This is a genomic window from Psychrobacter sp. UBA3068 (genome assembly GCF_002366815.1).
Classification (GTDB): Bacteria; Pseudomonadota; Gammaproteobacteria; order Pseudomonadales; family Moraxellaceae; genus Psychrobacter; species Psychrobacter namhaensis.
Window position 1 is genome coordinate 1 of record NZ_DFBY01000049.1, and the last position, 57671, is coordinate 57671.

General features: G+C 45.2%; 47 protein-coding genes and 1 tRNA gene (1 of these 48 running past the window's edge). 21 read left to right on the plus strand and 27 right to left on the minus strand.

Annotated elements, in window-relative coordinates; translation table 11 throughout:
- Positions 1 to 864: RNA-guided endonuclease InsQ/TnpB family protein (locus B2P60_RS11765; RefSeq protein WP_286741527.1), on the minus strand; the 864-nt coding region annotated here is incomplete at its 3' end.
- Positions 865 to 1160: 296 nt separating this feature from the next.
- Between B2P60_RS11765 and B2P60_RS11770 the strand changes: the two genes are divergently transcribed.
- The 3 genes from B2P60_RS11770 (at position 1161) to B2P60_RS11780 (ending at position 3400) form a co-directional block, all read left to right on the plus strand.
- On the plus strand, positions 1161 to 1796 hold the full coding sequence (locus B2P60_RS11770; protein WP_286741528.1) for a DUF6231 family protein: 636 nt from the start codon (positions 1161 to 1163) through the stop codon (positions 1794 to 1796).
- 165 nt (positions 1797 to 1961) lie between these two features.
- Positions 1962 to 2480 carry a peptidoglycan-associated lipoprotein Pal gene (pal, locus tag B2P60_RS11775; protein WP_286741529.1) on the plus strand — a complete coding sequence of 173 codons (519 nt, stop codon included), beginning with the start codon at positions 1962 to 1964 and terminating at the stop codon, positions 2478 to 2480.
- A gap of 122 nt (positions 2481 to 2602) precedes the next feature.
- Positions 2603 to 3400: a 4'-phosphopantetheinyl transferase family protein gene (locus B2P60_RS11780; RefSeq protein WP_286741530.1), complete on the plus strand. Its 798-nt coding sequence runs from the start codon at positions 2603 to 2605 to the stop codon at positions 3398 to 3400.
- Between the two features lie 127 nt (positions 3401 to 3527).
- Here the strand turns inward: B2P60_RS11780 and B2P60_RS11785 are convergent, their stop codons facing one another.
- Positions 3528 to 4364, minus strand: coding sequence for a hypothetical protein (locus B2P60_RS11785; protein WP_286741531.1), 837 nt, complete (start codon positions 4362 to 4364; stop codon positions 3528 to 3530).
- 591 nt (positions 4365 to 4955) lie between these two features.
- On the opposite strand from B2P60_RS11785, the gene B2P60_RS11790 reads away from it, so the two are divergent.
- Positions 4956 to 5714 (plus strand): IclR family transcriptional regulator, encoded by a 759-nt coding sequence (locus tag B2P60_RS11790; RefSeq protein WP_193006949.1) that lies wholly within the window; start codon positions 4956 to 4958, stop codon positions 5712 to 5714.
- A gap of 144 nt (positions 5715 to 5858) precedes the next feature.
- On the opposite strand, the gene mmsB is transcribed toward B2P60_RS11790, so the two are convergent.
- From mmsB to B2P60_RS11830, 8 genes are all read right to left on the minus strand, one after another.
- Positions 5859 to 6794 carry a 3-hydroxyisobutyrate dehydrogenase gene (mmsB, locus tag B2P60_RS11795; protein WP_286741532.1) on the minus strand — a complete coding sequence of 312 codons (936 nt, stop codon included), beginning with the start codon at positions 6792 to 6794 and terminating at the stop codon, positions 5859 to 5861.
- A gap of 112 nt (positions 6795 to 6906) precedes the next feature.
- Positions 6907 to 8160 carry an enoyl-CoA hydratase/isomerase family protein gene (locus B2P60_RS11800; protein ID WP_286741533.1) on the minus strand — a complete coding sequence of 418 codons (1254 nt, stop codon included), beginning with the start codon at positions 8158 to 8160 and terminating at the stop codon, positions 6907 to 6909.
- Positions 8161 to 8389: 229 nt separating this feature from the next.
- Entirely contained in the window at positions 8390 to 9172 is a 783-nt protein-coding gene (locus tag B2P60_RS11805) for an enoyl-CoA hydratase (RefSeq protein ID WP_286741535.1), read from the minus strand.
- A gap of 56 nt (positions 9173 to 9228) precedes the next feature.
- The gene (locus B2P60_RS11810; RefSeq protein WP_193006953.1) at positions 9229 to 10389 is read right to left on the minus strand and encodes an acyl-CoA dehydrogenase family protein; all 1161 of its coding nucleotides are present in this window, start codon (positions 10387 to 10389) and stop codon (positions 9229 to 9231) included.
- Between the two features lie 152 nt (positions 10390 to 10541).
- Positions 10542 to 12026, minus strand: coding sequence for a CoA-acylating methylmalonate-semialdehyde dehydrogenase (locus tag B2P60_RS11815; protein WP_286741537.1), 1485 nt, complete (start codon positions 12024 to 12026; stop codon positions 10542 to 10544).
- A 318-nt stretch (positions 12027 to 12344) separates the two neighbouring features.
- On the minus strand, positions 12345 to 14366 hold the full coding sequence (locus tag B2P60_RS11820; RefSeq protein WP_286741539.1) for a propionate--CoA ligase: 2022 nt from the start codon (positions 14364 to 14366) through the stop codon (positions 12345 to 12347).
- Between the two features lie 223 nt (positions 14367 to 14589).
- A complete protein-coding gene (locus tag B2P60_RS11825; RefSeq protein ID WP_286741541.1) occupies positions 14590 to 16260 on the minus strand; it encodes a fatty acid--CoA ligase in 1671 nt (556 codons plus the stop codon).
- 253 nt (positions 16261 to 16513) lie between these two features.
- On the minus strand, positions 16514 to 17692 hold the full coding sequence (locus B2P60_RS11830; protein ID WP_193007014.1) for an MFS transporter: 1179 nt from the start codon (positions 17690 to 17692) through the stop codon (positions 16514 to 16516).
- 655 nt (positions 17693 to 18347) lie between these two features.
- Here B2P60_RS11830 and B2P60_RS11835 point away from each other — a divergent pair.
- Together B2P60_RS11835 and B2P60_RS11840 are read left to right on the plus strand one after the other, a co-directional pair.
- Positions 18348 to 19094 (plus strand): hypothetical protein, encoded by a 747-nt coding sequence (locus B2P60_RS11835; protein WP_286741543.1) that lies wholly within the window; start codon positions 18348 to 18350, stop codon positions 19092 to 19094.
- Between the two features lie 129 nt (positions 19095 to 19223).
- A complete protein-coding gene (locus tag B2P60_RS11840) occupies positions 19224 to 19976 on the plus strand; it encodes a hypothetical protein (protein WP_286741545.1) in 753 nt (250 codons plus the stop codon).
- Positions 19977 to 20070: 94 nt separating this feature from the next.
- Here B2P60_RS11840 and B2P60_RS11845 read toward each other — a convergent pair whose 3' ends face one another.
- Positions 20071 to 20580 (minus strand): Rrf2 family transcriptional regulator, encoded by a 510-nt coding sequence (locus tag B2P60_RS11845; protein ID WP_286741547.1) that lies wholly within the window; start codon positions 20578 to 20580, stop codon positions 20071 to 20073.
- Positions 20581 to 20732: 152 nt separating this feature from the next.
- Positions 20733 to 21986: an NnrS family protein gene (locus tag B2P60_RS11850; RefSeq protein WP_286741548.1), complete on the minus strand. Its 1254-nt coding sequence runs from the start codon at positions 21984 to 21986 to the stop codon at positions 20733 to 20735.
- Positions 21987 to 22163: 177 nt separating this feature from the next.
- Here B2P60_RS11850 and B2P60_RS11855 point away from each other — a divergent pair, with 177 nt between their 5' ends.
- Positions 22164 to 22394, plus strand: coding sequence for a hypothetical protein (locus tag B2P60_RS11855; RefSeq protein ID WP_193006961.1), 231 nt, complete (start codon positions 22164 to 22166; stop codon positions 22392 to 22394).
- A gap of 93 nt (positions 22395 to 22487) precedes the next feature.
- Here the strand turns inward: B2P60_RS11855 and B2P60_RS11860 are convergent, their stop codons facing one another.
- Positions 22488 to 23978: an aldehyde dehydrogenase family protein gene (locus B2P60_RS11860; RefSeq protein ID WP_230708372.1), complete on the minus strand. Its 1491-nt coding sequence runs from the start codon at positions 23976 to 23978 to the stop codon at positions 22488 to 22490.
- Between the two features lie 399 nt (positions 23979 to 24377).
- Here B2P60_RS11860 and B2P60_RS11865 point away from each other — a divergent pair, with 399 nt between their 5' ends.
- From B2P60_RS11865 to B2P60_RS11895, 7 genes are all read left to right on the plus strand, one after another.
- Entirely contained in the window at positions 24378 to 24989 is a 612-nt protein-coding gene (locus B2P60_RS11865; RefSeq protein WP_404672063.1) for a TetR/AcrR family transcriptional regulator, read from the plus strand.
- Positions 24990 to 25207: 218 nt separating this feature from the next.
- Positions 25208 to 26419 carry an iron-containing alcohol dehydrogenase gene (locus tag B2P60_RS11870; protein ID WP_286741551.1) on the plus strand — a complete coding sequence of 404 codons (1212 nt, stop codon included), beginning with the start codon at positions 25208 to 25210 and terminating at the stop codon, positions 26417 to 26419.
- Positions 26420 to 26543: 124 nt separating this feature from the next.
- Positions 26544 to 27593, plus strand: a complete 1050-nt coding sequence (locus B2P60_RS11875; RefSeq protein WP_286741552.1) for an NADP-dependent oxidoreductase — start codon at positions 26544 to 26546, stop codon at positions 27591 to 27593.
- 255 nt (positions 27594 to 27848) lie between these two features.
- Complete coding sequence (locus B2P60_RS11880; RefSeq protein WP_286741553.1) at positions 27849 to 28526, plus strand: type 1 glutamine amidotransferase domain-containing protein; 678 nt, start codon at positions 27849 to 27851, stop codon at positions 28524 to 28526.
- 47 nt (positions 28527 to 28573) lie between these two features.
- A complete protein-coding gene (locus B2P60_RS11885) occupies positions 28574 to 29203 on the plus strand; it encodes a glutathione S-transferase family protein (RefSeq protein WP_286741554.1) in 630 nt (209 codons plus the stop codon).
- 417 nt (positions 29204 to 29620) lie between these two features.
- Complete coding sequence (locus tag B2P60_RS11890; RefSeq protein ID WP_414706675.1) at positions 29621 to 31309, plus strand: MFS transporter; 1689 nt, start codon at positions 29621 to 29623, stop codon at positions 31307 to 31309.
- 90 nt (positions 31310 to 31399) lie between these two features.
- Positions 31400 to 32695 (plus strand): HlyD family secretion protein, encoded by a 1296-nt coding sequence (locus B2P60_RS11895; RefSeq protein WP_193006968.1) that lies wholly within the window; start codon positions 31400 to 31402, stop codon positions 32693 to 32695.
- A 76-nt stretch (positions 32696 to 32771) separates the two neighbouring features.
- Here the strand turns inward: B2P60_RS11895 and pdxH are convergent, their stop codons facing one another.
- The 5 genes from pdxH to cysS all read right to left on the minus strand — a co-directional run bounded on the left by pdxH (position 32772) and on the right by cysS (position 40403).
- Positions 32772 to 33431, minus strand: a complete 660-nt coding sequence (gene pdxH / locus B2P60_RS11900) for a pyridoxamine 5'-phosphate oxidase (RefSeq protein WP_193007016.1) — start codon at positions 33429 to 33431, stop codon at positions 32772 to 32774.
- 44 nt (positions 33432 to 33475) lie between these two features.
- On the minus strand, positions 33476 to 34846 hold the full coding sequence (gene glmM, locus B2P60_RS11905) for a phosphoglucosamine mutase (protein WP_193006969.1): 1371 nt from the start codon (positions 34844 to 34846) through the stop codon (positions 33476 to 33478).
- A 197-nt stretch (positions 34847 to 35043) separates the two neighbouring features.
- Positions 35044 to 36516, minus strand: a complete 1473-nt coding sequence (gene guaB / locus B2P60_RS11910; RefSeq protein ID WP_230708376.1) for an IMP dehydrogenase — start codon at positions 36514 to 36516, stop codon at positions 35044 to 35046.
- Between the two features lie 339 nt (positions 36517 to 36855).
- Positions 36856 to 38796 (minus strand): mechanosensitive ion channel family protein, encoded by a 1941-nt coding sequence (locus B2P60_RS11915; protein ID WP_193006971.1) that lies wholly within the window; start codon positions 38794 to 38796, stop codon positions 36856 to 36858.
- 146 nt (positions 38797 to 38942) lie between these two features.
- A complete protein-coding gene (cysS, locus tag B2P60_RS11920) occupies positions 38943 to 40403 on the minus strand; it encodes a cysteine--tRNA ligase (RefSeq protein WP_286741557.1) in 1461 nt (486 codons plus the stop codon).
- Positions 40404 to 40636: 233 nt separating this feature from the next.
- Between cysS and B2P60_RS11925 the strand changes: the two genes are divergently transcribed.
- A complete protein-coding gene (locus B2P60_RS11925; RefSeq protein ID WP_193006973.1) occupies positions 40637 to 41233 on the plus strand; it encodes a cob(I)yrinic acid a,c-diamide adenosyltransferase in 597 nt (198 codons plus the stop codon).
- A gap of 127 nt (positions 41234 to 41360) precedes the next feature.
- Here the strand turns inward: B2P60_RS11925 and B2P60_RS11930 are convergent, their stop codons facing one another.
- Positions 41361 to 42305, minus strand: a complete 945-nt coding sequence (locus B2P60_RS11930; protein ID WP_286741559.1) for a hypothetical protein — start codon at positions 42303 to 42305, stop codon at positions 41361 to 41363.
- 286 nt (positions 42306 to 42591) lie between these two features.
- Here B2P60_RS11930 and B2P60_RS11935 point away from each other — a divergent pair, with 286 nt between their 5' ends.
- The 6 genes from B2P60_RS11935 (at position 42592) to B2P60_RS11960 (ending at position 51013) form a co-directional block, all read left to right on the plus strand.
- A complete protein-coding gene (locus B2P60_RS11935; protein WP_286741561.1) occupies positions 42592 to 43320 on the plus strand; it encodes a glycerophosphodiester phosphodiesterase in 729 nt (242 codons plus the stop codon).
- Between the two features lie 449 nt (positions 43321 to 43769).
- Positions 43770 to 44948 carry an acyl-CoA desaturase gene (locus tag B2P60_RS11940; protein WP_286741648.1) on the plus strand — a complete coding sequence of 393 codons (1179 nt, stop codon included), beginning with the start codon at positions 43770 to 43772 and terminating at the stop codon, positions 44946 to 44948.
- A gap of 341 nt (positions 44949 to 45289) precedes the next feature.
- Positions 45290 to 46756: a protein adenylyltransferase SelO gene (locus B2P60_RS11945; RefSeq protein ID WP_286741563.1), complete on the plus strand. Its 1467-nt coding sequence runs from the start codon at positions 45290 to 45292 to the stop codon at positions 46754 to 46756.
- Between the two features lie 331 nt (positions 46757 to 47087).
- The gene (locus tag B2P60_RS11950; RefSeq protein WP_193006977.1) at positions 47088 to 49424 is read left to right on the plus strand and encodes an NADP-dependent malic enzyme; all 2337 of its coding nucleotides are present in this window, start codon (positions 47088 to 47090) and stop codon (positions 49422 to 49424) included.
- Between the two features lie 160 nt (positions 49425 to 49584).
- The gene (locus tag B2P60_RS11955) at positions 49585 to 50772 is read left to right on the plus strand and encodes a tRNA nucleotidyltransferase (protein ID WP_286741565.1); all 1188 of its coding nucleotides are present in this window, start codon (positions 49585 to 49587) and stop codon (positions 50770 to 50772) included.
- A gap of 164 nt (positions 50773 to 50936) precedes the next feature.
- Positions 50937 to 51013, plus strand: a tRNA-Ile gene (locus B2P60_RS11960).
- 189 nt (positions 51014 to 51202) lie between these two features.
- Here the strand turns inward: B2P60_RS11960 and B2P60_RS11965 are convergent.
- From B2P60_RS11965 to B2P60_RS12000, 8 genes are all read right to left on the minus strand, one after another.
- Positions 51203 to 51784 carry an N-acetylmuramidase family protein gene (locus B2P60_RS11965; RefSeq protein ID WP_286741566.1) on the minus strand — a complete coding sequence of 194 codons (582 nt, stop codon included), beginning with the start codon at positions 51782 to 51784 and terminating at the stop codon, positions 51203 to 51205.
- 56 nt (positions 51785 to 51840) lie between these two features.
- Positions 51841 to 51996: a hypothetical protein gene (locus B2P60_RS11970; protein ID WP_286741568.1), complete on the minus strand. Its 156-nt coding sequence runs from the start codon at positions 51994 to 51996 to the stop codon at positions 51841 to 51843.
- 12 nt (positions 51997 to 52008) lie between these two features.
- Complete coding sequence (locus B2P60_RS11975; RefSeq protein WP_286741570.1) at positions 52009 to 52401, minus strand: hypothetical protein; 393 nt, start codon at positions 52399 to 52401, stop codon at positions 52009 to 52011.
- Between the two features lie 47 nt (positions 52402 to 52448).
- On the minus strand, positions 52449 to 56273 hold the full coding sequence (locus tag B2P60_RS11980) for a tape measure protein (protein WP_286741571.1): 3825 nt from the start codon (positions 56271 to 56273) through the stop codon (positions 52449 to 52451).
- Between the two features lie 70 nt (positions 56274 to 56343).
- Complete coding sequence (locus B2P60_RS11985; RefSeq protein ID WP_286741572.1) at positions 56344 to 56637, minus strand: hypothetical protein; 294 nt, start codon at positions 56635 to 56637, stop codon at positions 56344 to 56346.
- Between the two features lie 247 nt (positions 56638 to 56884).
- The gene (locus B2P60_RS11990) at positions 56885 to 57475 is read right to left on the minus strand and encodes a hypothetical protein (protein ID WP_286741573.1); all 591 of its coding nucleotides are present in this window, start codon (positions 57473 to 57475) and stop codon (positions 56885 to 56887) included.
- A 54-nt stretch (positions 57476 to 57529) separates the two neighbouring features.
- Positions 57530 to 57664, minus strand: coding sequence for a hypothetical protein (locus tag B2P60_RS11995; protein WP_286741575.1), 135 nt, complete (start codon positions 57662 to 57664; stop codon positions 57530 to 57532).
- 2 nt (positions 57665 to 57666) lie between these two features.
- Positions 57667 to 57671: the 3' portion of a hypothetical protein gene (locus B2P60_RS12000; RefSeq protein WP_286741576.1), read on the minus strand. Its footprint extends 469 nt past the window's final position; only the last 5 of its 474 coding nucleotides appear in the window; its start codon lies beyond the right edge, outside the window — the gene reads right to left on this strand; the stop codon is at positions 57667 to 57669.

The following is a 57671-nucleotide window of genomic DNA, read 5'->3' on the forward strand; positions in this document are numbered from 1 at the left end:
GGTGGTGATTTTATGCAAGTAGTCCTGTCTGATATTGGCAATGTGGCTGTGGAGCTTTTGAATCTTACGGTTGTGCTTTTTCCAGTTTTCACTAAACAGTTTTTTCTTTGCTAGTCCTCTTTGCAATTTGGCAAGTTTGATCTGATTGGCTTTAAAGCTGTTCTTGGGTTTAATGGTTTCACCGTTTGAGGTGGTGAGTAGTTTTGTGATACCCATGTCCAAGCCAATGGCGCTTTTAGAGGGGTGACGAGGGGTCTGTGCCAGTTCGCGCTCACACCCAAACGACACGTACCAGTGGCCTGATTTTTTGCTGATGGTGACATTCTTGATGGTGCCGATGATGTCTTGCGATTTTCTAAATTTCACCAAGCCCACGCCATTAGGTAGTTTGACGCGATTACCCTCAATACGGCAGTATTTATCAAACTGAACCAAGCGAATGGAGTCATGCCCATCGGATTTGCGCTTAAATTGTGGCATGAGTGGACGAAGTTGAATCTCTGTGCCATCAGCCAGTTTAAAGAACTTGGGTTTATAAGGTTTGTTTTTATTTTCTTTGAGTCTGGCGTGTACTTTGGGGTCAAAGAATCGTGACCAAGCTGATGCAAGATCACGAATCTTTTGTTGTAAAGAGACAGCATTTGAGCTGGTTTTTAAAAAGGCAAAATCAGGATTGTTCTTTAAGCCAACAATTTTATTAACGAGGTTGGTGGCATTGATAAACTCATTTTTAGCCAACATCTCAAATGAGATTGCCAGCATGTGATTCCAAACAAAGCGCGCAGAGCCGACAAGATTATTCAGAATAATCTCCTGCTCTGCATTAGGCTCAAGCCTAAATTTATACGCTTTGTTGATTTTCATAAATGCCCATTCATTTTAATTATTTTAATGTGATTTCTAAAATTTATTATAGCTTATTTCAGTATATAGTTTTTATGACTATATAATAAACACTAAGCGAAATTCAGCGCCACCCTAATGTCGGGTGGAGTCCTCTTTCGCTTTTTTGATAGGGATACGGTGGTCACGGCCACAGTCATAGACAATTGACAAAAGGTATCAACCAAAAAATTGGCGTAAATCATCCATTGGATAATGATCACGAAAATGATTTAATAGGTTTACCGATGACCAACACTCGATAAACGGCCTATTATATGACAAAGCACACCGCCAGTCGCTCAGACATTACGCTCCCCCTACTCATAGATTACGTTGATGCTCTGCTACCATCGCTAGTCACACAGGTAACAGCGCCAACTACCACTGAACAGACGGATGAAAGCACTGAGTTACTTTGGGCGGTGCAAGACAATAATGCCCGCTTAGCCTTAAAATCACAACTCAAAGACCATGTCATGAGTAAAGATGATGATACGATAGCAGACGCTGGGACATTACAGCCATTAACTTTATCAGAGCTGATACAGCAACCAACACCGGATCGTTATGAGCTTGCTTGCTTTTGGCTACCTACATTATCGTCAGAGCTGCTACAGCAATACATCCCCCTATTTATGCGCTATCGCGATCTTTATGCCGCCCATCTGCTAATCGCACTTGATAACACCATAGACTTAAAGGCCTATGGATTTACTCCATTTGATATCTTAAGCGAGCAGTCTTTCGACGTTGATCGTGTGAACCAAAATCAGTCACCTTCATCAGACATGCCGGCCCTAGTGTCCGCCACCCTTTGGCAATTTAACCTATATGATTATAAACAATTACCCAATTGGCTCAATGCAGATTATTGGGCCAATCCTGAGAATTGGGGCAAGCACCGTTGGTAGTGAACAGCGATCAGAGCTTGGTATATCTGTTTGTAAATTCTAGAATTATTTACAGTAATACTACTTACATAAAGTAACACTTAGTATATGATAGATAGTAATTGTCTAAGTTTTATCGTAAGCAGTTTAAAAAAACAAATTTAATTAAAATTTTAGGAGCTCATCATGTCAACCAGTTTCTCTAAGATCGCGGTACTTGCCGTACTATCAAGCGCAGTTGCCCTAACCACAGGCTGTGCTACCAAACGTGCTACTTCTGAAGTAGTCGTGGCCCCGCTCGGTATTCCAAGTGGCCAAGCTGACTACACTGGCGCTGTCATCGTAGATAACCCAAATGCTGTTATCACTACCGCTGAGAACTTGCAAGCGGTTGTCTATTTTGCTTTCGATAGTAGTGAAATTACCGCACAAGCAGCCAGTATCTTGGACCAACACGCAGCGCTGCTAAGCTCAAATCCAGCAGCTGGCGTTGTTATCGCAGGTCACACCGATGAGCGCGGTAGCCGTGAATATAACATGGCATTAGGTGAGCGCCGTGCCCAAGCCGCCCGTGACTATCTTGCTGCTCAAGGTGTTGCAGTAAACAATATCCGTGTCATCAGCTATGGTGAAGAACGCCCTGCAGTTACTGGTAACACTGAAGAAGCTTATGCACAAAACCGCCGTGCTGAGTTGTCTTACTAAGACTGACGTAACCAACCATAATTAATAAAGCGTCGTTTAATTGATAAAAGCCCAGTAATATTGAATGCTGGGCTTTTTACGGTTTATTAAACTAAGATAACTCACCCTACTCGACACGATCAATGATGCCAACGGTAAAATTAACCCATCTTCAATACACTCAGCTCAACCCGACGACATGGTGCGCTACTGCGCAAGTAAGTGAACCCCTGTGTCTAAGTTTTGGTACCTTATGGGAAAAATCGTCATGGTTATTGGTTTTTAATACGTCGACTATACACTTTAATAAAATGGTTGGTCTTAACTGGCAGTACTGTAGTCCACGCGTTATTTTATCGGCTCGTGAGATGGCCCATCAACAACGCCAACTACAGCGTAAAGGGGTGCGATTATTGCTACAGCAGCTCTTAAATTATCTAGAGCTTCGCGATACACTGGATGAATCAGACTTCCCCTATCAGCTTATCGACAGTAAACACTATGTGTGCTTTAGTCACACAGGTGCTACCCCAAAAAAAGCGATTAATCCAAACCTGAATCAGTCGTTGAATACGCGTTCAAATAGTAAAGTCGCTGTCACTATTAGCCGTCATCGACCTATAGGCATTGATATAGAGACTAACGACGTTGCATGGCATGTGGCGCAGCGTTTTTACTCAGACAATGAGCTTAGGGTCATACAGTCACTGCCAACCAGCCAACGTGACATTATCACTAAACTACTCTGGCAAATAAAAGAAAGCTTTATAAAAATTCATCAATACAAACTGGCACAAGGTTTAGGAGTAGATTATTCATACCTCATTGCTGATTTACTTAACGCTATTAGAGACCCGTCACTTTTGTGGGTCACGGCTGACTATCGCTCGCAATACCATGTTGCTATCCTACCCATTCAGCAAACTGTGGTTATTTTTTAGAGAAGTGATCACTGTACGACTTTTAAGACATTGCTTTTTCTTTACTTTAAACAAAAAAAACGATCCTTTTTAGGATCGTTTTTTTTCTTACTTTTCTTCTAACGACAGTATTTAAACTGGGCTTGGCTTAGAAGCGGTAAGTAGCACCAAGTTTGACAATTGGCATCCACTCAAGATAGTCTTTATCTTCTAACTCTGTTTCAGCAGCAGCAGCAGCGTCAACAGCCACAGCATTCAAAGGGTTCGTAGCACGCACTGTAGCGTCAGTTTTACCCATATAAGCTGCACCTAGCTCACCAAATAGACCGAAGTTATTAGTGATGTTAGGACGGAAGCCAATAGTAGCATAAGGTGCTAACTTATTACGATGCTCTAGTGAACCTTCTAAAGTTTCACCGTTACCTACAAGATAATCTTCATCATCAATCGTGAAAACACCATCTTCAGCACTTGCACGCACATCGATATCGTTATCAGGTACGATGATACCAGCGCCCATTGTGAACCAGTTACCAGCAGGACGTAACTGCACGCCTAGGTATGGGTTGCTAAAATCTGCATCAACATCATAGTTGACGTCATCTACATCAACGTCACCGCCAAAAAGATCAGCGACATCGCCACCAGCCCAACCAGCTTGTAGTTCAGTTTTCTCGTTTAGTGACCAACCAATGTTAGCACCATAACCTAGTGTACCAACTTCAGCACTAACAGAGGCTGGGTTGATAGCAGTTTGGAAAAGCGTTTTTGTGCCACCAAAAATAGCACCTGTGGTGTTACGTACCACACCAGCATCAGCATTGTATGCGTAAGAAGTAGGCTCTGCTTCATATGCAACCGCTACCGGTTCAGCTTCATAAACAACGGCATCATTGTCATCAACAACGATCACTGGCTCAGCAGCTAGTGCAGCACTTGATGCTAAAACGGCAGCAGAAATTGCTGTTAATTTAATAAGTTTCATAAATACTCTCCTAAAGTGTGGAATAAGTCGCCCATAAAAAAATGATTATCTCGCTTTTGTGAATCAATCATTTTGTTGAGCAGATTAAAACAATTTTGCCTCAAAAAGTCACCCCTGAAGGCGCGCTTTTTATTTGCTATTATGTAAAGATTGCATAGGTATTGTAATAATTACCCTACCAACCTGCAAAACTTCGTCTTTTAGTTACACAATGCTCCTAAAGTAACCAAACAGCCTCGACATGAATATTAAGTGGCTTAATGTTCATGTAAAGGTATTACAAAATATGTCATTATAATGACTTACCTGCTTATTCAACTCAAGGGTAGTTATATAGCTTATTACTACAGTTTGTTGTGTTTTGTGAGCTAACGTAGCTATTCTTACTTTAAAGCTAAATTTCAGACATATAAGCAGTCATGTAAATATTGCTATATAGTGTGACTAACGCTTGTCTGCGCTTGATATTATGCTAAATTAGAGTGAGTGATGAGTGTGGCGCACGCCTTTGAATTGTCCCGTTTGTCCTATTTATAAATATGTTGCAATGTTTGCCGCTGTATTCTTTATTATTACTATTGAGCCATTTATATGCCTAAAGTATCGTCGATCACCCGTGTGCTAGAAATCATAGAGGCGGTATCTTATGCGTCTCTGCCTCTATCGCCCCTTGAGCTGTCACAAGAGCTAGATATACCTAAGCCGACCATTCACAGATTGATTCAGAATTTGGTCGATGAAGGGTTTTTGACCGTCGATATAGGTGGCGGTATTATTCCTGGTAAGCGGGTACGTAACCTCAGTGTTGAGCTTTGGCAGCAGCGGTTATTTTTTAATGAGCGGCAAATGATCTTGCAAAAGCTGGTTGACGAAATTAAAGAAACCTGCGGTATTGGTGTGCCCTATCATATGGATATGATCTATACCAACCGAGCACAAACGACCTTACCGCTACAGATTTATCTGCCCGTGGGCGCAAAATCTCCCATGTGGTGCACCGCCACGGGCAAGCTATACCTAAGCCAGTTATCTGCTACCAGTCGCCACAAAATACTACAAGGTTTACCGCTAGATAAATTTACTAAAAACACCATTACCGATATTGACGCCTTAAATGACGAGCTTGACCGTATTGCTGAAACGGGTATCGGTATAGACAATGAAGAGTTTATCTCTGAAATGGTGGCAGTGGCAGTACCTATATTGGATAAGAAGTCACGCTATCTAGCCTCACTATACATGCATGCACCAACCATACGAGTATCTTTAGATGAGCTATTGACGCATGTACCACGTCTACAAAAAGCAGCACAGGATGTTCAGGCTCTTGTGTACGATCTACAAAGCTAAAAGCACCTAACAGTAAAAATAAAAAAGTCTGCCCTATTGAACAGGGCAGACTTTTTTATTTTACTGCTACGCATATTATCTTAGCTACAACTTACATCACCAAATCAAATTAAAAATGTGTCACTGAGAGATATAGTGGCCACGCTAGGACAGCACTGAGCTATCGTGACGCCCCATAATACTTGAGAAGTCCTTATCACCATTCTCTACAGTATGAGCCTCATAAAGCTCTGTCGCCTTGGCCCCCATTGGCGTTTCGACATTGGTATCCTGAGCCGTTTGCATGGCCAGATTGAGGTCTTTTTGCATCAGCTTACTCATAAAGCCGCCCTGATAGCCATTGCTAGAAGGCACATTTTCCATGACTTGGGGATAAGGATTATAGACTTCTAATGTCCAGTTGCGACCTGAGCTTTGTAGCATAATGTCTGATAATACTTTGGGGTCTAAGCCATTTTTAACCCCTAAGTTAATGGCTTCGGCCGTTCCTGCCATGAGAATACCCAGTAGCATGTTATTACAGATTTTTGCAACTTGTCCTGCCCCATGGTCGCCGGCATGAAAAATATTTTTTCCCATCACAGCTAGTATTGGTTCAGCTTTGGCAAAGGCATGAACGCTACCACCCACAATGAAGGTTAAGCTACCAGCGACTGCACCGCCTGTACCACCAGAGACTGGTGCATCCAAGAAATCTATACCAAGGTTACTTGCTGCCTCCGCTACTACCGTCGCGTCAGCCGCTGCTATCGTGCTGCTGTCAATGACCAGTGTGCCTTTGGGCAACTCTGCAAGTAAGCCATTTTCACCTAAATAAACAGAATGAACATGCTTGCCCGCTGGCAACATACTGATAACAACTTGAGCGTTACTTGCTGCGTCTTTAGGGCTATCAGCAACGCTTGCTCCTGCTTGCTGTAGATGCTGTGTCGCTGATTCAGACAAATCATATACAGATAGCGAATACCCTGCTTTTAACAGGTTCTCCGCCATCGGGGCTCCCATATTACCAAGCCCGATAAAGGCTATGTTTGGCTTAGCACCATTTTTATCAGTCGTACTTGTATTTTGTGTACCCATCTCATCACTCCTTGATGATTGCTTATGTAGGACATTACTACAGATAGTCTGTCATTATTTTTTTGAGGCTAATTTATATCTCATACTTACGCTGCTTTGGTAAGCCAAATCTTTAGCGCACAAGCTCATTGCCTAACGCGTTATCACTCAACCAATCGCCCAAAGGATGCTCACCTTTGTGATAAGGGTTTACAAAATGCTGTTGAATGTATGCGTGCCCTTCTGCACTCAGACAATCGGCCAATGAGCGTGACCACTGCGGATTGCGATCTTTATCAATTAGTAGCGCCCGCACCCCTTCTTTGAAGTCCGGATTGGCGGCACAATGTACGGCCACATTGGTCTCTAAATACAAAACTTGCTCTATCGATAAATCAGTGACTTTATGATAAAGCGCATAGGTCAAAGCCGCAGTCGTGGGGCAACCGTGACGATAGGTTGCGACAGCACGCTGTGTCCAGCTATCCTCAGCAAAGGCTGCATCTAACTGTGCCAGCGCTTCATCACTTTGGAGTACAGCATCAATATCCCCTAAGCCGCCGCTGTTCATCAATTGCTGTATAGGATGCCAATAGGTAGCCAACTTGCTAGGAGGTAAATCAGCCACTGAGTGCGCGGCTAGTGCACGGCTAACGATGCGATGAGCGCTATGATCATGACTGGTATCTGTGTGACTAGAATCCGTTGCCGCTTGCCAATTACTCTGTCTTAAGCGTTGAATAACAGCATCATAGTCACTACTGGCGACGGCATACTCTGCCAGATTGGCCAATAGAGCATCATTACCATTACACATCGCGCCCGTCAGCCCTAAAAACAAACCGGTTTTGGCTGGCATGCGCTGTAAAAACCAACTGCCCGAGGCATCAGGAAACAGGCCAATAGTCACCTCAGGCATGGCAAAACGCGTGCGCTCAGTGACCAAACGGTGACTACACGCCGCCATCAGTCCCATACCGCCACCCATGATGATGCCATCACCCCAAAGTATTAATGGCTTGGCATAAAAATGCATCTGCCGATAGAGACGATATTCATGACTAAAAAACTCTGTCGCATACGGGTTTGGCAGTGGCGCACTGGTAGACATACTGTCATACAGCTTACGGATATCACCGCCAGCACAAAACGCTTTATCGCCTGCCCCTTTTAATACCAAGGCAACTATTTGATCATCACTCTGCCACTGCTCTAACTGTGTGGATAGTAACTGGCACATATCAACACTCAAGGCATTTAAAGACTTAGGCATGTTCAACGTCATGATGCCGATCAGATGGCCGCAATCTGTCGGCTCAGTATCAAATAACACCGATGCTTCCTGCTCTACAATTTTTTGATTACTACTATCATCCGTTGCTGTCATCAAGATCACCTACAAAAATTGAAAGTAAAGTTACCATTAAGGCTAGGGCGTGTCCTCAATTCAATCGATAGTCATCTAAATGGACTAAAAATGGCTAAATTTTGCCAAACAGCGGCAAATAGTTGGTTAATATCTCGATATTATCTGCACTATTTTTCTTGTTTGACGGCAATTTATCTCATTTTTATCACCATTTTTAAAATGAGGACACGCCCTAAGTTTATGTCGTTTATTTATTTTGCCAGTTGGGTTTACGCTTCTCTAAAAATGCTTGAACGCCTTCGCACTGATCTTTTGTATCGAACAACTTAACAAAGGCCTCACGCTCATGGATAAGGTTTTGCGCAGGTGGCGTGTCTCTTGCCGCTTGGATAAGCTCTTTAGAATAGCTGACGGCCACAGGTGACTGCTTAGCGACGTTTTGGGCTAATGTTTGTGCTGCTGCAAGACCCTCACCTTTAGCAGTAACTTCTTCAACCAATCCAATACGCAATGCGGTATCGGCATCAACGCGCTCACCGCATAAGATCATACGCTTTGCCCAGCCTTCGCCAACGAGCCAAGGTAGATTTTGCGTGCCGCCTGCACATGGCAATAAACCCACCCCTGTCTCTGGTAGCGCCATCTGTGCATGCGCCTCGGCGATACGAATATCACAGGCGAGCGCACATTCAAGTCCGCCACCCATCGCATAGCCATTGATAACCGCGATACTGACACCGCGGTAAGCAGACAACGCTTCAAACGCTTCGCCAAAAGCAATGGCCATGCTGATTGCATGACCTTTATCCCCGTCTGAGAAGTTATTAAGATCCGCACCTGCTGAAAAAAACTTCTCGCCATCACCATGAACGATTAAGGCATAGATATCGTCCTTGGCATTTAGGTCAGTGATTAACTGTTTAAACGCTTGCAGACTGTCCATCGTCCACGTATGGGCAGGCGGGTTGTTCAGTGTGACGGTAGCGGTGTGACCGCTGATCGATAGTTTAAGATTGGTATAGTCTGTCATAAAACATCCTTGTTTTAGCATGGCTTTATTGGCAAATAACTGAATATATAGCTGTACTAGCGCAATTGACCCAACGCATCGTCTTGTAACAGTTGCCGTGAGACAATCACTCGCATGATTTCATTCGTGCCTTCTAAAATCTGATGGACACGCAGATCTCGTACGTGGCGCTCAAGTGGATACTCGTTTAGATAACCATAGCCGCCATGCAGCTGTAAGGCTTCATTTGCAACCTCAAAACAAAGGTCGGTTGATAAGCGTTTTGCCATCGCGCAGTAGGCCGTGGCTTGCGCGTCATTAGTATCGACTTTATTAGCGGCAAGATAGAGCATTTGCCGCGCCGCAATCGTTTGAGTAAGCATATCTGCAAGCTTAAACTGTACTGATTGTAAACTTGCAATCGGGCTGCCAAACTGACTGCGCTCTTGGACATAATTGGTCGCCGTCTCTAGTGCTGACTGGGCCGTACCAATCGCACAAATTCCAATATTAATCCGCCCACCGTCCAAGCCTTTCATAGCAATACGAAAGCCCTGACCCTCTTCGCCGATTAGGTTTTCTGCAGGGACTTTTACGTCCTTAAAGCTAATCGTCCGCGTTGGCTGTGCTTTCCAGCCCATCTTATGCTCATTTTTACCGTATTCTATCCCAGCACTATCAGCGTCAACGACGAATGCTGACACCCCTTTCGGCCCTGCACCGCCCGTACGTGCCATAACCACTAGCACATCGGTCGAGCCTGCGCCTGATATAAAGGCTTTTTCTCCATTGAGCACATAGTCATCGCCTTGCTTCACTGCTTTGGTACGAAGAGAAGCGGCATCAGAACCGGCATTTGGTTCCGTTAAACAGTAGCTACCCAGCCATTTACCGCTGACCATATTTGGCAGATACTTTTTGCATAAGGCATCACTACCGAACTCACCGATCATCCAGCCGGCCATATTATGAATGCTCATGTAAGCCGCAACGGCCGTATCACCCCATGCCAACTCTTCAAAAACCATGGCAGAGTCCAAGCGTGGTAGCCCTAAGCCATCGTACTCTGGGTTGGTATAAAGCCCTAAAAATCCAAGCTCACCAGATTTTTTGATCACATCAACTGGGAAGTGCGAGGTACGATCCCATTCCGCCGCATTTGGCTTAAGCTCTTTTTGGGCAAACTGTCTGGCCGTTTGGCGAAAAGCAATCTGATCTTCGGTTAATGAGAAATCCATAGGGTCATCCTTGTGCGTGCGTAACAAATGTGGTGAATTAGAGTTGACGAACTATTATGTCAATATAAGTGCGGTTTGACGATAACAGCATCAAACTGCAAAGTTACCGTCAGAAAAATTCTCGCTGTACCGCAAATATAGTGGATCAACGACTAAATTGAAATAGTGGTATTGACGCCGCGGCTCGCCTCATCATCAAACCAGCGCGCAGTAACTGTCTTTGTTTGGGTATAAAACTGCACGGCTTGCTTGCCATAAGGGCCGAGATCACCAAGTTTACTGGCACGTGAGCCTGAGAACGAGAACATCGGTAATGGCACAGGAATTGGTAAGTTGATACCGATTTGACCTACCTGAACGTCTTGTTGGAATTTGTGCGCGGCCGCCCCCGACTGCGTAAAAATCGCCGTACCATTGCCATGTGGGTTGGCATTAAGCAGCTCAATCGCTTCATCAAGGTCGGCTGCACGCATGATACACAATACTGGCCCAAAGATTTCTTCTTTATAAATTTGCATGTCGCTTGTGACATTATCAAAAATAGTAGGTCCAACAAAGTTGCCTTTTTCAAACCCTTCGACCGTGATACCGCGACCATCCAGTAGCAGGCTCGCCCCTTCTTCTACCCCCGTCCCAATCAGGTGCTCGACGCGAGCTTTGGCTGCAGGAGAAATTAGTGGACCCAAATCTTTATCGTTCTTACCCGCTGATACCACCAAGCCTTTTGCTTTTGCCTTAATATCATCGATCCAGTCACCAGCGGCCCCTACTAGCACCACAACGGACAGTGCCATGCAGCGTTGACCGGCAGCACCAAATGCGGCACCGGCTAGTTGGTTGAGCGTCTGCTCTTTGTTGGCATCTGGCAAGATAACGCCATGGTTTTTGGCACCCATCATACACTGAGCCCGTTTGCCTGATTGACTAGCGCGCTCATAAACATGCTTACCCACGGCAGTAGAGCCGACAAATGATACCGCTTTAATATCAGGATGATCACAGATAGCATCGACGGTTGCTTTGCCACCATGCACCACGTTTAATACCCCTTCAGGTACGCCAGCTTCAATTGCTAATTCAACCAAACGCATGGTAACCATCGGGTCTTGCTCAGAAGGCTTAAGGATAAAGGTGTTACCGGTGGCGATCGCCATGGGGAACATCCATAGTGGAATCATCGCTGGAAAGTTAAAGGGTGTGATACCAGCACAAACGCCCAGTGGTTGCCAGATACTATAAGTATCTACACCAGATGCGACGTTTTCTACAAAATCACCAATCTGCAAATTGGCAATACCTGCTGCATGTTCAACGACTTCTAAACCACGAAACACATCACCGCGAGCATCAGCGATGGTTTTACCTTGCTCTGCGGTCAAGATTTCTGCCAACTCATCCATGTGCTCACGAATGAGTGTCTGATACTTTAAAAAAATACGAGCACGCGTGGTAATAGGGGTCTTGCGCCATGTCTGAAAGGCTGTTTGGGCGGCAGCAACCGCTTGGTTAATTTCATCGTCCGTCGTTTGTGGGACTTTAGCGATGACTTCCTGCGTGGCTGGATCGGTGATATCAATCCATTCATCGGTATTCGATTGAGTAAACTGGCCGTTAATAAGCTGCTGGACGTGGTGCATAAGATATCCTTATCTTGTTTGCGAGACTACCGTTTAACGGTGTCTTTATATTCATAAAGGGGACGAATAACTATAAATTTTTCTCGATAAAACTTAATTTTAAAATGATTTAATTTGTATCGTTATTGACTATAACAATAAATCATTTTTAGGGTCAAGCGCTTTATCGAACTTTTATTTAAGTTGCGATCAATGTGGTGATCAATCAAACAAATTTTCTCTAAGACGTTAACAAATAAAAAAGCCCATGAGTCTTCATGAGCTTTCGTTTCGCATGGGCGTTGCACCATCAAAATTCGTTCTAAAAGAGACGTGAAATTAGTAGTCTTTCATAGACTGCTTGATGGCATCAATCGCTGCTGGATTATCAAGCGTAGACATATCGCCGGTGTCTTTATCTTCTGCCAAAGCACGAATAGCTCGGCGTAGAATTTTACCAGAGCGGGTCTTTGGTAGCGCTTGCGGGAAGTAAATGGCCGCGGGCCGAGCAATACCACCCAGAGATTTAACCACCGCACCAACCACTTGTTGCTCAATGCGGAAGCGATTTTCGGTTGTCGCTACTTGTTCATGATCCTTTAACACACAAAAAGCGATGGGCAACTCACCTTTTAGCTCATCTTGAATGCCCACAACGGCGCATTCTGCCATCTCGGGATGACTGCTGATGGCCTCTTCAATCTCTTGCGTGCCGATTCGATGACCAGCGACGTTAATCACGTCATCGGTACGTCCCAAAATATAAAAGTAGCCATCTTCATCAGTCACCGCATAATCTGAAGTAGAATACTGCTGACCATCAAACAGGCCAAAATAACTACTGATAAAACGCTCATCATTACGCCACACTGTCGTGAGGCAACCTGGTGGTAGTGGGGCTTTAATCGCTAGTAGGCCTTTTTCACCAGCCGCGCAAACCTTGCCCGTTTCTTCATTTATCACCTGTGCATCATAACCATACATCGGATAACCTGGCGATCCTTGTTTGTGCGGTTTGTGGTCAAATTTTGGCGTATTACTTAAGATTGGCCAACCGGACTCTGTTTGCCAGTAATGATCTAAAATAGGCACGCCTAAATGCTGGGTGAGCCAATTGGCCGTTGACTCATCAAGCGGCTCACCTGCCAAAAAGAATGATTTGACGCTTGATACGTCATAGCGGGTCATCCACGTCTCATCTTGTTTTTTGAGCATACGCACGCCTGTGGGTGCGGTGAACAAAATGTTAACTTTATTGGCCTCGACAATCCGCCACCAAATACCTGGGTTTGGACGATGCGGCAAACCTTCATACATAACGCTGGTCATGCCCGCAAGCAATGGGGCATAGATCGTATAAGAGTGCCCGACCGCCCAGCCGATATCTGATATCGCCCAAAAAGTCTCGCCAGCCTTGCCATCGTAGATATAGTCCATTGAGGTGGTGAGTGCGACGGCATGCCCGCCTGTATCACGCTGTACCCCTTTTGGCGTACCCGTCGTACCAGAGGTGTAGAGCAAATACGATGGCGTATTTGATTCAAGCCAGACTGGTTCTACCACTGCATTGGCCTCACAGCTATGGCGGCGTTCAGTGGCATAGTCCACATCAATGTCTTGGGGTTTAAATGGGAGTACGCCGCGATTCACAACGAGGACATGCTCAGGTTTTACGTTTGCCTGCTCAACCCCTTGGTTGACCAAGTTTTTATAATTGATGACTTTACCACCGCGCAGGCCTGCATCCACTGTGATGACCATTTTTGCTTCGGCATCATCCATGCGAATTGCCAAATTGTGTGCCGCAAAGCCGCCAAACACTACCGAATGCACCGCCCCAATACGAGCACAAGCTAGCATGGCGTAAGCCGCTTCTAGAATCATCGGCATGTAGATAACGACGCGATCACCTTTCTCAATGCCGTGACGCTGTAGTACATCGGCAAAATAATTCACTTCTTTGTACAAATCATTATAAGTCAGACGACGCTTTGCATAGTCCGTATAAAACTCCACGCTATTGCCCAAATCTTTAAACGCATCAACAACGCCTGGGAAGGTTTCTGTTAACTCTTGATTGATCTCTGACGATAGCCAGATAAAGGCGTCTTGCTCTGCGCGCTCTTCTAGATGCCGATCCACACAGTTATAGCAAAGGTTGGTCTCGCCACCGACAAACCACTGCGCGAAAGGCAAATTGCTATCATCAAGGATCTGCTCAGGCTCTTTGTGCCAATAGATGCGCTTGGCTTGCTCGGCCCAAAACTGCTCTCGATCCGTAATTGAGTTATGATAAATATCAGCGAATTTCGGCGTGTCTGTTGCTTGAGAAGAGACTGGATTTTTGGTTGGGTCACTCATAGTAGCTGTCCTTAGCGTAAACGAGGTGTGAGGCAATGTTATTGAAGCAGTGTTATTTTAGTAGATAATGTTTAATGAGGTACTGGTCATCCTTGCCAGAATTAAAAAACCGATACATAGTGTATCGGTTTAAAATGTAGCAGAGCCAATCATAAAGGTCAACTATTAAGCGTTCATCCGCCCAATCTTTTGACTGACGCACACATTTTATCAGCTACTACCCTTACACTTCGGTCTGATTGGCATACATCTCACGCATGACCTTTTTATCATGCTTGCCTACCGAGGTTTTTGGCAGATCATCGACAAACTTAAACTGACTGGGCACGCCATATTTAGGAATCATACCACGCTCTACTGCCTTTTCAGCAATGGCTTTAATATCATCAACACTGGTGTCTGAGCAAGCAGGCTTGAGGACAATGAGTGCTAGTGGACGCTCGCCCCACTGCTTATCGCGAACGCCAATCACTGACACATCTGCCACTGCTGGATGCAGTGATAAAATCGTTTCAATCTCTAATGAGGAAATCCACTCACCGCCAGATTTAATCACGTCTTTTAAACGATCCGTAATTCTAATATACCCGTCAGGACGTATATAGGCGATATCTTGGGTGTGCATGTAACCGTTTTCCCATAGCTCCTTACCTGCATCGTCATTTTTCAAATAGCTTTGGGTCAACCAAGGGGCACGCAATACCAGCTCACCCGTATTGTCTTCTCCTGTGCCCACTGGTTGGTTGCCCTCACCCCACACCTGAGCGTCAACCATTAGCACAGGCTTACCGGTCATACAGCGGCGAGCAATGTCTTCATCCTCTGTCATCTCAGGCTCATTTAGGCTAAATTCTGTTAAGCTGATAAGTGGAGCCGTCTCTGACATACCGTAGCCCGTATAAACCTCGATGCCTTGAGCCATTGCCGTTTTTGCCAAGCCTTCAGTCAATCTTGAACCACCAATGATCATTTTGAGACCATTAAAACTGGCATCACGATCTTGCGCTTCTTTGAGTACCATTTGCAAAATCGTGGGTACACAATGAGTAATACTCACCTTTTCATTGATAATCAAATCCATCAAAGCGTCGGGGGCATAACGGCCGGGATAGACTTGTTTCAGACCAACCATCGTGGCAGTAAATGGAAAGCCCCATGCATGGACATGAAACATCGGCGTCATTGGCATATAGACATCACCATAACTGACCCCTTGTTTATTCGGTAACATACCAAGGGTAGCCGCTTCTGTTAGGCTGTGTAATACCAATTGGCGATGGCTAAAGAACACCCCTTTTGGATCGCCGGTCGTGCCTGAGGTATAAAAGGTGGTTGCAATGGTGTTTTCATCAAACTCTGGAAAGTCAAACTCACTTTCAGCTGCTTCTAGTAACGCTTCATACTCACCCGTTACGCGGTTTTGGTTACCGCCGAAGACACCTTCGAACGTCACCCCATTGTCATCTAGCCAAATAATATGCTCAATACTAGAGTTTTCAAACTGATAATCTTTGACCAAAGGCGCAAACTCAGAGTTGAGCAACAACACTTTAGGCTTCGCATGATTGATGGTATAAAGGATCTTTTCTGGTGACAGACGAATATTAACCGTCTGCAAGATGTACTCTGACATTGGCACGGCAAAATAAGACTCAAGATAACGATGACTATCCCAGTCCATCACGGCCACCACATCACCAGCGTCAAGCTTCAAATCTGCTAAGACATTGGCTAAGCGATTAATACGGTTAAACAGATCCTTATAAGTAAAACGCTTTTTGTCAGCGTAAACAATTTCTTGCTCTTGCGATACCGTCTTGGCTCGGTTTAATAACTGCTTTACCAATAATGGATAATCATAGGCAGACGGGGCGCTTTGGTAAGTATTTGACATAGGTTTGACTTCCTTGTGGGTCATATAGATGCGTTCTTTGTAGTTGTACTTAACGATAACTGGTTGTCATAAGACAATAGCCACATACTGCTGAGCCAGTGTTGTTACGAACCTCTACCTATTCTGCAAGCAGAGGACTGCTGGTGCTAACAATAGAATCAATCGCCTTTTCATTGATAGTAAAAAAAAAGTGCTTATATGTAAAGCGGCAAGTGAGTACTACCAAACCTATCGCTTGCTTTTTAAAAGCAGATTAAGCAGTGCGTGATTTGGTCTTCACCATGCCAAAACTGGCAATCAACAACGCCAAGACCTGTACGAATAGTAGCAACCATACCGTAAGCGACCACTGTCCCCGTGCATACACTATGCCACACAGCCACGCCCCTAACGTACCTCCGGCATAATAACCCATATAATATAATCCAGACGCCAGTGAGCGCCCTTTCTTAACATTCACCGCGATATAGCTGATGGTTGCCGATTGCGTAATAAACACCCCTGTAGACATGATAGCCAGCCCTATCACCACACCCCATAATGGCATAACCAAGGTCAACAGTACCCCAATGATAGAAATAAGGACAGCGGCTCGAACCGTACGCGCCGACCCAAATCGACGTAGCAGTGTGGTGGATAATGGCGTAATAATAACCCCTATCAAGTACACCGCAAAGATATTGGCAAGCGCGCCTGTACTCAAATTATATGGCGCCTTAGCCAAATGCAGGTTGATAAAAGTAAAACAGCCGACTAATGAAAATAAAACACAGGCACCAAGCAGACAGGCAGTCACCACATAGCGATTGGTCAGATGCTCACCTAGGGTCTGTATCGCTGAGCGAAAGTTTGGATTGGCCACAAAGTGACGCGATGAGGGTAGCATCTTAAAGACCCAGAGTGCGCCTATGAGCGTCATAGCCGCCATCACATAATAACCAGAGCGCCAGCCGATTAGCTCATGCAAATGCCCGAGTAAAAATCGGCCCATAAAGCCACCAAGCACCGACCCTGACACATAAAACGACATCAGCTCTGTCACCGCTCGTCCCTCAAACTCCTCACCGATGTAAGCAATTGTCACTACGGTAATACCCGGTACCGATAGTCCTTGCATAAAGCGCCACATCCCCATCCATCCGATACTTGGACTTTGCGCAATCAAGGCAGTAGGTATGGCCAAAAACAATAAAGCACCGACGATAAACGATTTGCGTCCGACCGCATCGGATAACATACCCAAAAACGGTGACATAATAGCAATCGCCAGCACGGTTGCACCCACCACCATGCCTGCTTGCACCTCGCTTGCTGACAGATCCAACATCAATACGGGCAAAATTGCCTGAATAGAATACACCTGCAAAAAAGCAAACATTCCAATCAAGCCAATCGTCAATTTCAGTACCCACGAAGGTGAGTAAAACGGCAGCTGACCAGCGGCACTGGCGGGCGTCTTTGTGCTGGGATCTTGATTATTGGAATTTGTTTTTGTGTGACCTTTGCTGCTTTTATTTATATGATTCAAAATAGTGCTGACTGTGTTAGGAGCTTTTTTAGCGAAGGCTAGGTAGGCTAGGTGATAGAAATGGAACAATGATAACTGGGCTGAGCGTCAAAATAGAGCCAAAACGCGCGATAGAACGCTGAGTACTTTATATTATCACATCACATAGTAAACACAGGTTTCCGTGTGTTGCTTTTCTTTCGCCCTCTCTGTACCCGTACGGCTGTTATGAATAACGTTCTCTCACCCTCTTGCATAGAGATTAGTGACATTTCCCTAACAACTCTTTTGTATTTTTACACATCTACATTGCTTCTCTCTTTTTTATTACAGACTTTTCCGCCTCAAAAAACCATACTCATTAAGTGCCACACATTAATAGGCCATACTAATATAGTCGATTCATTTACAAAGGGGTATAAAGCGACTGGAATGAATTTTGCGCAGCCTCTGTGTTAGCAGCAAGCAAGGAAAATTTATAACAGTCGCCTGTAGCTATTGATGTATCGATTTTATTTTAAACTGCCTATAGCTAAATAATCCAAGAATGCAAAAATTATAACTATTAAGGAAGAAATCTATGGATGATGAGATTCATGATTTAGGCAAAGGGTTTTGGAGTATACGGGGCTCGTTTATCAAAAATGGCGTGCTTGATATAGGTGTACAATCGGCTTTGATAAAACTGGCCTCAGGACGATTTATTTTCTTAGACAGCTACAAATTGACAGGGGATGTGCGCGAACAAGTAATGGGTTTGACCAACGATGGTAAAGATGTCGAAGCCGTATTAAACGTCCATCCTTTTCACACCGTTCACTGTGCTCAAATGGCAAAAGATTTCCCGCAAGCGATTTTTTATGGCAGTCGTCGCCACCATCAGCAAGTGCCAGAAGTACATTGGGCAAAGGATTTGGTCGAAAGCGCCACTGTCGCGGCGCGCTATACTGAACTTGAATTTTCTCTGCCTAAGGGCATTTACTACATCTCGCCCGATGAAAATATCCACGCAGGCTCTTTACTGGTCTATCACCCTGCCAGCCAGAGTATCTACGTCGATGACACGTTTGAGATACCGCCTTCTAAGCTATTTAATGCCGTCCAACCTACTTTAGGCCTGCACCCAACGACCAAACAAGCCCTTAAAGATGCGAAAAATGCAGGTGAGCAATATTGCGCTTGGGCCACAGCACTGGCTCACCAATGGCGTGACACACACTATTTTTGCGGTGCCCACTCCGGTTTGGTTGAGTTTGGCAAAGGGGAATTTGAAGCAGCGCTGTTGTCTGCCGTTGCAGCCGCTCGATCTGAGCTGCAATCGTTATAAGTTGTGAATGCGATGATTTAAGTAAAACCAGACGCTAATGGAACCATTAAATTTCAAAACCACTCACACTTTGAGTGATGGTTTTAAAAATATGTTTAAACTATTATTAAAAAATAAGGAGAAAGATGAATGTCAGATTCAGATAAAATACACGATTTAGGCAACGGATTTTGGAATATACGCGGCTCATTTCGCCTAGGCGGTGTTCTAAATATTGGCACACAATGCTCACTGGTAAAGCTAGACTCAGGGCGCTTTATCTTTCTAGACAGTTACGCTCTAACGGATGAGGTTCGCGATGAGGTGATGGCACTGACCAATAATGGACAAGAGGTTGAGGCAGTGCTCAATGTCCATCCCTTTCATACCGTACACTGTGCACAGATGGCAGAGGATTTCCCGCAAGCCATATTTTATGGCAGTAGTCGCCATCATCAGCAAGTTCCAGAAGTGAATTGGGCTGAGGATTTGGTCGAAAGTGAAGCGGTCGCTAAGCGCTATTCTGAGCTGCAGTTTTCGATGTCACAAGGCATTTACTATATCTCGCCTAACGAGATGATTCATGCTGGCTCCTTATTGGCCTATCACCCTGCTAGCAAAAGCTTACATGTGGATGACACCTTTATGAGTCCGCCGATGAAATTGCTAGAAGCGGTACTCCCTGAACTGATACTACATCCTACCACCAAAAAAGCACTAAAAAATGAGCCAAATGCGGGTAAGCAGTATTGCGACTGGGCAAGCAATCTTGCGCACGAATGGCGCGAGGTTCGCAATTTTTGCGCCGCCCATTCTTATTTGGTTACCTTTAACGAAGGTGAATTTGAAAAAGCGCTGTTAAAAGCAATTGATAAAGCTCGGCCAAAGCTAGAAAACGCTTAATCAACCATATAGTTCGAAAATGTATAAAAAAAACAGGGCTACCATCTCGGTAGCCCTACTGTTTGCACTGGCTGTGCCATTATCGATGATGACGCTATCGAAATAACAACATCGCCAACTCCTCTTCATTATTAATGACATCCGCCAATGTATAGCGCTCCAAAACGTTAATAAAGGCGGTTAATGCCTCAAAAAACACGCTTTTAAGTTGACACACTGGGCTAATGACGCAGCCTGGCGAGCGCCCTACGGTTTCATCGATAAGGGTAATGGGTAGTCCAGTCGAACGAGGGTGCCTATCATCGCTGCTTATGGGGGTCGCAAAACACTCTACCAAGTCAAAGTCAGGCTCTATCTGTTTGATCAATACGCCCAAATTGATGTCTTTAGGCGCGCGCGCCAATCGTATCCCACCATTTTTACCACGCACACTTTCTATATACCCCAGCTGTCCCAATTGATGAATAATTTTGGTTAAATGGCTTTTAGAGATACCATAGCTATTCGCAATATCGCTGATGTTTGCCAATAATGGTGGCTCCGGTCTCACTGCTAAGTAAATCAATGAGCGCAGTGCATAATCGCTATAATTGGTCAATCGCATTCATTTGCGCTCCTTTTAATGTCACTGTCTTAAAATCACCGTCTCTGCCTAATTTTTAGTCCTAAAATGTTACACTTCTTCCAAAAATTTAAGGTGTCAACCAACAACGTTATCTGTGTGCTCGGGATGGTAGGATAGATACTCAACCTGATCTACCCAAACAACCCATCAGGTCTAGGACGTGCCAGCATCGGTAGGTAGCTGATGCAAAATAGTACGAAGCAGGCAATCCACGCACTTTGAGCGACCATAATCCATAATAAGTAATGGCTCATATCAGCCAGCGGCAACAGTACCCGACTGATAAATACCAGCACCATCAGACCATACATATATTTTACCATTTTGGGCGGCTGATGGATGCTACGTCCAGTATGCCCAAGGGATACCCGTGTCATCATTGCGACCGTGATCATGCCAATGCTGGTAATAGCTAGCCCATGCATAGCAATGTTGTGATTATATCCTAACCACGGCTGCAACGCGTACAACAAAAAACTCAGACACATTCCCAAAAACGCGACATATAACGACCAAAGCAGTGGCTTTTGCCAAATACCATGATGATACCAACCGACTAAACGGACCGTATTGACCACTGCGACCCCAAGCGCTGTGAGGGTAAGCAAGTACTTATTGGGGTAAAATAAATCCACAATAAAAAATGCTAAAAAGAACAGTAGACTTGCGATATCTTGCGCCTTACTATTACGTAAAGTCACGGTTTGTTTTTCGCCGTCAGTATTAATCCCGCTAAGTCCACGCTCAATAAAGAACGGCACCACGCGCCTACCAATGGTTAGCACCAACCCAATAATTAAATAAAAACCCACGTATATCCCAATTTTGGTCATACTCATGTCTGCCTTGACAATGCCCCAATAGCACAGACCATTACCCACGGTGAGCAGCACGAGCTTTGCCAAAATACCCAGTTGCTTATATTGCTTTACTTGTAGCACTGCTCGGCAAACCGAAAACGCCATCAGACCGATAAACAACAAATCAAACACTGCGCCAACATATAACCACGATACACTACTGCCCGCAATTGTCATCCCCAGCCCAAAAGCCAACCAGCTCAGACGCGCCAACAACCAACAACTAAAGATACCCAGTAACTTATAACCATAGGGCATCATAACCCCTGTCCACGTCTTTACCGCTGTCAGCAAAAATCCGGCAACTACTGCTAGTGCATAACCATAAATCATCTCATGACCGTGCCAGTAGAGCGGGTTTAATACTTGGGCGTTGATGGCCGTATGACCAGTAAAAACAAAAGCCCATAGCACCATCGTAACCACCGCAAACAACGCGGCGGCACTAAAAAATATACGAAAGCTCAGATTAAGAATAGGATGCGGAGAGGTTGGCGGTTTGCTGGGCAAATCAATAGAGTGCATAGTGGCCTTCTTATGAACATATGAGTAAAATCCATCTTATAGATTCATTTTAAATGAATGTTATAAAACATACAATGACCACCTGTATCAATCCTACCGTATTTATCATCATTTTCATGACACTCATTGACTCTCATGGGCCTGACTGCTTAAATGGATTATCTTTAGGAGAACTATATGACTGAACAAAACGCATCAGACGAAAAGCGTCAAATCATCAATCGATTTTTGATGACTCTGACCAAAGAACAACCGCAAATGTATTACGCCACGACCTCCGAAATCGCTCGTAGCATCCATACAATGATAAAAGAACATACCAATCGTTTGTCAGTAGAGGAGCAAGCACTCGTCAGGCGGATGACGATGGAAGAAATTGAGGGTTTATTAGGGTTTCATGCTAGGTAGGAAATCATCGCAGCAACTGGCATTATTGACATGTACCCAATAAAAAGACTGCCACAAGAGCAGTCTTTTTAGTAGAAGCTTGATTTAAAACGTTTAGAACGGATAGTCACGCGGCGTATTCTGCATGGATATCCAATGCGTTCTGGTAAATTCCTCGAGTACCCATTCCCCATTGAAACGGCCAATACCTGAGTTTTTCTCACCACCAAATGGCACATTGCTTTCGTCATTCACCGAGATGTCATTAATGTGGGTCATACCCGCTCTGATACCGCGAGCAAAGCGTAGACCTTTTTGCATGTCTGCCGTAAAGACCGCACTAGAGAGACCATACATTGAATCATTGGCTATCGATAGCGCTTCGTCTTCATTTTTAGCACGGATGATACCGACCAGTGGCCCAAATACTTCATTACGTGATAAATCCATATCGCGCGTCACTTCGGTAAAGATGTGCGGTGGTACGACTTGACCTTTAATATCACCGCTCAATACCATGTTAGCCCCTTTTTCTTGGGCTTTGGCAATCTTTTCTTTAAGCGACTCAACCTGTTTTGTGTTAATGATGGGGCCAACTGCTGTTTCTTTTTTACTGGGATCACCGACGTTTAGTGTCTTAACATGAGCCACAAAGCGCTCTACAAAATCATCATAAATCTCATCTTCCACGATAATACGGTTGATAGCGATACAGATTTGACCTTGGTGCAAGAACTTACCAAAAGCTGCCGCCTTAACCGCTTGTTCGATATCAGCATCCTTCAAAACGACAAATGGGCTATTACCACCCAACTCAAGCGCCACTTGTTTTATATAATCGCCGCCATTGGCCAACTCGCCAATACGTTTGCCCACTGAGGTTGAACCGGTGAACGACACCAAACTCGGGATATCATGAGTCACGATGGCATCACCAATCTCTCTGCCCGCCCCAACCACCACATTTAGCAGTCCTTTTGGCAGACCCGCTTCTTCAAATATTTTTGCGAGCAATAAACCGCCCGTAATAGGCGTGTCACTCGCAGGCTTTAACACCACAGCATTACCAAGCGCTAACGCTGGCGCAATAGAACGCTGCGTCAGATGCAGTGGGAAATTCCATGGACTAATAACGGCTACCACGCCAATTGGCTCACGGTAAACAAAGTTTTCTTTGCCGGGCGTATTAGACGGGCGAATCTCACCATGCACACGGTTCGGAAAAGTTGCCGCCTCAAGGGTAATCGCCCGCGCACTGCCGAATTCCACCATCGCTTTGATACGAGTGCTGCCCGACTCTTTGACAAGCCAATCGACGATTTCCTCTTGACGCTTATCTAAAATATTGACGACGTTATACATCACAGCAGCACGCTCAGCTGGGGTTTGTTGTGCCCATTCTGTTTGGGCAGCGCTTGCCGCTTGATAGGCTTCATTCAGCTGCTTATCCGTGGCTTGCTGAATGTCTACAAGGGTATCACCACTATAAGGGTTGCTGTCACTGTTGACGCGATCATCTTGGCCAGCCTGCCACTTACCGGCAATGTACTGGAGATGAAAATCACTGTACGCATTGGTTATTGTACTATTGTTATTGGTTGACATAATTATCCTTAGTTATTTTATGAGGGTCATTGCAATTTTAAGTAAAGCTATACAGCTAGCAAATTAAGAGAGAAAATAATAATTGGTGTCATTAGGCCTATTTGATTATTTATCTTTTTCATTACCTAACTTACTACTCTTCATCACGTGTAGCAAACCAAAACTTGCTAGACGACTGGTCTAATGCTAACATAGATGATCTTACAATGAGAATATTTCCTCATGCCATATTGTAGAAAAAACGTAACGTCGTCACACAGCCATCGACAATAAGTGCCAAAAGCTTGAATAAAAAATATAAGAACAATCATAAAACGTATAATAAGTGGCCGTTCATGACATTTATCAATATGCTACCCCATACGCTATTCAAAAAACTTGCAAAAACTCTAGGAGAACATGACTACTATGTCTGCTAACGCAACCAAAATTCCACTAGATACCAAAACTCATTTGCTAGAAACAGGCTATCAACTGATCGCCAAAAAAGGCTTTACTGCTGTCGGTATCAAGCAGATACTAGACACAGCAGGCGTCCCTAAAGGTTCTTTTTACCATTACTTTGCCTCCAAGGAAGCCTTTGGCGAAGCCCTTATTAGCAACTATTTTGCCAACTACAAGGCACGTCTAAACACCATCGCTCAGCGAGATGTCAGCGCTCAGCAAAAGCTTTATGACTATTTTCAGAACTGGTATGACACTCAGCAAAATGGCTGTGATTATGATAAATGCTTAGTCGTTAAGCTTAGCGCTGAGGTGGCAGATATGTCGGAACCCATGCGTATCACCCTAAACGCGGGTTATCAACAAACCATCACTTGGCTTGCTGATCACATCAAAGCAGGCTGGACGGACAACTCAGTACCGCAGCCTGACAACATCTCTGCTGAAAGCATAGCCAAACGTTGGTACTTTGCGTGGCTTGGTGCCAGCTTAATCGCCAAAATCAGTCAAACCAACACACCATTGGCAGAAGTATGGCAAATGACCACGTCACAGTTGGGGCGCTAGCCTCCTAAATGCAACACCACTATTGATGCAAACTCACTTATAAACGAGACTAAGCAAGTTATAAGAGAGTTTTGTAAAAATAACTAGACGACTGGTCTATTTAATGTACAATGCCCTCCGTGCAAAAGCGAGCGGTTTAACATCATGCGTCCGACATCTTTGCAACCCATACGTTTACAATCTATACATTTATTAATGATCTACCATTTAGGAATACTATGAACAATTTCCAATATTACAATCCTGTCCGTATCGTCTTTGGCGAAGGCCAAATCACCCAATTATCAGAATTGGTGCCTACTGAGGCACGCGTGCTTATTACTTATGGTGGCGGTTCAGCACAGCGCACAGGTACGCTAGATGAAGTAAAAGAAGCCCTAGCAGCAAGCGGTACACGCACCGTATTTGAGTTTGGTGGTATCGAAGCCAATCCAGAATTTACTACCCTCTTAAAAGCAGCTGACATGGTCAATGAGCACAATATTGACTTTATATTGGCAGTCGGCGGTGGCTCAGTCATTGACGGCAGTAAGTTTGTCGCACTGGTATCTTCACTGACCGAAGCGGATGGGACTGTCTCACGTGAGCAAGCCTGGGACGCCCTGACCGGTTATTGTAAAAATCTCGACTCGGCTGTCGATTTGGGTGCTGTTCTGACCATTCCTGCTACTGGTTCTGAGATGAACTCAGGTGGTGTCATCAACTATAGTGAACGCCAAGCAAAACTGCCATTTGGCAACCCACTTGCCTTCCCTAAGTTCTCGATTTTAGACCCAGTCAAAACGTTAACCCTACCTGAACGTCAAGTAATGAATGGGGTGGCGGATGCTTTTGTTCATGTCATGGAGCAATACCTCACCTATCCTGTCAATGCAAAAGTACAAGACGCTTTTGCTGAAAGCTTACTCAAAATCCTCATTGACGAAGGCCAAGCGGTTGCACAAGATCCAGAAAACTTAGAGACACGTAAGAACATTATGTGGACAGCGACGATGGCTCTCAATGGTCTGATCGGTACAGGCGTACCACAAGACTGGACGACACATATGATTGGTCATGAGCTGACGTCGCTTCATAGTATCGATCATGCGCGCACATTGACCATCTTACTACCGTCAGTGATGCGTGAGCTTAAAGCCAGTAAAAAAGAAAAGCTGCTGCAGTATGCAAGAAACGTTTGGAACCTGACCGATACGGAGCAAGACGACGATGCTACTATCGAGACGGCCATTGTTTATACCGAAAACTTCTTTCGTGACCTTGGCTTGCCCGTCAGCTTAGCAGATGCGGATCTCACCGAAGCTGCGATAGATCCCGTTATTAAGCAACTTGACGCCCACAAAATGGTGAAACTGGGTGAACACGGTAACAATGACTTAACCGTATCACGCCGTATCCTGCAACGTGCCGTTAACAGCAAAGCGTCTTAAGCCGTAACATCTGCGTAATAAACACTACATATCGTTATGCTATTTATAGTAGTTACTCTACACAGAGTAACTACGCCATTCAAAATAAAAACCTAAAAACCAATAACTAAAAAGGAATCTTACTATGAGTTTTGATAAACAACAAAATCAAAAAATAAACCGTCAAATCAAACTTGCCAGCCGCCCAACAGGTGAGCCAAAAGCAGAAAATTTTGACATGATCACCAGTGACATCCCAACGCCGAACGACAACCAGATGCTCCTGCGGACAGTGTATTTATCGTTAGATCCATACATGCGCGGGCGTATGAGTGCGGCGAAGAGCTATGCAGAACCATTAGAAGTAGGTGATGTCATGATGGGCGGTACGGTGGCCCAAGTCGTTGAGTCCAATATTGATAAATTTGCCGTGGGCGACTTAGTCGTCTCAAACTCAGGCTGGCAGGACTATAGTGTCAGTGATGGCGAAGGCGTCCTAAAGCTTGATAAAGAGATGGCCAACCCCTCTTATGGTCTGGGTGTATTAGGTATGCCAGGCTTTACTGGATACATGGGGTTAACCGATATTGGTAAGCCAAAAAAAGGCGAAACCTTGGTCGTCGCGGCTGCTACCGGTCCAGTCGGTGCTACCGTCGGACAAGTCGGTAATCAGTATGGCTTACGTACTGTGGGTGTCGCAGGGGGCAAAGAAAAATGCGACTTTGCGGTTAATGAGCTTGGCTTTGACGCTTGCATCGATCATAAAGCCGATGACTTTGCCGAGCAGCTAAAAGCGGCTTGCCCAGATGGTATCGACATCTACTACGAAAATGTGGGCGGCAAGGTATTTGATGCTGTCATGCCCCTCTTGAATGCGCATGCTCGTATCCCAGTCTGTGGTCTTGTCGCACAGTACAATGCGACTGAGCTGCCTGACGGTAAAGATCGTTTGAGTGTGTTGACGGGTCTTGTTTTAAGCCAGCGATTGACCATCAAAGGATTTATCATTTTTGAAGAGTATGGCGATCACTTCCCTGAATTCCTAAAAACCATGAGTAAGTGGGTTGAGACCGGTGAGGTCAAAACCAAAGAATATATAGCTGAAGGCTTAGATAACGCGCCTGATGCCTTTGTTCGTATGCTCAATGGCGACAACTTTGGTAAGACAGTGGTGAAAATCGCTGATATTCATTAATCAAGATCGGTTGGTGAAAAACAACTGAAGCGTAGTCAATAACCACTTAACAACATAAATCGCTAATACTACTACTGAAAATTACTATCGCAACACGAATACTAATATACGAATGTGATTAACCATGAACAGTCAGCACTCATACCGATACCGTTTTCATGGGCTTATGTTAATGCGTTTCATTGATGACTTAAGCAATGAGCGTGACTGTTAATGAGTTATGTTGATTGAACCCAATAACAAATAAGGATAATTATGAATATTTTAATGGTACTAACTTCTCACGATCGTTTAGGTGATACGGGTAAAAAAACGGGTTTTTGGTTAGAAGAGTTTGCCGCCCCTTACTACGCTTTTCTGGATTCTGGCGTCAATGTAACCCTTGCCTCCCCTGCTGGTGGTCAGCCACCTCTAGACCCTAGTAGCGATACTGAAGACACGCAAACCAAAGACACGAAGCGCTTTAAAGACGATAAAGAAGCTCAGGAGCATTTGGCCCATACCAAAAAGCTTGCTGATATGAAAGCGGAAGACTTTGATTCGGTCTTTTATCCGGGTGGTCATGGCCCACTATGGGATTTGGCAGTGGATAAGAACTCTATCAACCTGATCGAGACTTTTGTCAAGCAAGACAAGCCTGTGGCCTTTGTTTGTCACTCTCCTGCTGTTCTCAAAAATGTCAAAATTGATGGGGAGTATTTGGTCAAAGGAAAGACAGTGACTGGCTTTACCAATTCAGAGGAAGAAGCCGTTGGTCTTACCGACGTTGTGCCGTTCTTAGTAGAAGATGCCCTAAAAGCCAATGGCGGTAATTATGAAAAAGCTGCTGATTGGGAATCATTTGTCGTAGAAGATGGCTTGCTCATTACCGGTCAAAACCCAGCGTCATCAGAAGAAGCGGCTAAACGTTTGATAACCAAGCTTAACGGTTAATGTGTTTCAAAGATTCATAGAGCCGTCCACACCAAAAGGTTAGTATCATGATTCGCTTACATCATCTTAACCAATCACGATCGTTACGTGTTTTATGGCTTTTAGAAGAGCTAGGCGTGCCTTATGAGATCGTCAGCCATCAACGTGACGCCAAGACCCATTTAGCACCAGATTCTCTAAAAGCAGTACATCCACTCGGTAAGTCTCCAGTTATCGAAATGGATGGCCAGCTTTATGCTGAGTCAGGTGCGATCACTGAGCTATTGATCGAACGGTTTGCATCAGAGCGTTTACGCCCTGCTACAGACAGTGCGGCATATGGGCGTTATTTACAGTGGCTGCATTTCGCTGAAAGCTCGCTGATGTTACCTTTATCAGTTGAGCAATTTACTAAAAAAGCGGGTGTGGACGACAATGAATCTTTGAACGATTGTATCTGTCAGGAAAAACACAAGCTATTAAGCTATTTAAACACAGAGGTTGCAGGTAAGTCCTTTATTGTTGATCACAAGCTAAGCGGCGCTGATTTTATGTTGTCGTTTGACTTAATTATGCTTGCCAAGCGCGGTGCGTTAGAGGACTATCCTTATGTTAAGCAGTATGCGTTACAACTGGCTAGTCGCGATAGTTTTCAGCGCACCATGCGTTTAGAAGCAAATCACGATCAATCAATTTGACATTTTGGCATTGTTTTTCAATGACCGAGCAATTATTTAGTGTAGAAAAAACAGCTCTGAAAAGAGCTGTTTTTTCTGTTTGCTTGATCCCTGGGTTACCTTCTGTGTTGGCAGACTAAAAATGTGTTTAAAAACTTTATTTAATCTGACAGTCTACCCGTAACGGTGCCATTCGCACTTACCCCAAGTCATGACAAGACCATCAAGCTTCGAGTTCAGCCACAAATTACGTGTATGTGACAAAAGCCAAAAGATAATTATGATAAAATTTTCCACGCTTTTCTTAGATCGTTTTTTTAGTTTTATCGGTGTTCAATCGCACTAAGCTCAATGAGTACCAGTCCAACTGGCTCTATTTTCGTCTGGAATATTTTTTATGTCTCTCTACCTTCCTACAAAAACTATTATCGTACGCTCATGAGTCATGAATACCAATTTAAACCCCATGAACAACCGTTTATGGTGGGTTCCCCTGCCAACCCTGACCACCCTGCACGCCGTAAAGTATTTTATTTACTGATTGGTATTTTTATTGGCATCACCGCCAGCTTCCAAAATGGTCTCTTGGTCGCCAATCTGACTCAAATCCAAGGAGAACTTGGCCTAACGCCGTTAGAAGGCGGTTGGATCTCCGTCGCCTACAATATGACCAACGCTTGTATTACGGTGCTGCTATACAAAATTCGCCAGCAATTTGGCATGTCACTCTTTAGTAAAATCACGCTGTTTTTTCTGTTAGTTGCCACCAGTTTACAGTGGCTGGTCAGTAGCCATCTGTTAAATACCACCGGTATCAGAATTGATCCTTACTATTTAGAGATCATTGCTAGAGGATTGAGTGGCATGGTGGCTAGCGCCATGACCGTACTCGCGATTTTCTATTGTTTGCAAGGCATGCCCGCCGCCAAACGCATCAGTGGTTTGATTTTAGGATTTGGCTTAGTACAGTTTGGCATCCCCCTATCACGGATCATCTCACCCTACTTGGCTGTCGATGGTCAGCTAGAAAATCTATTTTTATTTGAGTTTGGTTTGGTGCTCATCTGCTTTGGACTGATCAACCTTTTGGAGCTACCACCAGGCAATACGGAAAAAGTGTTTGAAAAACTTGATTTTCTAAGCTTTGCTTTTTTTGCAGGTGGGCTTGCCGCGCTGGCTGTGTTTTTGGTACAAGGTAGGATTGTATGGTGGACGACACCTTGGCTGAGCTATCCACTAATCATTGCCATCGCCGCGATTGGCATCGCTTTATGGATTGAGACACACCGCAAAAATCCGATGTTACAAGTCCGCTGGATGCGTAGCCGCAATATCATCGCTTTTACGGTCACAGGCGCTGTCATGCGTATCTTGCTCTCTGAACAAAATGTCGGCGCGGCCGGCCTACTTGCCAATCTTGGTTATGCTAATGATCAACTGATAAACTTTTATGCCATTATCTTAGCCGCCAGTGTGCTGGCACTGATCACCAGTATTTTTAGCACCAATGCCATGGATTTGCGCCGACCCGTGATTTTTTCAGTGGCACTGATTGCCATCGGTGCTTGGTTGGATACAGGCGTCTCTGTAAATTCAGCCCCTACCACGTTTTATCTCAGCCAATTCCTCATTGCTTTTGCTGCTGTTTACTTTATGGGCCCAATGGTTTTTGAGGGCATGTTTCGCGCTATTGCCAACGGTCCTGCATATATTATTAGTTTTTCAGTGATTTTTGGGATCTCGCAGACGGTTGGCGGGCTAGCAGGCGCAGCTGCCATCCAAGCCTTTACTACGATTCGTACGCAAGTGCACTATGCAGATATGGTCAGCTCACTCAATTTAGGTAATCCGGCATTCAGTGCCCAAGTATCAGGTGCTCGCCTGACATTATCCAGTCAAACCACAGACACAGCACAAGCAAACGTGACTGCGATGGGGCAAGTGTTGCAAGGCGTTCAGCGTCAAGCAACTGTCGCGGCATATAGCGACTTATTCGTCCTTATGGCCAGTGTTGCCACCGGCGTTACGGTAATTTTGTTGATAAATTATTTTTATAATCGCTATCATAAGCGTAACCCACTTGCCAAAGAACTGGCGATTATTGCAAAAATGCGTGAATCGAAGTAATCGGGTTCATTGATCTGACAACATTCGCGCCATTTAAGTAGCCATTAAAATACTTTTAGTATCTGTATATTCAAAATTTAGGAACGCGTCATGAGCCAAGAAAAATCCAGTGAGCTTAACAAAACACCTCAGACGTCAGCTGGTGCTCCCGCTAAAGACACAGAATCCGATACCAACCCATCGGTTACTGCTGTAAACGCTACGCAAAATAGACCAGACACACCAGAGTTAGACACAGCTTCTGAGCCTCCAACCTCCTCACCTGTAGAGCGCTCTGTAGACAGCCATGAGCCGCCGATGCCCCCAAAAGAACCAATCGCGGATACGACGGGTTGGTCGCCTAAGAAAAAATCTTATTTAAATTTAGGACTGTTGATTTTGTTGATTGTCATTGGGGTGGCGCTGATTTTATACGCATGGAAATTACCTCCTTTTACCCCCACGGTACAGCAAACGGATAATGCCTTTGTTAAAGGTCAAACGACTATTATTAGCCCGCAAGTGTCGGGTTACGTGACCGAAGTCGCCGTGCAAGACTTTGCTAGTGTCAAAGCAGGTGATCTACTGATAAAAATAGACGATCGGACCTTCCAGCAACAGCTTGAGCAAGCGCAAGCCAATACAGAGGTTGCGGTTACCAACCGCTCCAGTAACGCGCAAGACACACAAACCAGCCAAGCGCAAATCGAAGCACGAGAAGCGGATTTATACAGCGCTAAAATCAGTGTGGACAGTGCGCGCGCAGACGTGGAGCGCTACCAAGGTTTAGATGCCATCGGTGCCGTATCAAAAGCAGAAGTCGCTCACACCAAGGCACAACTCGCTCAGGCACAAGCGAGCGTGCAACAGGCGGAAGCCAATTTACAAGCTGCTCGTGAAAACCGCGAAAAAACCAGTGGCAACCGCTCTTCTTTGGATGCAAATATCAAAAGTGCTCAAGCAGGTGTGAAGCAAGCACAGATTAACGTAGCCAATACCATCATCACAGCACCTGAATCGGGCCAATTGAGCCAAGTAAGTGTCAAAGAGGGCCAATACGTTAACGCCGGTACCCAACTGATGTATATCGTACCAAAAGGCGTCTGGATTATTGCAAATTTTAAAGAAACTCAGATAGCAAACATGGCAGTTGGTGAACCGGCCACCATTCATGTAGATGCGCTTGGCGGTGCGGCGTTCAGTGGCCATGTCAGTAATATCTCACCAGCAACCGGCAGTGAGTTTAGTGCAGGCGCAGCCAATCCTGCGACAGGTAACTATATAAAAATAGCTCAACGTATTCCGGTACGAATCGACTTAGACCCAGATCAGCCTGGGCTTGCCCGGTTGCGTCCCGGTATGTCAGTTTCAGCTGCCGTCGACACCAATGCGACAGCAAAAAATTAGCATAAAAAAGCCACTGCAAATCCAGTTACACAGGTATTTACAGTGACTGTTATCTGTCTTTAAAACCCTCTAACCGTTATGGTAGCAGGCGTTTGGTTGCCCAATTTACTACGCTCTCACTATTATTGCTGTCTTGTGTATAAACAATACGGTCGTGCATACGATTGGCACGGCCTTGCCAAAATTCTATTTTTTCAATTGTGACCTCATAGCCACCCCAAAATGTAGGGGTTGGGACTGGCGTATTCTCTGGATACTCTGCTTGTAATTCTTCAAACGTTTGTTGCATGACTTCACGATTGGCCACTTCCCCGCTTTGCGGTTGACTCACCCACGCCCCCACTTGGCTGTCATGGGGACGTTTTTGGAAATAAGCGGCAGACTTATCAGCGTCTATTTTAGTAACCTTGCCACTGATACGAATTTGACGCTCCAGCTCATGCCAAAAAAACAGCGCTTCTGCATTGGGATTTTCGGCAATATCATGCCCTTTTGCACTTTCATAATTGGTATAAAAAACAATACCCGTATCAGTGATTTCACGCAATAACACAATGCGCACACTCGGTGTATGATCCACACTGCAGGTTGCTAGACTCATGGCGTAAGGTTCTTGTACCTTCTGCTCTATTGCCTCATTCATCCATGCCTTTAAAAGCTCAAATGGCGATTCTGGTACGGACTGCTGATCCAGCACACCTTTTTCATATGACAAACGTTGATCGGTAAAATCCATGCTCATGGTAGTTCCTTCATTTAATGTGGGTATGTGACTCACTGTTAGCCTAATACCGCTTTAATATGGTCGGCTAAATCGTTCGCCAACACATCACACTCTATTTCATCATCAGACTCGACCATGACCCGAATCACAGGCTCAGTTCCTGACTGCCGAATCAATAAGCGCCCACGGCCTTCTAATGTGGCTTGCGCTTTATCAAAAGCTGTGACCAGCGCTTCATGCTCAAAAGGATCTTGCATTTGCGACAGACGCACATTGACCAACTTTTGCGGGAGCACTTCAAAACCTTCGACAAGGTCACTAAGAGCGCGACCTTGCGCCTGCATCACGGACAATACCTGTAAACCTGCGATGATAGCATCACCGGTCCGGCTTTTATCTAGACATAAAATATGCCCAGAAGGCTCGCCACCTAGTATCCAGCCGTTGGCCTCAAGCTCATGCATCACATAACGATCACCTACTTTGGCGCGAGTAAACTCAATATCAGCCGCCTTTAGTGCTAACTCTAAGCCCATATTACTCATAAGTGTGCCAACCACACCTTCTGCCTTGGTTTGGCCTTGGGTAGCAAGCAAGTATAAGATGCCATCACCATCAATTAACTTGCCAGTTTCGTCAACCATCACGATACGATCACCATCACCATCTAAGGCAATACCAACGTCTGCTTCGTATTTGAGTACAGCTTTTTGTAAACCCTCAGGATGAGTCGAACCACACTCGGCATTGATATTAATACCATCAGGCGTGTTATTAATGGCAATCACATTGGCGCCAAGCTCACGCATGACTCTTGGGGCCACGCTATAGCCTGCACCATTGGCACAATCCACCACGACTGTCAGATGGCTCAAATCATACTGGTAAGGAAAACTGCCTTTACAAAATTCGATATAGCGACCTTTTGCATCATTGATTCGATTGTTTTTACCGAGTTGTGCTGGATCAAGAATAGGCATAATCACGTCATTATCCGCCTCAGAGGCGGTCATGATGGCTTTTAACTTGTCATTGATGGAGTTTTGCATCTCATCAGACAGCTTTTTACCGTCAGCTGAAAACAGCTTAATGCCATTATCATAATAAGGATTGTGTGACGCTGAGATAACCACGCCAGCATCCGCATTAAAACTACGGGTTAAGTGTGCAATAGCCGGCGTTGGTAGGGGACCGAGCATATGAACATCGACACCAGCCGCATTGAATCCCGCTTGTAGCGCGCCTTCGATCACATAACCCGACAAGCGCGTGTCTTTACCGATGACCACACTTGGCTTGCGCGCAGGATTGCCACTACTCTCTATTAACACCTGTCCCGTCACATAGCCCAATTTTAAAATGAAATCAGGTGTAATCGGCAACTCACCAAATTTTCCGCGAATACCATCGGTGCCAAAGTAGCTCATTATCTATGTTCCTCAAGTCTAAAAGTGAAAAGCCAAACGTGTACGCAGGCGATACTATCATTATAATAATCTGTTTTTGTATTTTACAAAAAAAACAGCCAACAATAACAAAGCATTGTTGGCTGTTTGTATCTTAAAGTCATTACAGCCCTGCAATTCAGCGGTTGTTGCTATGATACAAGACTAGGACATGGTTTTTAATTCACTCGATAGTTCGGCGCTTCTTTAGTGATTTGTACATCATGAACATGCGACTCTTTCATACCGGCTGACGTCACTTTGATGAACTGCGGGTTGGTACGCATATCTTCGATGGTTGCAGAGCCAGTATAGCCCATTGATGAACGCAGACCGCCAACCAACTGATTCACAATACCAGCAACTGGGCCTTTATAAGGAACTCGACCTTCAATACCTTCTGGTACTAATTTTTCCACGCCATCTTTGGCATCTTGGAAATAACGGTCTGATGAACCATTAGAGCCTGACATTGCCCCAAGGCTGCCCATCCCGCGATACGCTTTGTAGTAACGACCTTGGAACAGTTCAACTTCGCCTGGCGCCTCTTCAGTGCCTGCCATTAACGAGCCTACCATAATGCACGACGCGCCCGCAGCAATGGCTTTTGCCATATCACCTGAATAGCGAATACCACCATCAGCAATCAACGGAATGCTGTCTTGCAGGGCACTGGCAACATTATCGATGGCTGAGATTTGTGGTACACCAATACCTGCAATGATACGAGTCGTACAGATAGAGCCTGGACCGATACCAACTTTTACAGCATCAGCACCAGCATCACGTAACGCCTTAGCCGCATCGCCAGTTGCGATGTTGCCACCGATCACTTGCACATGGGGGTAATGCTTCTTAATCCAAGACACCTTATCAATCACGCCTTTTGAATGACCGTGGGCAGTATCTACAACGATAACATCGACATCAGCGGCAATTAACGCTTCAACGCGCGCTTGCGTATCTGCACCAGTACCGACGGCTGCGCCAACACGAAGGCGACCTTGCTCATCTTTACAAGCGTTTGGATTGTTTTCAGCTTTGGCAAAGTCATTCACTGTGATCAAACCACGTAAACGGAAGTGGTCATCAATGACGATCACTTTTTCAATCCGGTGCTCATGCAGCAGTCTTTTGATATTTTCGTTACTCTCACCTTCATGTACCGTGACCAACTGATCTTTTGGCGTCATGATTTGACTGACTGGCAGTGACAGGTTGGTTTCAAAGCGCCAATCTCTGTGAGTCACAATACCCACGACGTTATCAGTCCCTCTTTCGACCACAGGAACACCTGAGATATTATTGTCTTGCGTCAACTGTAGTAAGTGACCAATCGTCATCTCTGGATGTACAGTGATCGGATCGACAACCGTACCCGCTTCAAACTTTTTGACGCGGCGTACTTGGGTGGCTTGCTTTTCGATATCCATACTCTTATGTAAGATACCCATGCCGCCTAGTTGCGCCATGGTGATGGCCATTTCAGACTCAGTCACTGTATCCATTGCCGCAGAAATTAGCGGTAGATTAAGGGTGATGTTTTTGGTCAAACGGGTAGACAGATCCGCAGTTTTTGGCAAGACTTCTGAATAGGCGGGCAACAATAAAACGTCATCAAAGGTTAAGGCTTCATCGACAATTCGCAACATACAGACCCCTAGTGGTGGTTATTTTGATGGGTGGGATTTTTGCATTAAGACAATCAACTAAGATCACCGATATAACTGTATGATCCTCAAATCTTTTTTGATAAAGACTGACAATCACAGCGCTTTAAATAATCAGCAATGAGCCAGCTAAATACCACACTCGAAAATTGCTATTGATTTATCAGTGGTAAGGACACGCCTATGTGGCATCGCCTTACACTTAATCGCTCATTTATCCCTTAAAAATAACGCCATATTATAACAAATAAGCAGACGAATCGCATGCTATATTTATCAGAGTATTTTACTGGCACCTACCTAATAACACTGAGTGACTGCTTACTCATTTTTGTCCTTTAATATGAAACGTTCGGCTGGTAAGTAAGCTTTCTGTTCATGGTACAGATAATTAAGCATCTTCTCACGTACTTGACACTCTAAGTAAAAAGCACTCATAGGCCCATCAGATGCCACGCTACCACGCAGTTTAATGGTATTTTCGCTTAGTGACACTGTGACCATCTCAGGATCAGTTGTACCATCCCATAAGTCATTTTCCTTAACCACCTCAGTAAACTTGTCTCGAATGGCCTCAATATCTGCGCCATAGTCAACGTACAAGTAGACCACACAAGTTTGATGCACCTCTGTGTGTGACCAATTTTCTACAATTTCGGTAATCAGTCGGCGCATCGGCACAATCAATCGACGCTCATCCCACGTTTTTAGCACAGCGTAGGTATAACGCAAATCCTCAATCGTCGTCCAATCACCCTCCATCATGACGGTATCACCAATGCGCACAGGCTGGGTCACCGCCACCTGCAAGCCTGCGATGATGTTACCCAATATTGGCTGCGCGGCGATACCGATGACCACACCTGCAATACCCGCCGAGGTCAATAACGTCTTGCCAAGGCCTTCCATGTTGGTAAATTCACTTAGCCCAATCCAGATACTACCGAGGATCATGACAAAAATAAAAACACGTCGAAAAATCGATACGTATGTGCGGCGTCGGCGCTCCTTGTCAAAATGTTCTTCAGACAGATTTTCAATCTGCATATTTTGATAGCGGTTGGCAAAGAAGTTGATGATACGAATGCCCAGCCACATAGTACTAAACACCAAACCAATCCAAATCAGCGGGCGAGTTGATGAGGCAACGGCATCTAAATAAGGAAATCCACCTGAGACCAAAGTAAAAACCAGCAAAAAACTGATGGTGAACGTCAAAGGCACGGTTAGCTTACTGACCAAATCTACCAGACCATTGCTACTACCAACATACGTCCTATATTTTTCGTCATCGACATAACGATTGATCAGCTTCCCCGTCACCTTACTCAACAGCCAACCAATCCCCATCGTAACGAAGAAAAATGAGAGGAGCGCCAAAAACTCCCACAAAGCGATACCAAAAAACTTAAGTTTTAGCCACACAGGCAAATAACGCTCAAACTCTGCTGGATGATACTGCTCATAAAGATTGTCGATATTGCCAACGGTCTGAGCAGAAAACACCCAAATAGGCGCGTTGTTCCCAACCCGTACCCGCTGCAAATAAATAGGCACACGGCGCTCACGATAATCCATGTAACCAAGTTGAATAGAGCGTCTGGCCGTCCCCATTACGCTACTGTTGTTACCCAGTGGCGGCTCAATCAAACCATCAGGACGATCTGGCAGCTCATCAAACACATAAAGTTTTTTTTCAGACAGTAAAAAATCAAGATGTTTCGTCAACTCAAGGGCACGAGTGCGTTGATTCTCCTTATCAATCAGATTCATATTCAGCGCATGAGCTGCCAAGCCGTATTGCTGCTTCATCACCGCTGACTGAAAAAACTCTAAAGTGGCAAGCGGTGTGGTGAGATTCGGTGGCTCAGACAAGGGTGGCAAGCCTACATTGAGCTTGTCTAATAAGTAGTAACCCTCGTGAAACTCCCCCGTCAACCCAGCATCACCTTGTAAGGTACCCGCTTGTTCGACAGCGTTTCGCTCGGTAGGATCGAACATCTCTTCTGCGACACCAGAGACGCTCACGCCTTCATCTTTAATATCATTGACTTTTTGGGTCGCGTACTCCGTGAGTGAATCGGAATTGCTTGCCGCATTGGCAGGGACACAAACCACACTCAGGACAATAACGAATAAACCTAGTAGCAATGGCAGGAGATTCCAGCACAGCGTAAAACGCTCTGGACTTCGGTAGTGGTCGCATTCAAAACCACTTGCCACAACCTGATCTCCAACAGCGCCATTTTTGAGAGTATTCATATTTTTAAAAACCACTAGTTTTAAAGGAGGTTATGTACAAAAAATCGATCTTAATATAACCTTAACTTAATGCAGTCTACAAAAAAAGCCAGCCCAAGGCTGACTTACTTTATAACGATAATTATGTGTGTTTTGTAACTTCTATCTTATGCACGGCGCCATGTTGTGCCAGCGCGGCTATCCTCAAGCTCGATACCCGCCTCTTTTAATTGCTCACGTATCTCATCCGCACGCGCAAAGTTTTTATTGGCTTTGGCCTCTGCACGCTCGATGATTAGGCTGTCGATAGCCGAATCTGTTAAATCACCATCGGCTTTGTCACCAATCACTGCTTGCAAAAACTGCTGCACTGGTTGCTGTAAAACATTCAATACCTGCGCCAACGCTTTGAGTTGCTGCGCCAATTGCCAAGCGGTATCCATCTCTTCAGCTTTAACGGCTTTATTGATATCACGCGCCAGCCCAAATAACACGCTAATCGCCGTAGAACTATTAAAATCATCATTCATGGCTTTGATAAAGTCTTGTCCCGCCGCACTGCGATAAGCATCATTTATAGATGTCTTATCAACGACTAGCGTCTGTCCTTTTTGTTGTTCAGCCAGTTTCAATGCATTATACAGCCTGCTTAGGCTATTATGCGCTTCATCCAAGGCACTATCAGAAAAATTCACTTGGCTGCGGTAATGGCTCGATAATAAGAAAAACCGTACGGTTTCTGGCAGATACTTCGCCATCACATCACGAATGGTAAAAAAGTTATCTAGTGACTTAGACATTTTTTCGCCATCGACATTGATAAAGCCGACGTGCATCCAGTTACGTGCGTACTCGCAACCAGTCGCGGCTTCAGACTGTGCTATCTCGTTTTCATGATGCGGGAATTGCAAATCATGACCACCGCCATGGATATCAAAGGTGCTTCCTAAGCACTTAGTCGACATTGCTGAGCATTCAATATGCCAACCTGGTCGCCCTTGTCCCCATGGTGACGCCCACTGCGGCTCATCAGGTTTTGCCGCTTTCCAAAGTACAAAATCAAACGGATTGCGCTTGTTATTTTCGACATCGACTCGCGAGCCTGCCTGCATATCATCAAGATTGCGCTTCGATAATTTGCCATAACCTGCAAAGTTATCGACCGCGTAATAAACATCGCCATTATCGCCTGCATACGCATAATTGCCCGTGACCAGCGTCTCAATCATTTGCTGCATCTCGTCGATATGATCGGTTGCCCGTGGCTCGGCATCTGGCATCTCACAGCCAAGTGCGCTCGCATCTTCGTGCATCGCTGCGATAAAACGCTGCGTCAGCTCCCCAATGTCTTCGCTGTTCTCGCGAGCGCGAGCGATGATTTTGTCATCAATGTCGGTAATATTACGCACATAATTAACGTCGTAACCCAACTGTTTGAGCCATCGCACTGCCATATCAAAGGCCACCATCACCCGCGCATGACCAATGTGACAATAATCGTAGACGGTCATACCGCACACATACATCCCTACCTGTCCTGCTTTGAGTGGTACAAACTGACGTTTGCCGCCAGTCATTGAATCATAAATGGCAAGCTGAGACATTGCATCGGCAAGTGGTGTGGACATAGTTAAAACGCCTTTTCATATAAATAGAGTAGATAAGATAACATTAACAATACTGGCCGCCTCTTGTTAGCAAGGAACACTGACTGCCACTGTTACGGTGTGATGATAACAATGACTGAAAAACGGCGACAATATAAAATTTAACCCATTATCTTAGCGAAAACAGCCATAAAATACTACAATGAGCGCGCAACTAACGTGATTCAATCATAAAAACAGGTAAGGATTTAGATATGGGCAACCGCTTAAGCAAAATATATACGCGCACGGGAGACGATGGCAGCACTGGCATGGCGGATGGTAGCCGAGTCAGTAAAGCCGACAGTTTGTTTAACGTCATGGGCGATATTGATGAGCTCAACTCGCACATTGGCCTAGTGCGTGCTCAACTACAAAAAAATACAGGGCAATCTATAAGCAAGGAGTTTTCGGAAGCCTTGGTCATCATTCAGCATTTATTATTTAACATCGGCGGTGAGCTTGCTATGCCAGAATATGAGGGCGTCAATGCGACTCATATTGAGTGGTTAGAAGAGCAAATTGACACAATGAATACAACCTTGCCACCGCTAAAAGATTTTATCTTACCGACAGGCTCAGTATTGGTCAGCCAACTGCACGTGGCACGTAGTGTTTGTCGCCGGGCTGAGCGCCAAGCGGTGCTACTACAACAGCAACGTCCGCAAGCGATTCGCGGTACAGCAGTGAGCTTTATCAATCGCTTGTCGGACTGGTTATTCGTCTCCGCGCGTTTTTGTACTGATCCCAAACAAGCCTCTGAAGTACTCTGGAACAGCCAAGTATTACAAAAATTTGCTGATGACAAATAGGTCTAGATGACAACAGCAGCCCATTGAAACGCTACTATAAGAGACAAAAAAAGCCCGCAACCTAAGATTGCGGGTTTTTTGCTGATTTGATACGACGCCTAATAACAGTGTTCACCTTACCGCTTAATTAATAAGTGGCGCTTTCATCTTCAATAATAACCATATCGATGCTTTCATCGTTGGGTACTGCTTTTGGTGCGGTGGCTGGGGTCGGTTTTTTGGCCGCCTCCGTAGGTGCTCTGTTATCGGTAGAGCTGTTTTGGTTGCTACTTGGATTATTGATGGTCGGCGGCGTAGCAGGCTCAGCGGGGCGAATTGGCTCAACGGGCGTTACCGTTCTAGGCTGACGAGTTGGTGCTGACTGACTCTCATTGTTTTGTGCATTTGCACGGCGCTCAGCGGCCATTTGGGCACGCTGATCATCTATCGCTGATTTAAACACAGAACCTGCCATCACATCGGCCACCACGGTAATCAATGCGGGCTGGCCAGCGATACGTGTCCGTACCTGCCCACCTTGAGTGCCCACCACATAGGTAAAGGCATCATCAACGAGCATATTGTTATTGATACGGATATTGTCTTGCGCTAAGCGTGATTGCAAGCTTGGCTGATTATTAGCGGCTTGTACTTGACTGGCTTGATACAAGTCTTCGCTTGGTAAGGTCATGCTAACGCTTGCCTGACAGGTCGTCATACCATTGTTATTGGTTGCTTGTAACACCGCCGCGTTTTGTATATCAATCATAACCCCATTTACTTTATCAGTAACAACGCCACTGGCCAGACTAATTTCTGCATCATTTGCGTAGTTGGTAGCCAGCATTTGTGCTTGCTGATTGAGCGTATTTTTTAGAGCTGTTTTGAGACGATCTTGTACCATTGGATCATCACAGCTGACGGCGGTGGCTGCCGCATTCTCCGTCACATCTGATTCCTGCTCTGTGACCTCTGCCGTCTCGGTAATGTCCTCTTGCTCTGAGCGATCACAGCCTACAAGCGCCAAACTACATACTATGCCGACTCCAGCAACTTTCTGCCACTTGCTCAAACTCTTATTTGCTACGCTCATATTTATTTTGCTCCCATTTACTGATTCGTACCGCCACTGACAGACAGTGATTGATGCTCAAACCGTCACCCGAACTGTCATAGGCTTGAAAATCACATCATTATACGGTGTTTGATTGAAATGGTCATCAGTGTAGCCCATGGATGTACAAATAACGCCATCCATTATAGGTAAAACGGGTACTTGGTTGCAAAAACATAACAAACACCTCCCTATCCTACCTATAGACGCTGCTCATTTGGCCCTATATGCTTACTGGTAAAAGCAGCTCACAGCGTGTATTGATATGATAAATTTCGAACATACGCTCTTATTAGGTCATCGCGGTGCTCGTGGTGAGGCATTAGAAAACACACTCATAGGTTTCGAGCACGCTCAACGTCTGAAGGCTCACGGCTTAACGGGGGTGGAGTTTGATGTGCAATTAAGCGCCGATGGCCACTTAGTTGTGTTTCATGATGATGACTTAGCGCGTATGTGCGGAGAGCAATCACGCCTTGATCAATTAAGTGTTGCTGAGATTCAACGTCATCGACAACTCGATCATCAAATTGCGACATTGGCTAGCATAGCGCCCGTATTAAATGGTTTTACGTATATTGAGCTTGAGATTAAAACCCATGGCCGCACTGATTACGGCAAACTCATTAGCGCACTGAGCCAAGACTTAGTTGACAGCCCATTGGCCAACTTACCTATTGTCCTAACCAGCTTTGATGTCGAGCTACACGCACGGCTACAGCGCAGCAAACTATTAAGTCATGTCCCTCGTGGCTTGTTGATTCGCACTCCTGAGACTTTGGTAATTGCGTCCAACACTGCCCTACAACTTGGTTGTGCCCAGTTGGGTATTCATTACCCTCTGCTAAGCCAGTCGGTCATAGAACGTAGCCATCGTTATGGTCTGCCAGTGAGTGCTTGGACGGTCAATGATATCGATACCATTAAGCAGCTCATCAGATGGCAAGCTGACGTCATTATCACTGATTATCCTCGTCACTTATTACTGGATTGAAAAACTTGTCTAGCCTTTTATTTACTTGAGAGGCTCTACATATCTATAGTGTTACTTACACTTTTACCCCCTGCCTGATAAGTCACCCGATATTTTTGTCAAAACATTCTATAATCCATACAAGTTATTGTTATTTAGCAATATTTTTATAGTGTATAAGTGTTCACTTTATTGGTTTTTTAAGGTACTATATAGGCTTAAATTAATACCGCTAGGGATATTATATGATTGCAAAAAAAGCACTTGGCTTCCCGCTTAAAGGCTTACGTTTCGCTATCAAATCTGGTGACACGCTTGTAAAAGCCGCCAGCGTTCAAGTCACACGCTTTAAAACACGTTTTGACGAGAATAAAACGAAAAGCTCACTCGATGAGCAACCTGTGGCTAAACGCAACTACGCGCACGCTGCCGGACAAGTTGACGTCTCTCCCAAAGAAGAGAGCCTTGACATGCGCGAGTTTGAATTTACGAAGGCACCCATCAACTGGATTCCAGCGACAATCTTGGTAGCCACGCCTATTGCTGCCGCTATCATTACGCCTTGGTACTTATTTACTCATGAGGTTAGCGCGCCAGTGTGGGGTGTATTTGGCGCCTTTATGGTGTGGACGGGCATCAGCATCACAGCGGGCTATCACCGCCTACTGTCGCATCGTGCGTATAAAGCGCATCCAGTGGTAAAAAACTTCTTGTTACTTGGCTCTACCTTAGCGGTGCAGGGTTCTGCATTTGACTGGGTATCTGGTCACCGTAGTCACCATCGTCATGTTGATGATCGCTTAGACGATCCTTATTCAGCGAAGCGTGGCTTTTGGTTTAGTCACATTGGTTGGATGCTACGCAATTATCCTAGTGGTAAGTTTGACTACAAAAACATCCCTGATCTGACCAAAGACAAAGTGCTACAAATTCAGCATAAGTACTATGGTTTATGGGTATTGGCAACGAACGTCGCTATGGTCGCGGCAGTTGGTTGGTTAATCGGTGACGTTTGGGGTACGTTAGTCTTAGCAGGTCTACTACGTCTGGTACTAACGCATCACTTTACTTTCTTTATTAACTCGCTATGCCACATGTTTGGTACGCGTCCTTATACCGATACCAACAGCGCCCGTGATAATTTCTTCTTAGCCATCTTTACTTGGGGTGAGGGTTATCATAACTACCATCATTTCTTCCAATATGATTATCGTAACGGCGTAAAATGGTGGCAGTATGACCCTACTAAGTGGTTGATTGCAGGCTTATCAAAGTTTGGCCTAACCACTGAGTTACGTACGGTTGATGATACGACTATTAAGCATGCCGAAGTGCAAATGCAATTCAAAAAAGCACAACAGCAGATTGAAACAGCAGCAGTGAGTGGTCTTGATCTGCCTCATGCAATGAAAAGCTTCCAAGATCGTATCAAGTTTGAATATGATGCCTTCACTCAAACTGTGGAAGAGTGGCAAGCGCTAAAAGCCAAAACCATTGAGCTAAAAAAGACAGAGTTTGCTGATCGCATACATGAGGTTGATGACAAGTTAAAGCATGACTATGCCAAGATTGAACAAAAAATACTTGAGCATAACAGCAATCTAAAAACCGCGTTTCGCTCTATTGGCCAAAATACCAAAGCCGCTTAAACGCCAACGACTTGTGAACAGTTCATATTCCGTATTGTGACGTTATCCCTCCCTCTATCCGTAACAGATAGAGGGATTTTTTTATGTCATTTATAATAGGCTATGAGCCGTGTCCTTTCACTCATTACCTTTCAAAAATATGAGGCGCAAGGAAAATGAGGGTAAGTCCTATATTTAGTAGACTAAGCAAGTTTGACCCTGCTAGTCGTATTTTTTGGGTGGGGTGTAAAACAGCTGAGCACGCCTGGTTTACAAGAGATGGACAGAGTGACACGATGCGCTACGAAGGCTGTGCTATAGTGACTTCATTAATCAATATTAGATCTCAATGGGAGCTGTGTATGCGCTATCAAAACACCTACGTTAATTTGGACACGCGCCTTTATCATGAGCAGCCACCGACACCATTGGACAATCCACGTGCAGGTCACTTCAACACACCGCTTGCACAGCAATTGGGCTGGGCAGATGACGACGAGTTAATGGCGCGCTGGGTTGATATTCTTGGTGGTCAATATGTACCTACCGCGTTTAAACCACTGGCCATGGCCTATGCTGGTCACCAATTTGGACAATGGGCGGGACAACTGGGTGACGGACGCGGCTTGTTAATGGCTCAAGTACTCGATAACAACGACCAATTGCAGGATTTGCACCTTAAAGGTATTGGTCTAACCCCCTACTCACGGATGGGGGATGGCCGCGCGGTGCTGCGTAGTACCATCCGCGAGTACTTGTGTGGACACGCGCTCACCCAGCTTGGTATTCCCTCCTCCAACGCCTTGGGGTTTGTCGTCTCCGATACGAAAGTACGCCGCGAGCGAATGGAAGCAGGCGCCGCCTTGATGCGTGTGGCTGACAGTCATATCCGCCTTGGTCATGTGGAATGGATTACCAGCTTTGCGCCAGATTTGCTCAGTGAATTTACCGACTATATGATTGATACTTACTATCCCAAGTGCCGTGATAGTAAAGCGCCAGTATTAGCGTTTTTGACCGCCGTGGTGGAACGTACGGCGCGTATGATTGCTGACTGGCAGCTGATTGGCTTCGCTCATGGCGTGATGAACACAGATAACTTATCCATCACGGGAAGTACCTTAGACTTTGGCCCCTTTGGGTTTATGGAGCGCTTTAATCCTGCTTGGATCAACAATCACTCTGACCATACAGGACGCTATGCGTATCAAAACCAGCCCGCTATCGGTCATTGGAACCTCAATATCTGGCTGCCGCACTTTATGCGTCTAGAAGAGGTTACTCGTGATGGTCTATCAGATTGCTTGGCACCTTACGAAGCGACCTTTATGCAGCACTATCAGCAAGGGCTGTGCCGCAAGCTTGGACTGCCACATGAGAAGGATAGCTTAACGTTGGCCTTTGAATGGTTGACACTGTTAGAAGACAACTTACTGGATTATACCAATAGTTTTAGGGCGCTATTGGGTCTTATAGCGCCTGATGAGCATCCTTATGAGCAGCAGCTGCTGGCAACGATGACAGCGGAGCTCGATCAAAAAGCACAAAAAGTGTGGCAAGACTGGTCAATCAGTTATTTGGCACAAATAGAGCTTGTATCTTTTGAACAAGCTATCAATGATATGAGAGCCAATAATCCTGTTTATGTCTTGCGTAACAGTATGGCACAGCGAGCGATTACTGCCGCCGAACAAGGTCAATTTGAAGAAGTAAATCGGGTGTTTAATTTACTGGCTGACCCTTATCAGGTACAAGACATCGCCACCGAGCTTGATAGTACCCCGCCTACGCCTAACGCCCCGCAAATGCCGATTAGCTGCTCGTCTTAGTAAACTGCGATAGTATTTGGAAACATTGTGAAATTAGGGTTGCTATATAGCCGTATTATTTGGCATTATCAACTAGCTAAATAATGAATATCATTTTATTATATTATTCGCAGATTTCACCGCTGTTGACTAGGCAGTGAATTGCCAATAATGCTAGAATAACGGTTTTTGTAGCATTGTTTTTTGACTTGATATTTAATCGCCGATTATTACTTCTTTTAGTGTCTTTGTACCCTTTGATTTTATCATTCGATGATTTGGATGAGGGTGAGACATTATTTTTTTATCACCATTTACTTTATTCCAATTTATTCCAACCATGGCAATTATTATGAATGACGATACCACTTTGAATACGGACACCCTTAGTACAGAAAAAGAGCAGTTTGAACAAGCTGCCTTACATTACCATGAGTTCCCACGCCCAGGTAAAATATCAGTTACCCCTATCAAGCAGCTGGCCAACCAGCGCGATTTAGCACTGGCCTACTCACCAGGTGTGGCAGTGCCTTGTCTTGAGATTGAAAGAGACCCAACACTCGCGTCTAAATATACCGCTCGTAGTAACTTGGTTGGGGTGATCACCAATGGTACTGCCGTATTGGGTTTGGGTAATATTGGCCCATTGGCGTCAAAACCCGTCATGGAAGGTAAAGGTGTCCTGTTCAAAAAATTCGCAGGTATCGACGTTTTTGACATTGAAATTGCCCAAAACGATCCAGATAAGTTCATCGAAGCCGTTGCGTCTCTTGAGCCGACTTTTGGTGGCATTAACTTAGAAGACATCAAAGCGCCAGAGTGTTTTAAAATCGAGCGTGAGCTGCGTGAACGCATGAACATTCCAGTGTTCCACGACGACCAACATGGTACCTCAATTATTGTTGCGGCGGCGATGCTCAATGCTTTATTGATTACTGGCAAAAAAATTGAAGAGATTAAAATTGTCTGTTCAGGCGCAGGTGCGGCAGCCATTTCTTGTCTAGATATTATCTGTGCGCTTGGCGTTGATAAAAACAATATCTTTGTTTCAGACTCACGCGGTATTATTAGCACCAGCCGTGAAAACCTTGATGAAACCAAACAGCGCTATGCGCGCGATACAACTGCGACGACGATTGAAGAAGTCATGGACGATGTTGATATGTTCCTAGGACTATCAATGCCAGGCACTTTGTCTGAAGATATGGTTCGCCGTATGGCAAAAGACCCTATCGTCTTTGCTTTGGCTAACCCAACCCCTGAAATCATGCCAGAGCTGGCACATGCTGTCCGTCCAGACGTTATCATGGCGACAGGTCGCTCAGACTATCCAAACCAAGTAAACAACGCCTTATGCTTCCCTTATATCTTCCGCGGTGCATTAGATGTTGGTGCAACAACGGTTAACGAAGAGATGAAAGTGGCTTGCGTAAAAGCAATCGCTGCTATGGCACACGTTGAGGCGACACCAACCACCAACGTTAGAAACATCGAAAAAATGCAAAGTTTTGGTCGCGACTACTTAATCCCAGGTCCTCTAGAGCCAAACCTAATCATCGAAATCGCTTCTGCGGTTGCTAAAGCGGCCATGGACTCAGGTGTTGCAACCTTGCCTATCGATGATCTGCAAGCGTATCGTCAGCGTTTGTCTGAGTTTGTCTATAACTCAGCGTTTGTCATGAAGCCAATCTTTGCCCGCGCCAAATCCGATCCAAAACGTATTGTTTACTGTGAAGGCGAAGACAACAATGTATTGCTTGCGGTACAAGTCGTCGTTGACGAACAGCTAGCGAAACCCATTTTGGTTGGTCGTCCTTCAGTGATTGAAGCCAATATCGAAAAACTGGGCTTGCGTCTAAAAGATGGCGTAAACATGACTGTCGTCAATCCAGATGATGACCCTCGTTATAAAGACTACTGGCAGGGTTACTACGAAAAGAACAAACGCCGCGGTGTGAGTATTGAGCTTGCCCGTCGTGATGTACGTCGTAAAACCACCTTAATTGGCTCACTGCTGGTCGATAATGGCGATGCCGATGGCATGATTTGCGGCACATTCAGTCATTATCAGCTGCACTTAGAGTACGTTCAAAGCGTTATCGATAAAAAAGCAGACGTTAATGATTTTTACGCCATGAATGCCGTACTGATGCAAGATCGTAATATCTTTATCGCTGATACTTATGTGCATGAAGATCCAACCGCCGAACAGTTGGCTGAAATGACGGTCTTGGCTGTTGACCAGTTATGTCGCTTTGGTATCACGCCACGTGTCGCGCTAGTGTCACATTCTAACTTTGGCGCTTCAAATCGTGCCAGCGCTGTCAAAATGCGTAAGGTTCACCAGTTACTGACTGATATGAATGTAGACTTTGACTTCGAAGGCGAAATGCAAGGCGATGCGGCGCTTAATGAAATTATCCGTCAAAACCATATGCCATCAAGCCCATTAAAAGGGGCGGCGAATCTGCTTATTTTACCAACGCTTGACGCCTCTAATATTGCTTTCAACTTACTTAAGACGGCAACCGGCAGTGCCTCTATTGGTCCTATCTTATTAGGTACTAGCAAGCCTGTACACATTATGACACCATCGGCTACTGCACGTGGTATCGTCAATATGACCGCTCTTGCTGTTACTGAAGCTCAGGACCTAGAAAACGAAAATTATAGTACGTCATGCGTATGATAAAATTGTGAGCGTACCATTAAGATAGGCGCTGTCATCTATTGACAGAGTCTGTCTGCTATACTAAAACCAGTCAATGCCGTTAAACAAGCATTGACTGGTTTTTTTTGATCAGTGTCCATTGGGTCAGCTCGCTCTTACTTAATAAACAGAGAATACTATGCAAATTTACCTGGTTGGTGGGGCCGTACGTGATCAACTGTTAGCGCGTCCTATTAAAGATAAAGACTTCGTTGTCGTTGGTGCCACTGTTGCAGAGATGCTTGACGCAGGGTTCCTGCAAGTGGGCGCAGATTTTCCTGTGTTTTTGCACCCTATTAGCCATGAAGAATACGCACTGGCACGCACGGAGCGCAAGCAAGGAGTTGGGTATCAAGGCTTTAGTGTGCATGCTAGTCCTGACGTCAGCCTAAAAGAGGATCTACAACGTCGTGATTTGACGATTAATGCCATGGCCATAGAAGTGATGAGTTTAACCGATGACACGCCAGTCAATGGTGAGGTGATTGATTATTATGGCGGGTTGGCAGACATAGCAAGTAAAACATTGCGCCATGTCTCAAGTGCATTTAGCGAAGATCCCCTAAGAGTGTTGCGCACCGCCCGCTTCTATAGCCGTTATTATGACTTGGGGTTTACCATCGCTGATGAAACCTTAACCTTGATGCGCCAGTTGGTTAGCTCTGGGGAACTTACGCATTTGAGTGCGGAGCGGATTTGGCAAGAGTCGAGCCGCGCAACCATGCAGCTATCGCCTCATGTGTATTGGCAGCAGCTATTTAGCATTGGCGCGCTCACAGAGTATTTTGCGCCATTGCACCATGCTTGGGACAATGACCACATACGAGAAACGGTGCAGACAGCTCTATATTTTTCTGGCCAGATGCAACTAAACTTATCACAACGTTGGGCGCTATTGATGGCTAGTCTCAACGCAGATTTATTTAATGTGAGACATGCAGACTCAAACCCTCATGTAACCACGACTGTGACAGGTATTAACGAGATAGGCACTACTGCCAAAGTACCAAAAGTCCAAACGCAATTTGCCAATTTATTCGTTCAACAGGCCAACAAACTAAGCGCCATCAACAGTCTTAGTGCTGCGGAAAAAATTGACCTCATACAAGCGTGCGGTGCTCATAAAGAACCTGAAAAGCTCTCACAACTACTCGTGACCAGCCATGCCTTACAGCTGGCCATACAGCACCGACAGATGATGATAGCGTTAGGCAGTTTTCACGCTATCAGTATGCAAGACATTGCGCCAGACCTAAAAGGCCCAGCAATTGGCGAGGCGTTACGATGCGCCAGAATTGAACATTTACAGGCACAAAACTCATATTAACAACCATTTAAAAAAACAAACTCACAATGACTGTGACTACAAAGATTGATACTGCTCGATCAGGCGAGACTGAGACAGCTGGTTTTGATAAAAAATATCTTTGATACGATCATCTTTTACTTGAAAAATCGAAAAAATCAGGTATCATTGTGCGTCTAACGTTAGGGCCCATAGCTCAGTTGGTTAGAGCAGAGGACTCATAATCCTTTGGTCGTAGGTTCAAGTCCTACTGGGCCCACCATATAAAAGCTATACCATTAAAGACTTACAAGAGATTGTAGGTCTTTTTTATTGCCTGCTATTTTTTGTCAGCTAGTAAAAAGTAATCAAATAGTAATCGATATTGAGAATTTTAAAGTAGATCAGACCAAATTTCAGACATAAAAAAGAGCCCCACCGATTAAGGCAGGGCTTATTTAGTTATAGTTAATCAAGCGTACTTACCATAAGCCTGTCTTAGTTTTTCGTCATAATTGTTCTTAGCATACGCTTTGCCATTATAACCACGCGCAAACCCAGCCCAGTCATGGCGCTGTAGCTCATCAACCAAGTTATTAACCTTGATATAACGGATCATAGCCTCTAATTGCTTGGCTTCACTTTCATACATGTCGTTGATGAATGATTGCAGGGAGGGATAACCCAGCGCCTCCCAGTGGTAACCCATAACTTGCCCGATGCCCCATGATGCAGATTGCAATGCAATATCTCGGTTGTAGCTTGTTGCAATGCGTAGCTTGTCATGCTGCTCACTAAAGCGACCGTAGCCGCCTGAGATGGGATTACAAATACGTGGATGCTTGGCCAAGATACGCAAACGCCAAGTAAACCATCTGATGGCGCCTAGCTGCTGCCAAAACTTATGACGCTCGAATAAGATAGCTGGTTCGCCAGTACTGAAAAACCCGCTGGACCGCGCCTCAACCTCAATAACTGCTTTTAGCGCTGCGTACTCGATACCAGCTTCGTTAGCAGCTTCTTTGATCTGCTGCTCTGTCAGTGTTTTACTCATATTTTCCTCCAGGCATAAAAAAGCCCCAAAATTGGGGCCATGTTTAGTGCTGATTATTATTTATCTGCAATGCGTAGCGCGTAATGCAGAGCGTTGAGTGCGAGTAGACCACGTCGGTAATGGCTTGGTTTGACATACGGTTGGACAATCTCGCTATTTTTAATAGCAATATTTGTCAGCTGACGGGCTGTTTTGATTAAATTAAATCGCATGATTTGCTCCTGTTATTTGCCAAAAATCGCAAACGCTGCGTCTTTGACCTCTTTGATGATTGCGGATAATGGTTTGCCCTGCCATAGCGCAACTGCCTGATACACGATGCCGATTGCCAACATGCCAAAAACCGCCCACACGAGCATGATTGCCCCATGTGTCATGACGCTATAATCCTGATAACCCATAATCTCTATATGCGCTGCACCGCCAAACAGCGAGATAGTGACAGCGATAGTAAACTTGATTATCACTGCCATATTGATTTTGATTTTCGCGTCCGTGCCGATGTCTCCTGATAGCATCAAACCAAAAACTGCTCCAATGACAGCAGCAAAAACTTTGGGCAGAAACACCAAAAGCTTTAATAATATAATGTCCCAGAACGGGGTGTTGTTTGGCATTGTCTCTCCTCAAATTTTTTCGATAAAAAAACCACTCGAGTGAGCGGCTAGTAACCTGCGATTGCTTTACTGTCTTGTAGCTGCTGCAATAATGACATCAAAGCGTTTTCTTGGTTTTCTGCAACTTGTACCGGTACTGATGTACCGCCAAGCGTTAAATTAACGTCGATAGTTTTTATTGACCGCGGCTGACTATCAAAACGACCATACTCTTGTGTTGTGATTTGAGCCGTTGCCGTCCTCGCTGCTTCGTAATTATCGCGCTGGCGCTCGGTTTGACGCGCTCTTTCTGCAATTTCAGCAAGATAGACCGACGCTGACTTAAAGCGATTCAGATCAGCTGGGGTCATCATCTGACCATCATCAAAACCTTGCAGCTTGCCAAAATTCAAAGCTCCGCCATTAGTACCTTGCTTAGCATACAGTTTGCGCGCCTCCTCAATGGCTGCCGCCTCCGAAAGCCCCTGAGATTTCAAAAAGTTCTCAACACCTAAACGGGTGCCGAACTGATTACCTTCGACTGGTGCTTTCTCGGTTCCATAAACCCGCAAGTTTTTCAGGGTTTCGTCACCATCGGCAACCGCCTGGGCTTCTTTGACTGCTTTAATCTTAGCTTGCAACTTATCGTAAGCAGATGATGCCTCATTTGCAGCGCGTACCATAGCATTACCTGCACCACCTGCACTGCTAGATATGCCGTCGTAAGCCGTGCTAATGTTGTTTACTGAGCGAGTGACATTATCGTTTGCCGTCTTGGCTTGCCCCATTTTTTCAAATGTGACACGGCCCTGCTCATCAACCGCAACCGTAACTCCTCGTTCGGCCGCCATGCGTTTAGTGACAGCATCAATCACACCACCATTGGCTGCAATGTTGGCTTTTGCTGTCTTCTCAAACGACTCCTCTAGCTGTTGCGCTGTAGCCTGGCCGTCTCTTTTGACGATATTGTAAGCGTCAGTGTAGGCGCCTGCGTCTTTTGCTAATTCCTCACGAGTTTTTAAACCCAATAAGCCGTAAGCCTCAGTCACGCCATTAATACCGTCCTTGAGTATGTCCGCTCGGTTTTGCACTCCCTCCAAGCCGTCCGCAAGCTCTTGGCCAGTTATCTTGCCCTCTTTGTATAACTCATTCCATTTGACAATCAGGGCTTCAATCTCAACTGTATTACCGGCCTTATCGGACATTGCAGTCAATGAGTCAACGAGTGCGCCACCTGCGTCATAACCTGCTTTTTCTAAGTCATCAAAGCCACTGACAAGTTCGTCAAGGCCAGCACTAGATTTCAGAAACTCTTTTGATAGGCCAACACCAACGGCGCCTGCCAACTCGTCAATCTGTTCTTTCGTACGGCCACTAGCGACTGTTGATCTATTGAGCTGCGTTACTATAACGTTGCCAGTTTCGTCCGCTTGTACTGCCAAGCCTTGCAATGCTGCTGCTTTCTCAAGCTCGGACGTTACTATATTGCCATTCTCTGCAAGGCTCTTGGCAGCATACCTTGCAAAGTTCGCCTCAATTTCCTTGTATCGCTCATTGGCGATATTTATGCCAGCAGCAACCTCTTGGCCTGAAATCAACCCTTGGTTGCCAAGTGCGGTTAGCGAGTTGATAATGTCATCAACGGCGCCTATAGTCTCAGTCTTTGGTATCACATCAGATAGCGAATCTGCAACGCTTTTCCCCACCGCTATACCTTTAGCAGCTACCTCCGCGAAACTCTCACCCACGCCTAGATAGGCAGCCTGTACGCCTGTCGCTGACTCAATTAAAATCTCGCCCGTCTCACTGATTGACGCCCTTAGATCCTGCTGAGCAAGATCAAGCCGCATGTCATCAGTAATTATCATATCGTTAGCAGCAATCTTGGCTTGTGCTACTTTGACATACTGTTCTTGCATGGCGTCAGCTGAGTATGAGCCAGCCGCTACCATTTCATCATAAAGCTGCTTAGCGGCATCGGCAGTTTCAGCCAGTCTGTCTTGCGCGGTTTTATTTACCGCCGCCCAAGCCTTACCAGATGATGATTCAAAATCAAGCATTTGTTGCTCAGACTTTCTGTGTAGCTCATCTGCCAACCTGTACAGCTCGGCAGCTCGCTCTGAGGTCTGACCCTTTAATGCTGCAAATCCTTCTAAGATACCACCTGTTATTTGCGATATTGATCCAAAAACACTGTTGGCTAGTATTGATATACCCTTAAAGCCGTCGCTAAGTACACCTAAAGCCAAGCTGGCACCTTGCATTAAGCGTGTGAATAAACCTATCTGCCCGCTTCCTTGTTCGATGCCAATAATGGCATTTGTCATATCTCCAAGCGCGTCATAAACATCTTTGACTGTCTTAAACATATCCACAAATGTTATTAGCAGCGAGTCGAAATGGTTTTCTAGCGTTGCGATAGTTTCTGGGTCCAGATTCTTAATGGCATTACTGATCGATTGCACACCAGCCGCTAAGCGTCCCGATTGGTTGACTGTCTCATTAATACTACCAATAAACTCAAACAGTGTGTTTTTCATCAAAATTAATGAGTTACCAAACGTCAGCGGTAGCGTGTTAAATTCTTCTTGAATGACTTGTGTCTGCGAACGCACTGCATCAATAACGACTTCTGATGTCAGTTTGCCCTCACCTGCCATCTTACGCAGCTCGCCACGAGTTACGCCAAGACCATCTGCCATTGCTTGAGCGAGTCGCGGTGACTGCTCCATGATCGAGTTAAATTCCTCACCACGTAATACGCCTGACTGCAAACCTTGCACAAGCTGAATGATAGCCGCATCTGCTGACGCTGCCGTACCGCCTGATAGCTTGATGGCTTCGTTAATTGTCTTGGTAACTGATAGTATCTCTGTCTGAGCCAAACCAAGTGATGTTGACGCTTGCGTAATACGTGCAAACAACTCACCTGTATTCTCAAAGCTTGAGTAGGTTTCATTGGCGATTTGCTTGACGCCCTCAAATCCTGAAATAAAAGCAATGCCCTCACCTGTAGCAATCTTGATTCGAGATTCAAGAAGGACAAACGCATCTGCCATTTGTACGATTTCAGCAGCACCAAAGCCAAATCCAACTGCGGCCAACATGCCTTGCAGATTGCCAAACGCACCTCTTAGGTTGTTGACGCCACCACTTAGTTTTTTGGTGCTAGCATCGGTGCGCTGTATCTGATTGTCAGCACCGCGCAGTTCTTGCTCAAGTCTTTGTATTTGTGCTTGCGCGGCTCTTGTGACTCGCTCAATCTCAGCAGCAGGGCGACCAGAGTTGTTTTGAAAGTTAGTTAGTGAGCGACTAATTTGGTCAATCTCACCGCGTATCGTATCTGGTACGCGCACGTTTGCCATGCGGTAGATAGCATTACGCGCACTATCAGCTGTGGCGCTAGCGCGGTTCATTGAACCTGACAACTCATTAGCAAGGCTTGTACTGGCTGATTTTGCCTCATTCAGCTCTTGCTGCAATCGATTAACCCTAGCAGTGGCTTGCTCGATTTGTTCGGGTGATGCGTCAGTCTGTCCGAGCCTTGTAGCTTCTAGTCTTGCGTTGACCAACTCTTGATCCAGTCGTCCGACTTGCTGCGCTGCTGCACGCATTGCCGCTTCAACCTGCTCACCTGACAAGCTCGCACCAGCCCCCATCTGCCTGAGCTGGTCAGCTGTGGCGCGTATCTCGGCAGTTAGTCGGCTAGCATCAACATTGCCTAGCTCGGTAAGCATCCTGTCAGCGCGTTCGGTATCAGTAACCATCTGATCGACATTGCGCTGCACTGACTGAGCATATTGCGTAAATTTATCACGCGCTTGATTGATGCCACTATTAAACTGCTCATTGAGCACGCGTAGCTGTACGCTAAAATCTAAATCACCTGCCATATGGCGCACCTCAAATTATGGACATAAAAAAAGCCCACCAATTAGGTGAGCTTGTTGATTTATTTGTTGTTTATTTAAAGGCGCTTGCCCTGTCAGGCTTTGGCAGCTTACCGGCTTTAATATGTCTCTCACTAATGTGATAGCGGTTTAAGCTATCACAATCAACAAAAACAACTGGCTTTTTACCTGCTGTGCTTTTGTTTTCTGACAATCCGGCATAGTGCACCACTTCATTTGGCGCTTTTCTGCCAACTAAATGCACAGCCTTATCTAGTAATTGGTTGATACGATCAAAACCATCATCGCCCCAAACCTTGTGAGATTTCGGCCACTCTTTTAGCGTCATGTAATTTATGTCTATCATAATCAAGCCTTGTTTTATTTAGTGCTCCAAACCACATTGCGAGCAGGTCTTCTTGCCACCAATTTTTTTGGTAAAAATATGCCAAATCATAGTAATCAGCAAAAACCACAGCCACAATGTACCTGTGATGATTATCAATACAAGATGCATCAGCCAACTTAGTTTTTTGGTTTCTTTGTAGTGCATTGTTCTCTTTTGACAGTTTGGGCAAAACTCCAAACTCTGCTCAACAACCTTAGCCATGTCATTACTCGCCTGTAAACGCCATTTTATCCTCATCATACCCTCTAAAATTGAACTCAGATTCAACATCGTCAGACAATCCCACGATAGGTAGATAGATGGTGGCGCTGTTAGATCGCGTGGTTTTATCGAATAATTCAGCAGATATTTGGTCATTTGCTGGCGTTAACACACCATCAACTCGCTGTAAGAAATTATAAGATGATATGCCGCCATTAAATTTAATTCTTATTTGGCAGCCCGGAGTACATTTAACCTCCTCAGGCGCAAAGATAGTGAATCTTTTTGATATCGTACCCACTGCCATTTTTCGTTTTTCCAACTCAATCCATGATCGTTGATTGAGATTTGGAAACTGAGGCACAGTGTACGTGTTTGTAGCATCTATTCTAGCGGTTAATGAAAAAACGCCCTCAGCATTACTTACGCTGCCGTACTTCCAGTTGCCGTCATCTTTAGAACCACCAGACCCTATAGTGCCGCCTGCCCCAATAGTTCCGCCATTACCATCACTTACTTGTGGTGGCAGGCTATCGTAACCCCCGCCGCACGCGCTTAGCGCCAACGTCAAACCTATCGCTACTAATGCTTTCATAGCCCATCACCAAAATAGTATTTACTCAATCTTAGTTGATTGTACTTTGTTGCGCTAGTCTTTCATAAACTCTTTCCAGCCTTTTGCGTCTGTTTGTGATACTCTCATCGCGATAGCCATGTCTTTGATGCGCTGTTGATGATCTTTAGCAAATGCTTTAGATAGCCCCCACCATTCACCAAAGCACATATCTAAG

Excerpts from the sequence above, each read along its gene's own strand:
- B2P60_RS11850 (WP_286741548.1), bottom strand. The coding sequence starts at position 21,986 with ATGCACTCTATTGATTTGCCCAGCAAACCGCCAACCTCTCCGCATCCT.
- B2P60_RS11825 (WP_286741541.1), bottom strand. The coding sequence starts at position 16,260 with ATGTCAAATACTTACCAAAGCGCCCCGTCTGCCTATGATTATCCATTA.
- B2P60_RS11780 (WP_286741530.1), top strand. The coding sequence starts at position 2,603 with ATGATGCCAACGGTAAAATTAACCCATCTTCAATACACTCAGCTCAAC.
- cysS (WP_286741557.1), bottom strand. The coding sequence starts at position 40,403 with ATGTCCACACCACTTGCCGATGCAATGTCTCAGCTTGCCATTTATGAT.
- B2P60_RS11975 (WP_286741570.1), bottom strand. The coding sequence starts at position 52,401 with ATGCCAAACAACACCCCGTTCTGGGACATTATATTATTAAAGCTTTTG.
- B2P60_RS11845 (WP_286741547.1), bottom strand. The coding sequence starts at position 20,580 with ATGCGATTGACCAATTATAGCGATTATGCACTGCGCTCATTGATTTAC.
- B2P60_RS11955 (WP_286741565.1), top strand. The coding sequence starts at position 49,585 with ATGCAAATTTACCTGGTTGGTGGGGCCGTACGTGATCAACTGTTAGCG.
- B2P60_RS11965 (WP_286741566.1), bottom strand. The coding sequence starts at position 51,784 with ATGAGTAAAACACTGACAGAGCAGCAGATCAAAGAAGCTGCTAACGAA.
- B2P60_RS11860 (WP_230708372.1), bottom strand. The coding sequence starts at position 23,978 with ATGTCAACCAATAACAATAGTACAATAACCAATGCGTACAGTGATTTT.
- B2P60_RS11855 (WP_193006961.1), top strand. The coding sequence starts at position 22,164 with ATGACTGAACAAAACGCATCAGACGAAAAGCGTCAAATCATCAATCGA.
- B2P60_RS11800 (WP_286741533.1), bottom strand. The coding sequence starts at position 8,160 with ATGACAGCAACGGATGATAGTAGTAATCAAAAAATTGTAGAGCAGGAA.
- guaB (WP_230708376.1), bottom strand. The coding sequence starts at position 36,516 with ATGTTGCGAATTGTCGATGAAGCCTTAACCTTTGATGACGTTTTATTG.
- B2P60_RS11810 (WP_193006953.1), bottom strand. The coding sequence starts at position 10,389 with ATGGATTTCTCATTAACCGAAGATCAGATTGCTTTTCGCCAAACGGCC.
- B2P60_RS11785 (WP_286741531.1), bottom strand. The coding sequence starts at position 4,364 with ATGAAACTTATTAAATTAACAGCAATTTCTGCTGCCGTTTTAGCATCA.
- B2P60_RS11925 (WP_193006973.1), top strand. The coding sequence starts at position 40,637 with ATGGGCAACCGCTTAAGCAAAATATATACGCGCACGGGAGACGATGGC.
- B2P60_RS11980 (WP_286741571.1), bottom strand. The coding sequence starts at position 56,273 with ATGGCAGGTGATTTAGATTTTAGCGTACAGCTACGCGTGCTCAATGAG.
- B2P60_RS11895 (WP_193006968.1), top strand. The coding sequence starts at position 31,400 with ATGAGCCAAGAAAAATCCAGTGAGCTTAACAAAACACCTCAGACGTCA.
- B2P60_RS11875 (WP_286741552.1), top strand. The coding sequence starts at position 26,544 with ATGAGTTTTGATAAACAACAAAATCAAAAAATAAACCGTCAAATCAAA.
- B2P60_RS11945 (WP_286741563.1), top strand. The coding sequence starts at position 45,290 with ATGCGCTATCAAAACACCTACGTTAATTTGGACACGCGCCTTTATCAT.
- B2P60_RS11990 (WP_286741573.1), bottom strand. The coding sequence starts at position 57,475 with ATGAAAGCATTAGTAGCGATAGGTTTGACGTTGGCGCTAAGCGCGTGC.
- B2P60_RS11930 (WP_286741559.1), bottom strand. The coding sequence starts at position 42,305 with ATGAGCGTAGCAAATAAGAGTTTGAGCAAGTGGCAGAAAGTTGCTGGA.
- B2P60_RS11995 (WP_286741575.1), bottom strand. The coding sequence starts at position 57,664 with ATGTGCTTTGGTGAATGGTGGGGGCTATCTAAAGCATTTGCTAAAGAT.
- B2P60_RS11815 (WP_286741537.1), bottom strand. The coding sequence starts at position 12,026 with ATGCACCACGTCCAGCAGCTTATTAACGGCCAGTTTACTCAATCGAAT.
- mmsB (WP_286741532.1), bottom strand. The coding sequence starts at position 6,794 with ATGGGTACACAAAATACAAGTACGACTGATAAAAATGGTGCTAAGCCA.
- B2P60_RS11835 (WP_286741543.1), top strand. The coding sequence starts at position 18,348 with ATGGATGATGAGATTCATGATTTAGGCAAAGGGTTTTGGAGTATACGG.
- B2P60_RS11805 (WP_286741535.1), bottom strand. The coding sequence starts at position 9,172 with ATGACAGACTATACCAATCTTAAACTATCGATCAGCGGTCACACCGCT.
- B2P60_RS11915 (WP_193006971.1), bottom strand. The coding sequence starts at position 38,796 with ATGAATACTCTCAAAAATGGCGCTGTTGGAGATCAGGTTGTGGCAAGT.
- B2P60_RS11970 (WP_286741568.1), bottom strand. The coding sequence starts at position 51,996 with ATGCGATTTAATTTAATCAAAACAGCCCGTCAGCTGACAAATATTGCT.
- B2P60_RS11865 (WP_404672063.1), top strand. The coding sequence starts at position 24,378 with ATGACTACTATGTCTGCTAACGCAACCAAAATTCCACTAGATACCAAA.
- B2P60_RS11885 (WP_286741554.1), top strand. The coding sequence starts at position 28,574 with ATGATTCGCTTACATCATCTTAACCAATCACGATCGTTACGTGTTTTA.
- B2P60_RS11890 (WP_414706675.1), top strand. The coding sequence starts at position 29,621 with ATGAGTCATGAATACCAATTTAAACCCCATGAACAACCGTTTATGGTG.
- B2P60_RS11935 (WP_286741561.1), top strand. The coding sequence starts at position 42,592 with ATGATAAATTTCGAACATACGCTCTTATTAGGTCATCGCGGTGCTCGT.
- pal (WP_286741529.1), top strand. The coding sequence starts at position 1,962 with ATGTCAACCAGTTTCTCTAAGATCGCGGTACTTGCCGTACTATCAAGC.
- pdxH (WP_193007016.1), bottom strand. The coding sequence starts at position 33,431 with ATGGATTTTACCGATCAACGTTTGTCATATGAAAAAGGTGTGCTGGAT.
- B2P60_RS11770 (WP_286741528.1), top strand. The coding sequence starts at position 1,161 with ATGACAAAGCACACCGCCAGTCGCTCAGACATTACGCTCCCCCTACTC.
- B2P60_RS11840 (WP_286741545.1), top strand. The coding sequence starts at position 19,224 with ATGTCAGATTCAGATAAAATACACGATTTAGGCAACGGATTTTGGAAT.
- B2P60_RS11880 (WP_286741553.1), top strand. The coding sequence starts at position 27,849 with ATGAATATTTTAATGGTACTAACTTCTCACGATCGTTTAGGTGATACG.
- B2P60_RS11870 (WP_286741551.1), top strand. The coding sequence starts at position 25,208 with ATGAACAATTTCCAATATTACAATCCTGTCCGTATCGTCTTTGGCGAA.
- B2P60_RS11940 (WP_286741648.1), top strand. The coding sequence starts at position 43,770 with ATGCGCGAGTTTGAATTTACGAAGGCACCCATCAACTGGATTCCAGCG.
- B2P60_RS11950 (WP_193006977.1), top strand. The coding sequence starts at position 47,088 with ATGAATGACGATACCACTTTGAATACGGACACCCTTAGTACAGAAAAA.
- B2P60_RS11790 (WP_193006949.1), top strand. The coding sequence starts at position 4,956 with ATGCCTAAAGTATCGTCGATCACCCGTGTGCTAGAAATCATAGAGGCG.
- B2P60_RS11820 (WP_286741539.1), bottom strand. The coding sequence starts at position 14,366 with ATGAGTGACCCAACCAAAAATCCAGTCTCTTCTCAAGCAACAGACACG.
- glmM (WP_193006969.1), bottom strand. The coding sequence starts at position 34,846 with ATGAGCTACTTTGGCACCGATGGTATTCGCGGAAAATTTGGTGAGTTG.
- B2P60_RS11985 (WP_286741572.1), bottom strand. The coding sequence starts at position 56,637 with ATGATAGACATAAATTACATGACGCTAAAAGAGTGGCCGAAATCTCAC.